This window comes from Bradyrhizobium genomosp. I (2014) (assembly GCF_000261685.1).
In the GTDB taxonomy this organism is placed as follows: domain Bacteria; phylum Pseudomonadota; class Alphaproteobacteria; order Rhizobiales; family Xanthobacteraceae; genus Bradyrhizobium.
Map to the genome: position 1 here is coordinate 1 of NZ_AJQE01000060.1, position 47,777 is coordinate 47,777.

Annotated in this window: 47 protein-coding genes, 1 tRNA gene, 2 pseudogenes and 2 riboswitches; of the genes and pseudogenes, 29 read left to right on the top strand and 21 right to left on the bottom strand. The window is 64.5% G+C overall.

What is annotated here, in order from left to right; all coding sequences use genetic code 11:
* Positions 1-300: pseudogene (locus tag IC50_RS06295) on the top strand (hypothetical protein); the annotation flags it as partial.
* A gap of 56 nt (positions 301-356) precedes the next feature.
* Positions 357-710, top strand: a complete 354-nt coding sequence (locus IC50_RS06300; RefSeq protein WP_035701887.1) for a cupin domain-containing protein — start codon at positions 357-359, stop codon at positions 708-710.
* A 33-nt stretch (positions 711-743) separates the two neighbouring features.
* Here the strand turns inward: IC50_RS06300 and IC50_RS06305 are convergent, their stop codons facing one another.
* From IC50_RS06305 to IC50_RS06320, 4 genes are all read right to left on the bottom strand, one after another.
* Positions 744-1,157 (bottom strand): VOC family protein, encoded by a 414-nt coding sequence (locus tag IC50_RS06305; protein ID WP_035701889.1) that lies wholly within the window; start codon positions 1,155-1,157, stop codon positions 744-746.
* Between the two features lie 13 nt (positions 1,158-1,170).
* On the bottom strand, positions 1,171-2,910 hold the full coding sequence (locus tag IC50_RS06310; protein ID WP_050990921.1) for a serine hydrolase: 1,740 nt from the start codon (positions 2,908-2,910) through the stop codon (positions 1,171-1,173).
* A gap of 105 nt (positions 2,911-3,015) precedes the next feature.
* Positions 3,016-3,498, bottom strand: coding sequence for a DUF5680 domain-containing protein (locus IC50_RS06315; protein ID WP_035701892.1), 483 nt, complete (start codon positions 3,496-3,498; stop codon positions 3,016-3,018).
* A 3-nt stretch (positions 3,499-3,501) separates the two neighbouring features.
* Positions 3,502-4,653, bottom strand: a complete 1,152-nt coding sequence (locus tag IC50_RS06320; RefSeq protein ID WP_035701895.1) for a zinc-binding dehydrogenase — start codon at positions 4,651-4,653, stop codon at positions 3,502-3,504.
* Between the two features lie 94 nt (positions 4,654-4,747).
* On the opposite strand from IC50_RS06320, the gene IC50_RS06325 reads away from it, so the two are divergent.
* From IC50_RS06325 to IC50_RS06335, 4 genes are all read left to right on the top strand, one after another.
* Positions 4,748-5,254, top strand: coding sequence for a nuclear transport factor 2 family protein (locus tag IC50_RS06325; protein WP_244429551.1), 507 nt, complete (start codon positions 4,748-4,750; stop codon positions 5,252-5,254).
* Between the two features lie 45 nt (positions 5,255-5,299).
* The gene (locus IC50_RS41150) at positions 5,300-5,455 is read left to right on the top strand and encodes a hypothetical protein (RefSeq protein WP_157460901.1); all 156 of its coding nucleotides are present in this window, start codon (positions 5,300-5,302) and stop codon (positions 5,453-5,455) included.
* Between the two features lie 142 nt (positions 5,456-5,597).
* A complete protein-coding gene (locus tag IC50_RS06330) occupies positions 5,598-6,209 on the top strand; it encodes a PilZ domain-containing protein (RefSeq protein WP_035701898.1) in 612 nt (203 codons plus the stop codon).
* A gap of 331 nt (positions 6,210-6,540) precedes the next feature.
* Positions 6,541-7,167 (top strand): transglutaminase-like cysteine peptidase, encoded by a 627-nt coding sequence (locus IC50_RS06335; RefSeq protein WP_035701900.1) that lies wholly within the window; start codon positions 6,541-6,543, stop codon positions 7,165-7,167.
* A gap of 625 nt (positions 7,168-7,792) precedes the next feature.
* On the opposite strand, the gene IC50_RS06345 is transcribed toward IC50_RS06335, so the two are convergent.
* The 4 genes and pseudogenes from IC50_RS06345 to IC50_RS06360 all read right to left on the bottom strand — a co-directional run bounded on the left by IC50_RS06345 (position 7,793) and on the right by IC50_RS06360 (position 12,528).
* Positions 7,793-9,556, bottom strand: coding sequence for a CYTH and CHAD domain-containing protein (locus IC50_RS06345; RefSeq protein WP_035701903.1), 1,764 nt, complete (start codon positions 9,554-9,556; stop codon positions 7,793-7,795).
* 335 nt (positions 9,557-9,891) lie between these two features.
* A complete protein-coding gene (locus IC50_RS06350) occupies positions 9,892-11,232 on the bottom strand; it encodes a metal-dependent hydrolase family protein (protein ID WP_035701984.1) in 1,341 nt (446 codons plus the stop codon).
* Between the two features lie 17 nt (positions 11,233-11,249).
* A complete protein-coding gene (locus IC50_RS06355; protein WP_035701905.1) occupies positions 11,250-11,813 on the bottom strand; it encodes an HdeD family acid-resistance protein in 564 nt (187 codons plus the stop codon).
* Between the two features lie 15 nt (positions 11,814-11,828).
* Positions 11,829-12,528: pseudogene (locus IC50_RS06360) on the bottom strand (glutaminase).
* 368 nt (positions 12,529-12,896) lie between these two features.
* Between IC50_RS06360 and IC50_RS06365 the strand changes: the two are divergent.
* Complete coding sequence (locus tag IC50_RS06365) at positions 12,897-13,106, top strand: hypothetical protein (RefSeq protein ID WP_035701908.1); 210 nt, start codon at positions 12,897-12,899, stop codon at positions 13,104-13,106.
* Positions 13,107-13,123: 17 nt separating this feature from the next.
* On the opposite strand, the gene IC50_RS06370 is transcribed toward IC50_RS06365, so the two are convergent.
* Entirely contained in the window at positions 13,124-13,831 is a 708-nt protein-coding gene (locus tag IC50_RS06370; protein ID WP_035701910.1) for a GntR family transcriptional regulator, read from the bottom strand.
* A gap of 258 nt (positions 13,832-14,089) precedes the next feature.
* Between IC50_RS06370 and IC50_RS06375 the strand changes: the two genes are divergently transcribed.
* The 6 genes from IC50_RS06375 (at position 14,090) to IC50_RS06400 (ending at position 19,695) form a co-directional block, all read left to right on the top strand.
* Positions 14,090-15,076 (top strand): ABC transporter ATP-binding protein, encoded by a 987-nt coding sequence (locus IC50_RS06375; RefSeq protein WP_035701912.1) that lies wholly within the window; start codon positions 14,090-14,092, stop codon positions 15,074-15,076.
* A 44-nt stretch (positions 15,077-15,120) separates the two neighbouring features.
* Entirely contained in the window at positions 15,121-16,410 is a 1,290-nt protein-coding gene (locus IC50_RS06380; protein WP_035701914.1) for an ABC transporter substrate-binding protein, read from the top strand.
* Positions 16,410-17,369, top strand: a complete 960-nt coding sequence (locus tag IC50_RS06385) for an ABC transporter permease (protein ID WP_035701917.1) — start codon at positions 16,410-16,412, stop codon at positions 17,367-17,369. The genes IC50_RS06380 and IC50_RS06385 overlap by 1 nt, the downstream gene beginning before the upstream one ends.
* A 3-nt stretch (positions 17,370-17,372) precedes the next feature.
* Entirely contained in the window at positions 17,373-18,251 is an 879-nt protein-coding gene (locus tag IC50_RS06390) for an ABC transporter permease (RefSeq protein ID WP_035701920.1), read from the top strand.
* A 36-nt stretch (positions 18,252-18,287) separates the two neighbouring features.
* Positions 18,288-19,019 (top strand): aspartate/glutamate racemase family protein, encoded by a 732-nt coding sequence (locus IC50_RS06395; RefSeq protein ID WP_035701923.1) that lies wholly within the window; start codon positions 18,288-18,290, stop codon positions 19,017-19,019.
* Positions 19,020-19,197: 178 nt separating this feature from the next.
* The gene (locus tag IC50_RS06400; protein ID WP_035701925.1) at positions 19,198-19,695 is read left to right on the top strand and encodes a hypothetical protein; all 498 of its coding nucleotides are present in this window, start codon (positions 19,198-19,200) and stop codon (positions 19,693-19,695) included.
* Between the two features lie 181 nt (positions 19,696-19,876).
* Here the strand turns inward: IC50_RS06400 and IC50_RS06405 are convergent, their stop codons facing one another.
* Positions 19,877-20,251 carry a hypothetical protein gene (locus IC50_RS06405; RefSeq protein WP_035701928.1) on the bottom strand — a complete coding sequence of 125 codons (375 nt, stop codon included), beginning with the start codon at positions 20,249-20,251 and terminating at the stop codon, positions 19,877-19,879.
* Positions 20,252-20,354: 103 nt separating this feature from the next.
* The gene (locus IC50_RS06410) at positions 20,355-20,672 is read right to left on the bottom strand and encodes a hypothetical protein (protein ID WP_035701931.1); all 318 of its coding nucleotides are present in this window, start codon (positions 20,670-20,672) and stop codon (positions 20,355-20,357) included.
* 96 nt (positions 20,673-20,768) lie between these two features.
* Between IC50_RS06410 and IC50_RS42385 the strand changes: the two genes are divergently transcribed.
* Positions 20,769-20,933: a hypothetical protein gene (locus IC50_RS42385; RefSeq protein ID WP_193374098.1), complete on the top strand. Its 165-nt coding sequence runs from the start codon at positions 20,769-20,771 to the stop codon at positions 20,931-20,933.
* A 2-nt stretch (positions 20,934-20,935) separates the two neighbouring features.
* Here the strand turns inward: IC50_RS42385 and IC50_RS06420 are convergent, their stop codons facing one another.
* Both IC50_RS06420 and IC50_RS06425 read right to left on the bottom strand, forming a co-directional pair.
* The gene (locus IC50_RS06420; protein ID WP_035701936.1) at positions 20,936-21,466 is read right to left on the bottom strand and encodes a gamma carbonic anhydrase family protein; all 531 of its coding nucleotides are present in this window, start codon (positions 21,464-21,466) and stop codon (positions 20,936-20,938) included.
* Positions 21,467-21,553: 87 nt separating this feature from the next.
* Entirely contained in the window at positions 21,554-21,883 is a 330-nt protein-coding gene (locus IC50_RS06425) for a DUF6949 family protein (RefSeq protein WP_035701938.1), read from the bottom strand.
* A 222-nt stretch (positions 21,884-22,105) separates the two neighbouring features.
* Between IC50_RS06425 and IC50_RS06430 the strand changes: the two genes are divergently transcribed.
* The gene (locus tag IC50_RS06430; RefSeq protein WP_035701987.1) at positions 22,106-22,813 is read left to right on the top strand and encodes a hypothetical protein; all 708 of its coding nucleotides are present in this window, start codon (positions 22,106-22,108) and stop codon (positions 22,811-22,813) included.
* A 44-nt stretch (positions 22,814-22,857) separates the two neighbouring features.
* Here IC50_RS06430 and IC50_RS06435 read toward each other — a convergent pair whose 3' ends face one another.
* The 3 genes from IC50_RS06435 to cysE all read right to left on the bottom strand — a co-directional run bounded on the left by IC50_RS06435 (position 22,858) and on the right by cysE (position 25,374).
* Positions 22,858-24,102 (bottom strand): FAD-binding domain, encoded by a 1,245-nt coding sequence (locus tag IC50_RS06435; RefSeq protein WP_050990923.1) that lies wholly within the window; start codon positions 24,100-24,102, stop codon positions 22,858-22,860.
* A 94-nt stretch (positions 24,103-24,196) separates the two neighbouring features.
* A complete protein-coding gene (locus IC50_RS06440) occupies positions 24,197-24,415 on the bottom strand; it encodes a DUF3126 family protein (protein ID WP_007602550.1) in 219 nt (72 codons plus the stop codon).
* Positions 24,416-24,549: 134 nt separating this feature from the next.
* On the bottom strand, positions 24,550-25,374 hold the full coding sequence (cysE, locus tag IC50_RS06445; protein ID WP_035701940.1) for a serine O-acetyltransferase: 825 nt from the start codon (positions 25,372-25,374) through the stop codon (positions 24,550-24,552).
* Positions 25,375-25,652: 278 nt separating this feature from the next.
* Between cysE and IC50_RS06450 the strand changes: the two genes are divergently transcribed.
* Positions 25,653-27,011, top strand: coding sequence for a hypothetical protein (locus tag IC50_RS06450; RefSeq protein ID WP_035701943.1), 1,359 nt, complete (start codon positions 25,653-25,655; stop codon positions 27,009-27,011).
* A 415-nt stretch (positions 27,012-27,426) separates the two neighbouring features.
* Here the strand turns inward: IC50_RS06450 and IC50_RS06455 are convergent, their stop codons facing one another.
* The 3 genes from IC50_RS06455 to IC50_RS06465 form a co-directional block, all read right to left on the bottom strand.
* Positions 27,427-28,188, bottom strand: coding sequence for a hypothetical protein (locus tag IC50_RS06455; protein ID WP_157460903.1), 762 nt, complete (start codon positions 28,186-28,188; stop codon positions 27,427-27,429).
* 260 nt (positions 28,189-28,448) lie between these two features.
* Positions 28,449-29,204: an alpha/beta fold hydrolase gene (locus IC50_RS06460; protein WP_035701993.1), complete on the bottom strand. Its 756-nt coding sequence runs from the start codon at positions 29,202-29,204 to the stop codon at positions 28,449-28,451.
* 116 nt (positions 29,205-29,320) lie between these two features.
* Entirely contained in the window at positions 29,321-30,457 is a 1,137-nt protein-coding gene (locus IC50_RS06465) for a hypothetical protein (protein ID WP_035701948.1), read from the bottom strand.
* A gap of 306 nt (positions 30,458-30,763) precedes the next feature.
* Here IC50_RS06465 and IC50_RS06470 point away from each other — a divergent pair, with 306 nt between their 5' ends.
* Both IC50_RS06470 and IC50_RS06475 read left to right on the top strand, forming a co-directional pair.
* Positions 30,764-31,009 carry a zinc-finger domain-containing protein gene (locus IC50_RS06470; RefSeq protein ID WP_007602543.1) on the top strand — a complete coding sequence of 82 codons (246 nt, stop codon included), beginning with the start codon at positions 30,764-30,766 and terminating at the stop codon, positions 31,007-31,009.
* Between the two features lie 19 nt (positions 31,010-31,028).
* Positions 31,029-32,231, top strand: coding sequence for an FAD-dependent monooxygenase (locus tag IC50_RS06475; RefSeq protein ID WP_035701951.1), 1,203 nt, complete (start codon positions 31,029-31,031; stop codon positions 32,229-32,231).
* A gap of 38 nt (positions 32,232-32,269) precedes the next feature.
* Here IC50_RS06475 and IC50_RS06480 read toward each other — a convergent pair whose 3' ends face one another.
* On the bottom strand, positions 32,270-32,713 hold the full coding sequence (locus IC50_RS06480; RefSeq protein WP_035701954.1) for a hypothetical protein: 444 nt from the start codon (positions 32,711-32,713) through the stop codon (positions 32,270-32,272).
* A 174-nt stretch (positions 32,714-32,887) separates the two neighbouring features.
* Between IC50_RS06480 and IC50_RS06485 the strand changes: the two genes are divergently transcribed.
* The 3 genes from IC50_RS06485 to IC50_RS41155 all read left to right on the top strand — a co-directional run bounded on the left by IC50_RS06485 (position 32,888) and on the right by IC50_RS41155 (position 34,728).
* Positions 32,888-32,976 (top strand) — tRNA-Leu (locus IC50_RS06485).
* 304 nt (positions 32,977-33,280) lie between these two features.
* The gene (locus IC50_RS06490) at positions 33,281-34,531 is read left to right on the top strand and encodes a multidrug effflux MFS transporter (protein WP_035701956.1); all 1,251 of its coding nucleotides are present in this window, start codon (positions 33,281-33,283) and stop codon (positions 34,529-34,531) included.
* Between the two features lie 53 nt (positions 34,532-34,584).
* Positions 34,585-34,728: a hypothetical protein gene (locus IC50_RS41155; protein ID WP_157460904.1), complete on the top strand. Its 144-nt coding sequence runs from the start codon at positions 34,585-34,587 to the stop codon at positions 34,726-34,728.
* A gap of 79 nt (positions 34,729-34,807) precedes the next feature.
* On the opposite strand, the gene IC50_RS06495 is transcribed toward IC50_RS41155, so the two are convergent.
* A complete protein-coding gene (locus IC50_RS06495) occupies positions 34,808-36,418 on the bottom strand; it encodes an ABC transporter substrate-binding protein (protein WP_035701958.1) in 1,611 nt (536 codons plus the stop codon).
* Between the two features lie 269 nt (positions 36,419-36,687).
* Here IC50_RS06495 and IC50_RS06500 point away from each other — a divergent pair, with 269 nt between their 5' ends.
* The 8 genes from IC50_RS06500 to IC50_RS06535 all read left to right on the top strand — a co-directional run bounded on the left by IC50_RS06500 (position 36,688) and on the right by IC50_RS06535 (position 47,672).
* Positions 36,688-37,818 carry a M20/M25/M40 family metallo-hydrolase gene (locus IC50_RS06500; RefSeq protein WP_035674943.1) on the top strand — a complete coding sequence of 377 codons (1,131 nt, stop codon included), beginning with the start codon at positions 36,688-36,690 and terminating at the stop codon, positions 37,816-37,818.
* A 182-nt stretch (positions 37,819-38,000) separates the two neighbouring features.
* Positions 38,001-38,105: riboswitch (glycine riboswitch) on the top strand.
* A gap of 3 nt (positions 38,106-38,108) precedes the next feature.
* Positions 38,109-38,212: riboswitch (glycine riboswitch) on the top strand.
* A 67-nt stretch (positions 38,213-38,279) separates the two neighbouring features.
* Positions 38,280-39,581, top strand: a complete 1,302-nt coding sequence (locus IC50_RS06505) for a D-amino acid dehydrogenase (protein ID WP_035701961.1) — start codon at positions 38,280-38,282, stop codon at positions 39,579-39,581.
* Positions 39,582-39,760: 179 nt separating this feature from the next.
* Positions 39,761-40,702, top strand: coding sequence for an ABC transporter permease (locus IC50_RS06510; RefSeq protein ID WP_035701962.1), 942 nt, complete (start codon positions 39,761-39,763; stop codon positions 40,700-40,702).
* A 17-nt stretch (positions 40,703-40,719) separates the two neighbouring features.
* Complete coding sequence (locus IC50_RS06515) at positions 40,720-41,607, top strand: ABC transporter permease (RefSeq protein WP_035701965.1); 888 nt, start codon at positions 40,720-40,722, stop codon at positions 41,605-41,607.
* A gap of 14 nt (positions 41,608-41,621) precedes the next feature.
* Positions 41,622-43,271 carry an ABC transporter ATP-binding protein gene (locus tag IC50_RS06520; protein WP_035701996.1) on the top strand — a complete coding sequence of 550 codons (1,650 nt, stop codon included), beginning with the start codon at positions 41,622-41,624 and terminating at the stop codon, positions 43,269-43,271.
* A gap of 295 nt (positions 43,272-43,566) precedes the next feature.
* Positions 43,567-45,072 carry a M81 family metallopeptidase gene (locus tag IC50_RS06525; RefSeq protein ID WP_035701968.1) on the top strand — a complete coding sequence of 502 codons (1,506 nt, stop codon included), beginning with the start codon at positions 43,567-43,569 and terminating at the stop codon, positions 45,070-45,072.
* Between the two features lie 13 nt (positions 45,073-45,085).
* Positions 45,086-46,258: a M20 aminoacylase family protein gene (locus tag IC50_RS06530; protein WP_035701971.1), complete on the top strand. Its 1,173-nt coding sequence runs from the start codon at positions 45,086-45,088 to the stop codon at positions 46,256-46,258.
* Positions 46,251-47,672, top strand: a complete 1,422-nt coding sequence (locus IC50_RS06535) for an amidase (RefSeq protein ID WP_035701973.1) — start codon at positions 46,251-46,253, stop codon at positions 47,670-47,672. The genes IC50_RS06530 and IC50_RS06535 overlap by 8 nt, the downstream gene beginning before the upstream one ends.
* Positions 47,673-47,777 lie beyond the last annotated feature (105 nt).

Below are 47,777 nucleotides of genomic sequence, written 5' to 3' on the forward strand. Positions count from 1 at the left end.
TGGAAGCCGAGCCGGTCGAAGCTGGTCGTCACGACGTCGGACGATGGCCTCGAAATCCGATGCGAGCCGGGTTCTCCCAATGCCTGGCGCAGGGAGCCCTATGCGGCGGACATCCGCGCTTGGGCGGCGGAAGGCAAGCGCGACGACATGACGGTCCTCGTGATCATCGGCCAGCGCGTGATCCTCGTTGCACCCGATCGCGAGTTCGACCTCGGCGTCGTGGGACCGGACGAGCGGATCGTGCGGGAGCTTGAAGGCACGAAGGTGGTGGGTGCCACGGTCGTGAAAGACACCGATTGACTGGCCGGAAATTCGACCCCAAATCGTGCCTGGCGGAAGACACGACTGGAGGACCCATGGCCGACGGAATATCGCTCGCCGACAAGCTCGCGACCTTTGGGGATTTCTGGTCACCGCGCACGATCGCGACCTTCAACGATTGCGACGTGATGGTGGTGAAGGTGAAGGGCGAGTTCACCTGGCACAAGCACGACGACACCGACGATTTCTTTCTCGTCCTGAAAGGCAAGCTCGATATCGAGTTGCGGGATCGTACAGTGACGCTCGGCCCGGGCGAGCTCTATGTCGTTCCCAAAGGCGTCGAGCATCGTCCGGTGGCGCGCGAGGAGGTTCACCTGATGCTGATCGAACCGACGGGAACGCCGAACACGGGCGACAAGGCGACCGCAGCAGCGCGCAAGCTGGCATAGCGAGCAATCTGCCTGGCGTAGCCTTCCGCGCGGTCAGATTTCCGCATAGATCTCCAGCAAATTGCCGTCGGGATCGCGGAAGAACAGCGTGCGGTGACCGAAGGGCTGGTTCGTCGGCGCCGACAGCAGCGCCACGCCCTGCCGCACGAGCTCGTCGGCGCACGTGTCGACCTCGGCGGCCGAGACCTTGAAGGCGAGTTGCAGCGAGGCGCTGCCCGCCGGAATTGGCGCATCAGCGGCGGTACGGCTCGGCCGTGCCAATGCCAGCGTGTTGCTGCCGATACCGTACTCGATCCAATTCGGCGAAAGCTCTCGCAGCACGGACAAGGCGAGCACGTGCTCGTAGAAGCGGCGCATCGCGGCCATGTCGCGCACGAAAATGACGGTGTAGTCGATCGCGCGGATGGCGTTGAAGGGGGAACGGGGCTGGTTCGACTTCGGTGCCATCGGCGATTTCCCCCTACCCCACGACACGGTTGGCGACGAAGACACCGTTCGGCTGGTGAAAGACGATCCGATCAATTTCGTTGTCTTCCCCTCGAAACTCGACGGCAAAACCGTCAAGTTCGACGATGCGAAAGCGGCGGTCCTGCTGCGGCTCGAGACGATAGGCCGGTTGAAAATCGGTCTTGAGAATCAAACGGCCGTCCGCATCGAGGGTCACGTGGTGGTTCACACCACCGCTCGCGAAATGCCCGGCGCAGCGCTCACGAAACGCAGGATTCATACAATCGCCGGCGGCGCGACGCTCGAATACGATGTCCTTCACCATCGGCTCCAGCGGCGCCGACAGGTGCACAATATTGCCGTCCCGGTCGGTCTGGAAGGTGATCGGGAGATTGTCCGGATGGAGCTTGTCGATGATCTCCGGCGTCACGAATGTCTCGAAATGCCGGTGCGACAGCGGCGCGCTCATGCCGCGCCACGACCAGTGCAACGCGCCGTTCTGCTCGCGGATCGATATCACGCCGTAGGCGGGATGAGCGTAGTCGCCGGCATAGGCTGACAGCGCATGCGCGGGCTGCGTATGCTTGTGACGTGCCTTCTCCCTCGCCTCCTTGTCGACCGGAATATGCGCGACGAAGTCGTCACGAACCTTGTGGAAGCGCGCGAACCAGTCAACGGGCTCACGTCCGCGCAACCGGTCGACAATGTACCATGTCAAGATCTGCGGCACTGCGCTCGGACTACGATTGGTGAGCACGGCAACCCCGATGCCGGCGTCACGCACCAGCGTCATCAATGACCCCCAGCCGTTCCAGCCGCCGCCATGCCACAGCAGGCGATCGCCATGATAAGTGTTGGACTGAAAGCCCAGTGCATAGTGACCGTGACCGAACTCGGAGAATTCCGACTTCCCGACGTGCGCCAACGGCGTATGCAATTGCTCCACCAGCGGTGCCGGCAACAGCCGTTCGCCATCAAACTCCCCCAGGCCAAGATGCAGGCGCATCCAGTTCGCCAGATCCGTCGCCGACGTATTGATCGCGCCTGCGGCGGTGACCCGGATCGGCAACCGTAGTCCCGGCAGCCGAGTGTCGACGTGAATCATGTACGGCCGTGCCGCCTCGGCCGCAGCTTCGAGTTCGTCCAGCGAGAAGCCAACCGCCATGCCGAGCCGATCCGTGAGGCGCTCCCGCACAAAAGCCTCAAAACTCCGCCCGCTCAACCGCTCGATCAGGAGACCGGCAGCGTTGTAGCAGAGATTGTTGTATTGCCAGGCGGCTCGGACGTCGCGGCTCAATTCGAGGTGCCGCATCAGCGGCAGCATCTCGGCTGGCGCAAGATCGCCAGGCAAGTGAATCCAGTCGTGCCGCGGCAGTCCCGACTGATGGCTGAGCAGGTCACGAATAGTGACGCGCTCGGTGGCGACCGCATCGGAAAGACGAAACTCCGGCAAGTAGTCGCGGACCGGTTTGCTCCAGTCGAGCATGCCCTCGTTGTGCAGCAACGCGACTGCGGTGGCGGTGAACGACTTGGTGATCGAACAGATCACGAAATGCGTGTGCGGCGTAACCGGCAGATCGGCCTCGACATCGCGCTGGCCATAGGCGCGCGTGAGCACGACCTCGCCGCCCTGCACGATGGCGAGCGCGACGCCCGGCACCTTCCAGACCGCCATCGCTTCCGCGGCGAGCCGATCGACATCGGGAATGAGGGACGCGAGCGCAGAATTTGGGATGTCGGCAGATGTGTTCATTGGCACACGGGAATACTTGCGAGATGCGCAGTATAGATGTGTCAACTCCAGATGGAAACAAGCCGCGAATGTTTTCGCGGAAGCCGGATCGCGAAGGCGGGAGGCCTATCGCAGCATGCCGCCACCATAGCGCAACTCGTACAGCAAAGTGCCGTCCCGCCCCGCGATCGTCTCAACCCCGTCAAATCGTTCAAGCGCGCCTTCGATGTCGTTGCGATAGACCATGCCATCCTGCTCGAACAGGCGTGGCCCCCGATAGGGCTGCTCGATGCTTACGCCCAGCAGCGCCTGGCGCAGGAATTTGTAGATCGCAAGGACACTGTCCCGATCCCTGATCTCTTCACGGACGCCGCCGCTGTAGCTCATCGACCAGACCACGCGGTCGTCCCGCGAGACGGTCTCCTGCCCGACGAAATACCCCATCCCGAAATAGATATCGCGATAGGCATAGGGCGGTGCGCGGTGCTCGAGCTGCTTCGAGCCTGACAGCAGCGGCGTCGCCACGGTCGCATCGTCGTCGAGGCCGGCATAGGTGCGCCGCTTGGCCTCGACCAGGAACGCCGCGAGATCGGGTGGAATGGACGGCATTGTTTATTCCACCAGCTCCGGCCACGGCACGATGGTCGACTTCACCGTCTTCATTGCCATCGCGTCCTTCACCGCCTGCGCGACGCCCGCTTCCGTGAACGGATAGATCGTCTGCATCTTCAGCCATGGATATTTGTCACGCGTGCGATAGAGCATGTCGACGCCGAGCGGCAGGTCGTTGCCGGTGAAGCCCCAGGATCCCAGCACGTTGAGGTCCTTGGTGCAGATGCGGTGCCATGACGTGTCGATCGAGCCGGCGTCGGTGAACTGGCCCATCTCGACATAGGTGCCGCCGTCGCGCAGCATCTCGATGCCTTCAGGGCCGGCGGTCGGATGGCCCGAGCAGTCCATCACGAGATCGGCGCCGAAGCCGCCGACGATTTTCCGCACGCGATCGATACGCTGCTGCGGCGACTTCAGCTCCTCGATGTTGATCGTCGCCTCCGCGCCGAACTCGCGCGCGAGCTTGAGCCGCGGCTCCTCCGGCGCGCCGACGCAGATGACGCGCCCTGCCCCCATCTCCCTGGCGGCAGCGACCGCCAGAATGCCGATCGGGCCCGAGCCCTGGATCACCACGGTGTCGCCCCAGCTGAAGCCGCCGGCGCGGGTCGCGCGATTGAAGGCGCGAATGCAGGAGGTCAGCGGCTCCGACAGCGCGCCGAGCCGCAATGACATGTCGTCGGGCAGCTTGTAGATCTTGGTGCCCGGCAGCATGTCGAAATCGACATAGACATATTCGGCCCAGCCGCCCCACAAATGCGGCGCCTTGTCGAAGCCGAGATAGCGGCCGTAATAGACAGGCGTCAGGCACTTGTTGGCCGTTTGCGGATAATGGATGCAGTAATAGCAGCGGCCGCACGGCATCAGCGGCGGAATCATCACCTTCGAGCCGACGGAAAGCGGCTTGCTCATGAAATCCACGGTGAACTCGTCGCCGCATTCGACGATGACGCCACCGAGCTCGTGGCCCAGCGTGAACGGCCAGGGCAGCGGCTTCGGCCAATGTCCCTTGAGGATATGCAGGTCGGTGCCGCAGACGCCGCAGGCGCCGACCTTGATCAGCGCGGCCTTGCGGCCGACCTTCGGCCACGGCACGGTTTTGATGACGGGCTCCGAGCCCGGCCCTGAGTGGGTGCAGACGCGGATTTGGTCCATGGTGCGTTCCTCGCTGCCCGTCTGTTGTGATTTGTGTTGCGGGCGTATCGCGAAGCGTATCATAGCTCAGCCAGCGAAGGCGGAATTGGCCTATGTGACCGGCGCACCCGCATTGCGCTGCAAGAGTCCGCATTTCGGCAAGATATTTGCAACGACGCAGCCAGCGTCGCACCAATTCCATTTCGGGGAGCCCATGACTGACAACATACGCGCGCTCTTCGATCGCTGGGAGCGGGTTTGGCATGAGGGACGATTTGACCTCATCCCGAACTGCGTGGGGTCGCAATACATCCGTCATGACGAAAGAGGCGACCGGACCGTCACGCGAGACGAATATGCTGCGGAATTGCAGATTGTGCACCGAGACCGGCCGGGAATCCGCGTCGTGGTGTATGATCATTCCTTCTCGACTGACCGCGCGTGGTTCCGATTTGCATTCGTCTGGCCCGATCCCACGACAGGCGAGCAGCGCAACCGCGCCGGCATGCAAAGCTACCGTATTGAGGGCGGCAAGCTGGCCGAAACCTGGATCACGATGCTTGGTCTCGGGACCACATGGACCGACGAACCCCAGGAAAGCTGGACCCGCCGCAAGGAATGAGGAGCGCCAAGTTCGATCTGCGCCGCATCATCCAATGCCCGCATCGTGCGACCATCCGCACTGACGGCGATGACCCGGCTTGCCGGCCTCGCCTCCTTCATGACCGGCAATGCCCATCATGCCCAGATGACCGCGATCTCTGCTGCGGTATCGCCGGCGCTGCTGGGCCTGTTGCATCGGCGGGGGACGAGGACGGCTTGATCGGTGACGCCGGGTCTCGGGATGTGGCCTTTCGCGCATTGTTTCCGTTCGGAAACACCGCATCCCATCCTAACGCGGCATTAACCCTATGCACCTTAGGGTCGTCCCGGACTCCGCCCGGGCGGGGGGTCGGGTGTTGAAAATGGCGTTGGCGAACAAAAAATTTCTTCCGGCCGCCGAGGAGCGCAGGCGCTTCCAGCGGGTGAAGGTGCATCTGCTCGGCCGCTACATGCTGCCGGACCGCCGGGAATTCCCTTGCCAGGTGATCAACATGTCGCCGGGCGGCCTCGCCTTGCTCGCCCCCGGCATCGGCAATGTCGGCGACCGCGTGGTCGCCTATCTCGATCATATCGGCCGCGTCGAGGGCAAGATCACCCGTATCATCGACAATGGCTTCGCCATGACGATCGGTGCGACGCCCAGGAAGCGCGACAAGCTCGCGGCCCAGCTGACCTGGCTCGCCAATCGCGACATCCTCAATCTGCCGGAGGACCGCCGCCACGACCGTATCGTGCCGCGCAACCCCATCGCCGTGCTGACGCTCGAGGACGGCACCAAGATGACCTGCCGCATCATCGACCTCTCGCTGTCGGGCGCCGCGATCGCCGCGGAGAACCGGCCGCCGCTGAGATCGATCGTTCTGCTCGGCCGGGTCCAGGGCCGCGTGGTCCGAAACCTCGAGGACGGCTTCGCTCTGGAGTTCATGCACGAGCAGCCGCCCGAGACACTCGAAGAGAGCGTTACCGCGCGGTAAAGCGCGAGAACGCGAAAGCCTCGATATTTCCAGCCTCGAAGGCGGCCTCCGCGATGCGGACGCCGCCTTTTTCGTGTCCCGCGGCGAGCCGCGTTGCGGTTAACGCCGGGGTTGCAGATGCACGCAAACAACGCTTCTGCCGGCGTTTCCGCGTTAATCGATAAAATTTGAATCAATTGCAGTCATATCGAATTTTATTCGAATTCGATTCAAGTATAGATCGAATTCGCCGTGCCTTTTACTTGCATTCGTCTCGACTTGACTTGGCTGACTTAGCGGCAACTCAAAAGCTCCATGCGAAATGTGGTCCCAACAAGAAACGGGGGCCGCAATGTTTGACTTCAGGGGACAGGGGAAGAGGCTGGCGCTGGTCGCCATGCTCTTCGGGATCAGCGCTGCAGCGCAGGCCGGCGAAAGCCGCCTGCTCTACGCGAGCCTCGGCGACACCACGCGTGCGCCGATCGGCTGGGTCGAGTTCTGCGCCGACAATGCTGCCCAGTGCCAGGGCGCACCGATGCAGCCGCGCGACATCGTGATGTCGCAGGCCGCATGGCGCGACCTCGTCAAGGTCAATCGCTGGGTCAACGAGACCGTCAAGCCTTTGACCGACCAGGAGCACTGGGGCGTGATCGAGAAATGGTCGCTGCCATCGGACGGCTACGGCGACTGTGAAGACTACGTGCTGTTGAAGCGCAAGATGCTGATCGACGCCGGATGGCCGCGCCAGGCCCTGCTGATCACCGTCGTGCGCGACAAGAAGGGCGAAGGCCACGCGGTGCTGACGGTGAAGACCGACAAGGGCGAATTCGTTCTCGACAATCAGAACGAGAACGTCGTTGCCTGGACGGAGACCGGCTACCGCTTCGTCAAGCGCCAGTCGCAGAGCGATCCCAACATCTGGGTCTCGCTGGGCGATACCAAGCCGGCGGTCTCCACCGCCAGCGCGAAGGATCAGTAGCAACGAGACAACGAGTTACGCGGCCCGGTCACATCCCCACCCCTCCCCGTCCCAGACCGGTTCGCGCGCGCCCAGCCATCCCCCAATGGCTGGGCGCAACTTTTTCAGGGACGACCGCTCCGCGCAGTGCCATCAGGAGCGAACGGCGCCCCCGACACGGGCAATTCCCGCGCTGATCCAAAGCGCGATGCGAATGCAAATGCACGTTCCGGTCCGTTCGGTAGGAACCTTTGCCGTGCTCGCGCTTGAACCGGCATGAAAACCCCATCACCCGGAATGCGCAGGGCGCTTCGCCAGGCTCAATTGTACGGGCACCTGCTCGTCCGCAATGACAGGCTGTATTACCCGGGAGGCAGTCATCCGATCTGCTCGATACAGCTTGCACGAGAGATGGTCAGGTCAGGATGGATGACCAAGCAGGACGGCGAATACGAGATCACGCCGGACGGACAACTTGCCGCTGAAAGCGAACTTAACCACTGATGCGGTCCCGCAGGTCCGGCCGCGACTTCTCTCGGCGCTGCTCAGACGCCGGGCACATCAGCACCCCTCCCCGTCCCAGACCGGTTCGCGCCCGGCCGGGCTTCCCCCCAAAGCCTGGCCGCAACTTTTTTGGGATGCGCGATCAGCCCTGCGGGGTCTGGTGCGCCCAGGGCACGCGCGCGGCGGCGAAATCCCGCCACGTGCCTTGCAAGACAGGCCGGATGCCGACCGAAGCGCGCGCCTGCCAGCCGACGATTGCGGCTGCGGCAATGACGCTACCGGGCTCGGCATCGAGCCCATCGAGCAATGAGGCCGTGACCGCCATGTCGTTGAAGGCGCCGAGTTCCTCCTGCAAGCCGGCGAGCCTGCGGGCGAATTTTCGCACGGACTTGCGATCGGCAAACAGCGGCAGCAGAAACTCGCCGAGATAGCGCAGGCGCTTGGTCGCGAGCCGCACCCGGTGCACCTCGTCGACCGTGAGCGATTTGAAGCGGCGGCCGCGCTTGAGCACCTTGGCGTGCTGCTCCGACAGCACGCGCCGCGCGAAGTTGACGGCGGGCTCGGCGAGCCGGCCGAGATCTTCGGGCGCGACGTCGTTGCGCCAGCCGCGCGTCTCGATCCAGCCTCCGAGACTGATCAGGAACACGGCGCAGCGGCGATCATCGAGCGCTTGGTGGGCCGTGCGATAGGCTTCCGACTGACGCTGCGCCGCGATCCGCTCCAGCGCATCGAATCCGGCGACCGAAGGACAGGCCCTTGTGATCGTCGGCAAGGTGTCGCGCCGGAACACATCCCAGTCGCGCGCGGCGGAGAGGCCCTGCGCCAGCCATTTGGCTTCCGACCGCAGCGCGTCGAGATTGCTGAGCGCGCCGACCGATCGCATCAGGTCGAGCGCCGAGCGAATCCTGCGCAGCGCCACACGAAGCTGATGCACGCCTTCCGGATTGCGGCCGTCCTCGGCCGCCGGCAGCGATTGCAGCAGATGCAGGAAGCACGAGCGCAGGATCGTCGCAAAGGCTTCGTCGAGCGTCACTGACGGATCGAGCCGAAGCTTGCGGGGCCGGCGCGCCGATGGCGGCTTGTCCGCGGCGAGGTCGAAGCCGCGCGCCGACTTGGTGCGGATGGACGGCTTCACCGCCCCCTGCTCCGCAAGGCGCAGCGCAATCTCGTAGATCGCGCTCGCACTCCCGCTCTTCAGTTCGAGTTCGATCTCGCTCACCGGCACCGACCGATCACCGGCCGTCAGCACGCCCTGGTCGAAGGCTATCTCGACCGTCCCGGCCGGCAGATCAATCATCCGCACGAGACGATGGACGTCGGCGGTGAAGACGGCTTCGAGCGGCTGCGTTTCGAGATGGCCGCGAAGCTTCTCCGGAATGAAGGGCATCGCCAGAGCGCGATCGGGCGCAAGCGAGGCCACGCTCGCCTCCCACTCGCCACGGCGCAGCGGATCGTCCGCAGCATCGGTCTTCACGGTCTGCACGAAACGCGCGCCGCTCCGGCGAACGCGCAGGCTGAGGCCGTTGCGCCGAAGCGTCCGTTCGGGCGTGTCGTAGTAGACGGACTTGAGATGTTTTCGCGAGCCCTTGTTGCGCGCATTGGCCGTGATCACCGGCGCGGCGCTGAAATGCGCCATGCGGTCGGCATCGACGAGAAGCTTGAGCTCGATTTCGCCGGCGGGAGGCGCAGCGGCGTTCCGCTGGCCTGGTTCCTGCACGGCCGCGGTGTCTTGTGACGGCGTCGTCTGATCAACGACATCATGCTCGAAGAGCGTTGGTTCCAGGGCGAGCTCGCGCTGCCTGAGGAAGCCGGCGACGACTTGCTTCCTCTTGTTGTCATTCGAGACAGGAGTCCCGTCCGGCGCGCTCGCGATCTTGCGCGTTGGTACGGCGTCTGATTTCAGCATTTCCGGTGACATGACAGTTCAATGACAGAACGCCAGCATATAGCCGGTTCAACCCGCGAGGAACAGTCACGTTACGTCGGAGCGCATCCTGGTCCACATGCACGTATCGAGATGAGCGCGTCAGCGAACTTTACTTATGTACCAGCCGAGAAATTCCTTGCGATTCTGGAGATACTTGGAAGCCACGTTGCCGATACCGCCCCGAGATTGTGACAAATCGCGCGCCGCCGCCGCCCGCGACGTCGGGAATCGAGCCGAGGCCGCGGCGCAGGAAGCCTGTCGAGGAGCCGCGGGAAGGGGTTCGATGTCGCAGGCTTCGGCTGCCCAAGCGCGCCTCAGCGCGCGAGGCTGTTCTTGTAAATCTTGCCGCCCTTCATGATCACAACAAAGTTCTTCGAGGGATCTTCGACGAGGGCGATGTTGTCGAGCGGATTGCCGTCGACCAGCAAGAGATCGGCGAGTGCGCCCTCCTCAACCACCCCGAGCTTGCCTGGATAGGGATTGCGCAGGCCCGACAGGTTCAGAAGTTCGGCATTGGTCGACGTCGCCATGGTCAGTGCTTCGGCCGGCGTATACCAGCGTGTCAACGCGGCCAGCATCGAGCCCTGCCTGTCTGCCAATGCCTTCGAGAACAGGACGTCAGTGCCGAACGCGGTCTTGATCTTGTACTTCTTCGCCAGAGCGTAGACGCGGTCGGTGCCGGCAACCACCTGCCGCATCTTGTCCTGTTCCGACGGTCCCAGCGTCGCGGCGCCTGCCAGATCCAGAAATGGCTGCGTGCTGAGCCAGACGCCCTTGTCAGCGATCAGCTTCGCGCTTGCCTCGTCCATGAGATGACCGTGCTCGATGCATCGGACGCCAGCCGCAATCGAACGCTGAATCGCGACCGGTGTATAGGCATGCGTCGCGACATAGGTGCCCCAATTGTCGGCGGCCTCGACGGCCGCGCGCAGTTCGGGTTCGGTGAAAGTGGAGACATCGAGCGGGCTGAAGGGCGATGCGACGCCGCCTCCCGCGGTGAGCTTGACCTGCGAGGCGCCCTGCATGAGCTGCTCGCGTGCGCGCACGCGCACTTCGTCAGGACTGTCGGCGATCATGCTGCCGCCGATCCGCTCCACGCGGCTGAGCATGCCGCCGATGGTGCGCGGCAGCTCGGAGAGCTGCCGGAAGTCACCATGACCGCTGGTAATGGTGACGATCGCGCCGGATGGGTAGATGCGGGGGCCGGCGACGAGGTCCTCGTCGATCGCCTGCTTGAGCCCGAAAGTCGGCCCGCCCATGTCGCGCACGGTGGTGAAGCCGCGCATCAATGTCGCGGTCGCCTCGCTCGCGGCGAGAAGATTGTTGTAGCCGATATCGCCCGCGAGTGCGGCCATCGGCGTTGGGCGCACCAGCATCGCGTGCCAATGCGCATCGATCAGTCCCGGCATCAGCACGCGCCCGCCGCCATCGATCAATTGTCCGGCGGCGGCGATGTCCGCCGTCGCGATCTTCTCGATCTTCCCGTCCCTGACGAGGACATTGGACGCGGCCGAGAGCGCCCCGTTCTTTCCGTCGAAGATCTTGACGTTGCGGAACAGGACAGAGGAGCCCTGCTGGGCTGCCGCCGGCCATGCGCCGCAAACCAGCACTGCAAGCAGCACCGCGAACCCGGCCGGCGCCTTCAATCCCGACATCATCAACCTCCGCCCTGCTACGCCGCAGCAGCCGCGGGCCGCCACGCAAGGGTCAACCACCCGATGCCGTGCGACAGCAAATCGATGCCGAGGAGCAATCCCAGCACCCAGAGCCCGGTCATTGGAAAGCCGGTGAGGATGACGAGGCCCGCGAGCACACCGAACAGGCCGGAGGCCAGCATGATTGCGCCGCCCTGCTGCCAGCGGCCGACGCCGATCAGCATGCGGACCACGCCGGAGATGAGGAGTGCAAGCCCCAGCACATAGGTGAGTAGCAGCGCGCCGGTCAGTGGCTGGCTGACCAGGATAATGCCGAAGGCGATGTAGAGAATGCCGAGCACCACCTGCCAGACGAAGCCGCCCCAGCCCTTGGTCCAGAACGCGTGAAGAATCTCGAACGCGCCGGCGGCAATGGCCATCCAGCCGATGAAGAGCGCACTGACCACTGTGAAGAACGCGATGTCGCCGAGCACCATCAGCCCGGTGAACACCATGAAGAGACCCAGGAGAACGCAAACCCAGCGCCGTGGCTGCGGCAGGCCGGTTGCGCCCATCGACGTGCTATGGTCGTACGTCGTCATGTCGTCCTCCCTCGGTTAACGCCAACGCCAGCCGCAATGGCGGCGGGCGGCGGCGAGCGTCGCGCCCATCACGGCGAGGTCGCGGGCGCAGACATTGAGCGAACACTGTCGCGTGTAGAGGTCAGTGGCCTCCTTGGCGTCGCAATAGATGCAATCGTAGCTCTCCAGGAGAGGTGCGATGCTGCGATTGCGGAAATTGGTCTGCGACGCTGACGCATAGACCTCCTCATTGAGCGGCAGCTTGCGGCCGGCGAAGCGCGACAATCCGTCATGAATGAATTTCCATCGCGCCTCGGCGTTCGCGCCGGGCGCGAGGCTGGTTGTCGCAATGGCACCGGCGTTGACCATCGGATTGGTGCGAGTTGAACGGAAGCCCTGTCGCATTGGCCCCGAGCTTCGCGCGCGCCTGCTCAGGCCCGATGGTCTCGCAGACCAGCGCGAACAGGAACGGCTTTGACACGCTCATGATGGAGAATTCGTACTCGACCTCGCCGGCGCCATAGACCAGCCCGCTGGTGCCGACGATGCAGACGCCGAACGGCCCGCCAGGCACCCGCGCCAGCGCAGGATAGACCTGCGAGTTGATTTCATCGCGATTTGACTGAAGGCGTCGCTGCGCCTCGTTCACCAGCGACTGCACCGTTTCCGCATCAGGCAAATGGCCGGTGGAGGCATACGCCGGCTCCCGCTCCTCGACGACCGAACGCAACGCCATCGCACAACTCCACGGAACGGACTCAGCTTATGGCTTATGCCAATCTCACTCCAGCACTTGATCGAGCGACAACAGTTGATGTCTCTGATCGGGAGGAGTCAATTTACAACCAAAGGGCGATTTTGCAACTCAGCCATACGACTCCGACGCAGATGCAATGCAGCACAGTTTGTCGCGGCTGTTAGGCATTTCGGTAAGTCGACCTGCCTTACTTGCATTCAACTCAAATCAGACGAAGGCACCGATAGATTTCGGCTAACAATGCAAGATTGTAAATTTCACGTCCGGGAGTACGATCGTGCGCGACCCGTTCGACGGGGAGACGAGGGCGGCGAACGAAGGCGAGACATCAAGTGACGAGGCGGAACATGGTGGCACAAGCGAGTGACGGACACGTCCTGCTGATCAAGAAGCTCGGCGGGCTCATTGCAATCATCATCGGATGCCTGCTGACCGCGGTTGGCGTGACCTTCGAATACGGCGGCACGACTTTCGCCGGCGTGGTGCTCCTGATCGTGGGCGCAATTCTACTCGTGCTGAAGATCGTCAGGCGCAACGAAGGATCTTCGCTGCCGTAGCCAAACAACGCGGTTCGTCACGCACCCAGCACGTCCGCGAGCCGCAGCTCGTCGGCGGCGGGATCCTTCAAGAACAGCTCGGCCTCGATCTCGGTCAGATGCGACAGCATCTGCGCGCGCGCGGCCTCTCTGTCGCGCTTGCGGATCGCGGCAACGATGCCGGCATGATGATCGTTGCCACAGGCCGGCGTGTCGTGGCGACGATAAAGCAGGATGATCAGCGACGAGCGCGCGATCAGCTCCTTGAGGAATCCGAGATAGATGCTGTGGCCGCTCATCTCGGCGACGAGGCGATGAAAATCTCCGGAAAGACGGACCGAAGCGCGCGCATCGCCGCGCAGCTCGGCCTCGCGTTCCTCGGCAAGATGGTGCTGGAGGCGATTGATCCAGTCCGGCGACACCGCATCGATGGCGTGATCGACGATGCTGGGCTCGATCAGGCGGCGCGCCTCGAACACTTCGCGGGCGTCGGCCGGCGTCGGGCGCGCGACAAAGGCGCCGCGGTTCTTCTCGATGTTGACGATGCCCTCATGCGCAAGCTGCTGCAGCGCGGTGCGCACCAGCGTGCGGCTCGCGCCATAGATATCGCCGATCTCGTCCTCGCCGAGCTTCGTGCCCGGCAGCAGGCGATGTTCGAGGATCGCGGCGGTCACGCCCTCTCGGATACGGCCGACGCGATCGCTCGCATCTGGCGCATCGGATTTCCGGCGGGTCTTGGCGGCCATGGGCGTGAAGGCTCAATCGACAGACGTTCGGCCTAGAATGTTAGTCGACGTACTGTATCCAATCACAGGCGAAACTTTATACAATCGTCGCCCGCTTTGTGTGCAGGTGACTGCGCTGGCGGCGGTCAGCAAAACCGGGCGGGAATTGACCTAACGATCTGACTCCGCTGCACAGTTTTCGAGATTCGGTAGGGCGCGGACTGTTGGCACGGACCTTGCGGAGAGAGGCGGGACGCATCGCCCCTCCTCGGACACGCCATGGCCACTCCCGCCGCTCTCGAACTGGTTGCCGTCACCAAGCGCTACGACACCACGCTGGCGGTCGACAACGTCAATTTGAAGATTCCGGCAGGCACCTATTGCTGCCTGCTCGGCCCCTCCGGCTGCGGCAAGACCTCGACCCTGCGCATGATCGCGGGCCATGAGGCGGTCAGCGAGGGCGACATCATCCTGGGCGCGCAGAATGTCACCGACCTCGAGCCGGCCAAGCGCGGCACCGCGATGATGTTCCAGTCCTACGCGCTGTTTCCGCATCTCTCCGTGCTGGACAACGTCGCGTTTGCGCTGAAGATGCGCGGCGTCGACAGGCCGACGCGCCACAAGCGCGCCGGCGAGCTGCTCGAGCTGGTCGCGATGAGCCAATATGCGGGCCGTCTCCCGGCTCAGCTCTCCGGCGGCCAGCAGCAGCGCGTCGCGCTCGCCCGCGCGCTGATCACCGAGCCGCAGATCCTCCTGCTCGACGAGCCGCTCTCAGCGCTCGATCCGTTCCTGCGCGTCAAGATGCGCGGCGAGCTGAAGCGGCTGCAGCGCGAGCTCGGGATCAGCTTCATCCAGGTCACCCACGGCCAGGAAGAGGCGATGGCGCTCGCCGACCACATCGTGGTGATGAACCAGGGCCGGATCGAGCAGCAAGGCGCGGCCCGTGACATCTTCCACCACCCCCGCACCGAATTCGTTGCGCGCTTCATCGGCGGCCACAACGTTCTCAGCGACGCCGGCAGCCTCATCGCCGTCCGCGCCGATCAGCTCGGCATCGTGCCGTTCGCCGACGGCGCCTTCGGCGCGCCGGCGCTGCTGACCCAGACCGAGTACCAGGGCTCCTACATCGCCGTCTCGCTCACGCTCGACGACGGCACCGCCCTGTTTTCCCACGTTCCCGAAGCCACCTTCGACGTCCACCCGCTCCGTCCGGGCGACCGCGTGCTGGCGACCTGGGATCCCGCCAAGGCGCAACGCCTGCAATAGCGCCCTTCGCGACAGAAAACGCGCAACACAGAGGAGTGAGCGAAATGACCGAGACGACCAGGAAGACCGGCGTCAGCCGCCGCACGCTACTGAAGGGCACCGCGAGTCTCGCCGGCCTCGCCGCCGGCTCCGGCGCCATCACCGGCTTTCCTTACGTGAAGTCAGCCGATGCCAAGGTGCTGCGCTATCTCGGCACCGCCGTGAACGAGGGCGACGACATCTCCAAGCAGTGCTTCAAGGACACCGGCATCAAGATCGAATACATCACCGCGACCACCGACGACGTCACCAAGCGCGTGATGACCCAGCCGAACTCCTTCGACGTGCTGGACACCGAATATTTCTCACTGAGGAAGCTCGTGCCGTCGGGCAACATCCTTGCGCTCGATGCCAGGAAGATCAAGGAGTTCGGCAACATCACGCCTGTTTTCACGAAGGGCGAGACCCCCGGCGGCAAGAAGATCGGCGGCCAGGGCACCGCGCCCTGGAAGGTGCTCTATCTCGAAGGCAAGGACTCCAAGAAATTCGCGACCTCGGCGACGGAATTCGTGACGCTGATCCCGACCGTCTACAATGCCGACACGCTCGGTATCCGCCCCGACCTGATCAAGCGTCCGATCAGCTCGTGGTCCGAGCTGCTCAACCCCGAATTCAAGGGCAAGGCTTCGATCCTCAACATCCCGTCGATCGGCATCATGGATGCCGCGATGGTCGTGGAAGCCACCGGCAAGCACAAATACGCCGACAAGGGCAACATGACCAAGGAAGAGATCGATCTCACCATGAAGGTGATGACCGAAGCCAAGAAGGCCGGCCAGTTCCGCGCGTTCTGGAAGGATTTCAACGAGAGCGTCAACCTGATGGCCTCGGGCGAGACCGTCATCCAGTCGATGTGGTCGCCGGCGGTGACGAAGGTGCGCTCGATGGGGATCCCCTGCACCTTCCAGCCGCTCAAGGAAGGCTATCGCTCCTGGGCCTCCGGCTTCTGCGTCTCCAAGGGCGTCTCGGGCGCCAAGCTCGAATGGGCCTACGAGTTCGTCAACTGGTTCCTGTCCGGCTATGCCGGGGCCTATCTCAACCGCCAGGGCTACTACTCCGCCGTGCTCTCCACCGCGAAGGCGCACATGGAGCCCTACGAGTGGGCCTATTGGATGGAAGGCAAGCCGGCCGAGAAGGACATCAAGGCGCCCGACGGCTCGCTGCTGGAGAAGGCCGGCGCCGTGCGCGATGGCGGCTCCTACGAGGACCGCATGGGCGCCGTCGCCTGCTGGAACGCCGTGATGGACGAGAACGACTACATGGTCCGCAAGTGGAACGAGTTCATCGCCGCGTGATGGACACCTCGGAGGATATCCTGCAACAGGCCTCCCCGGACCTGATCCGGGGATCAGACACCGCGCGCGCCGCAAAGGCGGCGCGGCTGTCGCCGTCTTTCATCTCCTGGCTCCAGGCCGGGCCGATGATGCTGGTGTTTCTCGTCTTCTTTCTCATTCCGCTGGTATTCGTCGTCATCGTCTCCTTCTGGGACTACAACGAATACCAGTTGCTGCCGGCCTTCTCGGGCCGAGGCTACACCGACACGTTCGAAGGCTGCATCGCGCAGCTCCCCGATCTCTGCACGATCGGCAGGACATATTTGAAGACGCTGAAGCTGTGCTTCCTGGTCTGGGCGATCACGCTCTTCATCGGCTTCTGGGTCGCCTACTTCCTAGCCTTCCATGTGAAATCCAAGACCTGGCAGATGGGATTGTCGCTGCTCTGCACGATCCCGTTCTGGACCTCCAACGTGATCCGCATGATCGCCTGGATCCCGCTGCTCGGGCGCAACGGGCTCGTGAACTCCGGCCTGATGAAGACGGGGCTGATCAACCACCCCGTGGAATGGCTGCTGTTCTCCGAATTCTCCGTGGTGCTGGCGCTGGTGCACCTCTTCACCTTCTTCATGGTGGTGCCGATCTTCAACTCGATGGTACGCATCGACAAATCCCTGATCGAGGCGGCCTATGATGCCGGCGCCACCGGCTTCCAGACGCTCGTCAACGTCATCATCCCGCTGGCGAAGCCCGGCATCGTGATCGGCTCGATCTTCGTCATCACCATCGTGATGGGCGACTTCATCACCATCGGCGTGATGGGCGGCCAGCAGATCGCCGCCGCCGGCAAGATCATCGAGACGCGGGTCAACGCGCTGCAGTTTCCGGCCGCGGCCGCGAATGCCGTGATCCTGCTCGCGATCACCTTCCTGATCATCACCATGATGTCGCGCATCGTCGACATCAAGAAGGAGCTCTAGAGCATGAAGGAGGGACGCCCGCGCTCTTTCTACGTGCTTGCGATCTTCTTCGCGGCCTATGTGCTGTTCCTCTACGGGCCGATGATCGCGATCTACGTGCTGTCGTTCCAGGGGCCGCAGGGCGGCCTCACCTTTCCGATGAACGGCGTCTCGACCTTCTGGATCGCAAAACTGTTCCAGGGCACCGGCATCGTCGATCTCGGAGCGGCCTTCCGCCGCTCGCTGCTGCTTGGCATCATCGTGATGATCGTCACCGTCGTGCTGTCGGTCGCTGCCGGCATGGCCTTCCGCAGGAAGTTCAAGGCACAGAGCATATTGTTCTATTCAGCGATCGCGAGCCTGATCGTTCCTTCGATCATCACCTCGCTCGGCATTTCGCTGGAATTCCGCATCATCGACGATCTCGTCAAGGCGCACTGGAACGAGAATTTCGAGACCTCGATGGGCCTGCTCACCTCCGGGCTCGGCGCGCATTTGACCTGGACGCTGCCGTTCGGGCTTCTCATCATGTTCGCGATCTTCAACCGCTTCGACCCGCGCCTCGAGGAAGCCGCGCGCGATCTCGGCGCGACGCCATGGCAGACCTTCCGTCACGTCGTGCTGCCGATCATCCTGCCCTCCGTGATCGGCATCGGCCTGTTCGGCTTCACGCTGTCCTGGGACGAGCTCGCGCGCTCCAGCCAGGCCATCGGCGCCGTGAATACATTGCCGCTCGATCTCCAGGGCCTCACCACCACCGTGACCAACCCCGACATCTATGCGCTCGGCACCGTGATCTCGGCGGTCTCGTTCACGGTGATCGCGCTTGCGCTCGGCACAATCCACGTGCTCAACAAGCGGCAGGCGGCCAAGGGCTCGGACGCCGGCAAGGGACTTGTCTAAAAAGGGACTTGTCTGAGAAGGGGCTTGTCTGATCCGATGCGGCTTCACGTCGTCAACCCCAACACAACGGCGTCGATGACGGCGAAGATCGCCGCTGCGGCGCGCAGCGTTGCCCTGCCCGACACCGTGATCGACGCGCGCCAGCCCGCGATGGGCCCGGTCTCCATCGAAGGCTTTTACGACGAGGCTTTCGCGGTGCCCGGCATGCTCGGCTGCATCCGCGAGGCCGACCGCGACGGCGTGGATGCGCACATCATCGCCTGCTTCGACGACACCGGCTTAGATGCCGCGCGCGCCGCCGCAAAGGCGCCGGTGATCGGCATCGGCGAAGCCGGCTTCCACATGGCGAGCCTGATCGCAGCGCGCTTCGCCGTGGTGACGACCCTCGGTGTCTCCATCGTGCCGATCGAACACAATCTGAAGAAGTACGGCCTTGCCGAACGCTGCGCCCGGGTCCGCGCCGCCGAGGTGCCGGTGCTCGCGCTCGAGCAACGCCACACTGATGCGCTCGGCAAGATCTCGGCGGAGATCACCGCCGCGATCCGTGACGACCGCGCGGAGGCCATCGTGCTCGGCTGCGCCGGCATGGCCGATCTCGCCACTGAACTCGCCGCCGCGCACGGCCTGCCCGTGGTCGACGGCGTCGCCGCGGCGGTGACGCTGGCGGAATCACTGGCGCGGCTGGGATTGAAGACGTCGCGGCTTGGCCCCTACGCGGAACCGCGATCGAAGGGCTATTCCGGGCCGTTTTCGCAATTTCAGCCTTGATCCTGCCTCTCACGGGGCCCTCGGATCCAGCAAGGCACGCTGTTTGCTGGTTTTTTTGCCCTTAGCCTCTTTTTGGTCCCATTCCTTGCTGAAACCTAGCGCTTTCGGGACGCCCCGGTGACCCCCTGGGTTGCCGGTCTTCGCCACGCACCAAGTTTGCTTTTGGGTTTTGTCAGCGATGATCGATCTCGCCCAGGACACACCGTCCAACCCCCTCCTTCGCCTTGGCGCGCAGCCGATCGCGCTGACCGCCGCGGCGCTCCTGCTTCTGATCGCAGGAGTAACCTCGATCGCGATCTGGCGTGCCTATACCGGCGCCGCCCCCGAGACCGACCGGGTGGTGGCATCGCGGCAGCTCCAGGCCCGCGCGGCCCAGGCGTCCGAGCAGCTCGTCGAGAAGACCAAGGGGCTGGAGGCGACACAGCAGGAATCGATCGACCAGCTCCAGGTGGTGCAGGACCAGCTCCAGACCATGAAGCGGCTCATGGCGGCGCAACAGGCCGACACCAAGCGCCTGTCCGAGCAGGTCGCGAGCCTGAACGAGTCCATCGACGGCCTGCGGCAGTCCTTTGCCAGTGCACGGGCGACCGAGGCCGACGCGCCGTCGGTTACCCGCAGGAAACCGGCGCGGCACCGCGTCCATGCCAGCGGCGCGCGCAAGCGCACGCGCGGCTAGCCGTTTTCGGCGCGGCGGGAACTTTATTTTGGCCACTTGTGAACTGGATCACATTCGCCCGTAAGATTCCGCGCGATGCTTGCCATTACCGGATGGCGTGAGCCGATTTCAATATCCGGGGCTGGCAAGGTCGTTGACGGTATACTGCGTCAACGACCTTGTTTTTTAACGGGGCATTCGCTCACTCGCAGACGTCGACCCGACGGTACCGCCATCCCGACGGCGTCTTGATGCGCTTTCGCACGACGTAGCAGCCGCCGTAACCGTCATCGTAGCCGGTACCATAATAATAGGGATCACCGTAGTAGGGATAACCGTAGCCGTAGTAGCCGCCATAGTAGCCGGCACCGACGCCGACGAGACCCGCCCCGATTGCGACGCCCGGCCAGAAGCCGCCGCCGTGCCAATGGTGGTGCCCCCAGCCGCCCCCACCATGGAAGCCTCCGCCATGGAATCCTCCGCCATGTCCGAAACCGCCGCGCGCCTCGGCCGCGTGCGGCGCCGACAGCCCGACCGCCGCCACAGCCACCGCCGTCATGATCATCTTGCGTAACATCACTCGATCCTCCGCGTGGACACGCTCCACGCTTCAAAGCAGGACCAAGCTAACGTCAGTTGGGAACTCGTGACAGCCACGCTGTCTCACTTCAGCGCGAGCGTCAGCAGCCGCGGCAGATGCTCTTGATTTTGCTGTCGAGGTGCCGGTTCTCGGCTTTGACGGCGGCATCAGCCGCCTCGCCTCCGCCGATGCCGGTGGTGACTCCGGAGCCCGGGCCGGAGGATTGAGCCGTACCCAGGCTGTTGGTCCCGCGCGGCGGAACGGGCGAGTTGCCAACACTTCCGGTCAAGCCCACCGAGCCTCCGCTCGCTCCTGCAGAGCCGCCGCTCGTTTGCGCGAACGATATGGCCGGCATCGCCGCAAGCGTGAGGACCATGATTGCGGTCTTGATTGACCCGGTTGCGGACGATCTGTCCATCGGAAATCCTCCTTTGTCGGTCAACGGCCGCCATGAAGAGCTGTTCCGGAACAAATGCCGTCACATCAGCTTGAAAGCGAGGGAGGCAAAATCACGATGACCGATCCTGACCCCTTTGCAGAAGGCGAACGCGCCGCGCGCGAGAACATCCCGGCGGAGGCCAATCCCTACCTCGACGGCAGCGACCAGCACGCGTTATGGGCCGCCGGCCACGAGAAGGTGGCAGGCGCGACTGAAGCTCGCCAATCCGAACGTGGCTGAGCTCAACCGATCCGCTTCAGGCCCTTCCTGAAGCGCGGACCGTTGGCGACATAGAACCTGGCCGCACTCCCCATCTTCTGGACCTGCGTGTCGTCGAGCGTGCGCATCACGCGCGCCGGCGAGCCGATGATCAGGGAACGTTCGGGAAATTCCTTGCCCTCGGTGATGACGGAGCCGGCACCGACGATGCTGTTGCGGCCGATCCTGGCGCCGTTCATCACGATCGAGCCCATGCCGACAAGTGCGCCCTCCTCGATGGTGCAGCCGTGCAGGATGACGTTGTGGCCGACCGTGCAGTTCCTGCCGATGTGAAGCGGAAAGCCGAGATCGGTGTGGCAGGTCGAACCGTCCTGCACGTTGGCGCCCTCGCCGATCTCGATCCACTCGTTGTCACCGCGCAGCACGGCGCCGAACCAGACGCTCGCACCCGGCTTCAGGCGCACGCGGCCGATCACGGTTGCGGTCTCCGCGATGAAATAATTGCCGTCGGCGGGAAGGTCGGGCGCCTGCCCGTCGAGCTCGTAGATCGCCATCAAGGTCTCCTGTCACGTCGACCTCAGCCATAGCGAAACGGCGGCGAAGAGGCAAAGGGCCGCGCGCGCCGAGCGATCGGACGAGCGTCAGCCCAGAACGCCGGCGGCACGCAGCGTCATCAGGAAGAAGGTGCCGCTCATCATGCTCCAGAAGCCGGCGATGAGGGTCGCCATCATCACGAACTCGGCGCGGCGGCTTTCCACCCGCATGCCGCGCAGCGTGTTGCGCATGATGATGAAGGGCGCGGCGAACACCAGGAACGGAACCGCCGCGAAGGTTTTCGGCGCCACGCCGTCCTGCAACAGGCCGAAGCCGGCGGGCCGATGGGCGAGCGCCTGGTATCCGTTCACGAGGGCGCCCGCGAGCGCGAAACCGATGCAGATCGAGAAGAAGGTGTTGAGAGCTTCAGGTGTCATCGGAACAGTCCGCATTTACGCAACGCCGGAGCCTACCTGTGACAAAGAGTGCCGGTTAACGCTACATTATCCTTAAGGGAAGGTTAACGCGGCCGGCCACCCCGCGCAGGGCCGTCCCCATCCTCCGCAGCCGGCAACGCTCCGCGAGAGCGCCCTCACGTGGCATATTCGCTGCTGATTCGTCGGCCATCGGCCGACTTCCGGCTCGACTTGCGCAAGCTCATGACGGTGTTTTCGGCAGCTCCCCTCAAGTCTCCCCGCACGCGCGCACGCGCGCATGTCGTCCCGGTCGTGCTCGGCGGCACCGCCGCGGCATGCGCGGTCGCGCTCGTCGCCTATTTGTTGTGGCCGACCTGGGGTACCAGCGGCGCGAACGCCCCGGACAAGCTGCCGGTCAGCGTCGGCGGCACGCTGTTCAACCTGCCGGTCAACGCGATTCGCATGAAGATCCAGCGGCACTCCGGGCCGCAGGAGCGCATCGATCTCGACTTCCTCTATCCCTCGCTCGAGCCGCCCGGCGCGCCGAAGCACGTCACCGCCGAGATGGTGGAACCGGCAGTGCAATCGATCGACCGCATCTTCCTGTCGATCGCGGCCCATCACGATGCGCTCTCGCCCGAGCAGCGCATGGCCACCATTTATCCGCGCTATCTCGACCAGTCCGCGGCGACGCCCGCGGACGGCCTCACGATGCGGATGTTCCGCGCGGACACGCCGTACGGCAGCGAGGATCTCTATTCCGCTGCAAGCCCGGCGCTGACCGCGCGCTGCACCCGCGATGCAGCGACGCCTGGCATGTGCCTGTCCGAGCGCCGCGTCGGCGGCGCCGACCTCACCTTCCGCTTCCCGCGCAGCTGGCTGTCGCAGTGGCACGACGTGGCAGAGGCGATGGACAGACTGACCGCGCAGCTGCGCGGGTTGAAGGGGTGAGCAAGGCCGTTCGGCCGCCGACGCCACCGCGCGGCTGCGTGGTCTCAGGAAGAAATAGCGCTCGAGGCCGCGGGCAATTCAAGCGCCGAGCCGATCCCCTTGCGGTCATCCCAGGGATAGCTCGGCAGATCCAGCTTGTCGGCAATGTCCCGGCCGATGGCTAGTCTCGCGACGCCCGGCAACGCGAACGCCCTCACGATCTGATTGCGAAACCACAATCCCCATGGCGTCCGCGGTGCAAAGGCCGCGGCGAAGCGCTCCGCTCCGCGCTGCTTGGCGCCGATATAGCTGCGGAGCCGCGTCTCATAGGCGCTGAACGCTTCCCGGTGGCGCCCCTCGGCGCGTGCGAGCTCGCCCGCAAGCACATAGGCAGAGATCATGGCCAGAGCCGAGCCCTGCCCGGCGAGCAGCGACACGCAGAAGGCCGCATCGCCGATCAGGGCAACGCGGCCGCGCGACCAATTGTCCATCCGGATCTGGCTGACGCGATCGAAATACAGCTCATCGGCACGATCGAGTTCGTTCCGGATGGCCGGCCACTCCCAATGCGCGCAACGGTAGACCTCGCACAGCTTCTTTTTCTGATCGGCAGTCGTGGCGGGCCATCGATCGGCGTGGTCGGCAAAGATGAAGACGAACAACGTTCGATCGTCATGCAGGGCAAAGCGCCCGATCATGCGCCCCGGCTGCCCGTACATGAGATACGTGTTCTCGTCGCGCGCATGGTAGCCGTGAGCTTCGAACGTGGCGACGGTGTAGCCGAGATGCCGTTCGAAAGCCCGTTGCGGCCCGAACGCAAGGCGCCGCACCGATGAATGCAACCCGTCGGCACCGATCACGAGATCGAAGCGGCGCTCACCCGCCTGTCGCAGCTGAACCCTGACCTCGTCGGCGCGTTCGTCGAGTGCAACGATCTCGTCATCGAAGACGGTCTCCGTGGAGTCGCCGATCGTCCCGTACAGCAGATGCGAGAGATCGCTTCGTGCCAGCGTGACGTAGCGTCCGCCCGTCAGTTCGTCGAACACGCGCGTGCCGAAACCGGCAATGCGCCGGCCGCAATCATCGACGATCCCCATCTGTTGCACATGGTAGCCCGCACGATCGATCGCCGGCAGCAGCCCCATCCGTTCGGCGATGTCGTAACCCAGTCCCCAGAAATCGATGACATAGCCGCCGCGACGAAGCGCAGGCGCGCGCTCGACCAGCGTCGGCGCGTAGCCAGCCGCCTTCAGCCAATAGGCAATCGTCGGCCCTGCGATCCCCGCCCCGGAAACCAGCACTGTTCGCATGGACGAAATATGGGAAGAGCGGCGGCCGATCGCACGGCCGCGTCAGACACCAAATGGTGAAGGCGGGAAGTTCCGCGGCACCCGTCGGGTCGCATTACTCCTGATCGACGAGATCGTCCTCGAGGATCGCCATCTGGAACTGGAACGAACGATCGTCGTCCTCGTCGTCGACGAAGAGCACGCCAATGAATTCCTCGCCGATATAGACTTCGGCGGAATCGTCCTTCTTCGGCCGCGGCACGACGCGGATCTTGGGATTGCCGAATACGCGCTTCAGATACGCGTCGAGCTTCCTGACTTCCTTGACGTCCACGGCAAGTCTCCAATCGAAATCTAACGTGGCGGGGTTTTAGGACGAGACGCAACGAACCGCCAGCATGAATTGCCAAAGAATTTGGGGACGAAAGGGCCGGACAATCCGGCCCTTCGCGACGTCAAGGCCCGGTCTCAGAGTCCCATGGCGTTGATCATCTGATCCATGGTGCGCGACGGCTCGGCGCAGCCGGCCTCGCCGACGATCTTGGCGGGCACGCCTGCAACCGTGACATTGTGCGGCACGGGCTTGACCACCACCGAGCCGGCGGCGATGCGGGCGCAATGGCCGATCTCGATGTTGCCGAGGATCTTTGCGCCGGCGCCGATCAGCACGCCATGGCGGATCTTCGGATGACGATCCTCGTTCTCCTTGCCGGTGCCGCCGAGCGTGACGCCGTGCAGGATCGAGACGTCGTCCTCGATCACCGCCGTTTCACCGCAGACGAAACCGGTGGCGTGGTCGAGGAAGATGCCGCGGCCGATGCGAGCGGCGGGATTGATGTCGGTCTGGAACACCGCGGAGGCGCGGCTCTGGAGATAATACGCAAAATCCTTGCGGCCCTTCAGATAGAGCCAATGCGCCAGGCGATGGGTCTGGATGGCGTGAAAGCCCTTGAAGTAGAGCAAGGGATCGATGAAGCGCGAGGTCGCGGGATCGCGGTCGTAGACGGCAACGAGATCGGCGCGGAAGGCGTTGCCGAGATCGGGATCGTCGCGCAGCGCCTCGTCATAGGTCTGGCGCACGAGGTCGCCCGACATCGAGGAGTGATCGAGCCGATCGGCGACGCGGTGGACCACCGAATCTTCCAGGCGGCTGTGGTGCAGCACGGTCGAATAGATGAAGGTCGCAAGCTCGGGCTCGCGATGGACGATGTCCTCCGCTTCGCCCCGGATCCGGTCCCAGATCGGATCGAGCGATGCGAGCTTTCCTCCCGGATTGACCTGATGCACTGCCATGCGATTTGCTCTCTCGAATTGGCTTTGTTTTCCCCGCTGTATAGCACAGTCTAGGCGATAAAGTCCTGACGGGCTTGCCTGAGAGTGAACAGCATTTTGCCCCGCGGAGCACGCCAAGACTTTGAAACACAACGGTTTCTTCTGACGCCCCCAAGCGGCAAGTCGGTTCAAGGTGGTCAGAGTTTTGCCAAATTCAAGCGGGTCGGCATCAAACTATTGGTGAATTCTCTCCGAGCGGCTATTGCAGGCATGGTCCGAACGAGGGGCGCGGAGCCGATTTGAGCATCACCACCGACCAATTGCGCGCGCGCGCCGCTGATACGTTTTGGCTGCGGCTCACCGCGGCGGCGCTGCCCCTGCTGATGATCGCGCCGGCGTTCTGGAACGGCTATCCGCTGCTGCAATGGGATACCGGCGGCTATCTGGCGCGCTGGTACGAGGGCTATCTCGTCCCCAGCCGCTCCACGGTGTTCGGCCTCTATCTGCACTATGGCGAGAGTTTTGGGTTCTGGACCAACCTCGCCGTCCAGTCGCTGGCGACGCTGTGGCTGCTGCAGCTCACCCTTCGTATCCTCGGATTGATGCAGACCTTCCGCTTCGTCGCGATCAGCCTCTGCCTGATCCTGTCGACCGCGCTGCCCTGGCTTGCAAGCATGCTGCTGACCGACATCTTTGCAGGCCTCTCGGTGCTGTCGCTGTTCCTCATGGTCGTCGGCGCAAACCGCATCTCGGCGCTCGAGAAGATATTGCTGTTCGCCTTCACCGCCTTTGCCGCCGCAACCCACAGCGCCACGCTCGGCGTGCTGTTCGGTCTTTGCGCCGCGGGCTGGATGGTACGTCCGTTTCTCGGCGCGCGCCTTCCGCTGGCCGGCTTGACCCAGGCGAGCCTCACCATCGTCGCGGGCGGCCTGATGCTGGTCTCGGCAAACTACGCGCTGTCCGGCAAGCTGGCCTGGACGCCCGGCGGCTATGGCGTCGCTTTCGGCCGCATGATGCAGGACGGCATCGTCGCTCGCTATCTCAACGACCGTTGTCCGCGCGAACGTTACAAGCTCTGCCCCTATCGCAACGAGCTGCCGGCAACCGCCGACGAGTTCCTGTGGGGCAAGAGCATGTTCAACACGCTCGGCCGCTTCGATGGGCTGAACCAGGAGATGGGCTACATCGTCGTGCATTCGCTTGCGGACTATCCGGCCTGGCAGGCCGGCGCGGCATTGCGCGCGATGGGACAGCAATTGCTGCATGTGGCGACCGGCGAAGGCACCACGGTCTGGATTCCGCATACCTACGGCATCATCGAGCGTTACATCCCCTCGCAGGTCGCGCCGATGCGCGCGGCGCGCCAGCAGCACTGGGAGCTCGGCTTCGACGCCATCAACCGGCTGCACGTTCCCGTCGCCCTGATCTCGATGCTGGGGCTGGTCGGCCTGCTCGCGCGGGCGCTGGCAACCCGCCGGCTGGACGACCTGACGCTGTTGGCGGCGACGGTGACGCTGGCGCTGCTCGGCAACGCCTTCATCTGCGGCGTGATCTCCGGCCCGCACGACCGCTACGGCGCGCGGATGGTGTGGGTGGCGACTTTCGTGGTGCTGGTGGCGCTGTCACGCCGGTTTGGGGATAACGTCAAGGCGCAGTGAGAGGAAATGAAGCTTCGTCGCGGTGCTTGTTGAAACATCTGCGCGCCGGCGCGTTCTCAGCCCGCATTCCCGCGATCGCGAAGGTCGTAACAATGAAGCCGACCGCGTAGCACTTGAGCCACTTCACTTCGAATACCTCCAAGTTGTGGTCGTTAGTGGCGGCTCCCTCTGGTTTGGTTCGATGGCATGGCGCTCTGGTGAGGCTGAGGCAGCAGGTAACTTCCCGCCAGCGAACCTTAGCCGAAACACCCTGAATCTGGCGTGATGTCGGCTGACACCGGGAGAACGGCCGCGGGGCCGCACTCAGTTCGACCGCCGCTTGTGGCCCAAAGCTGGCCTTGGCGCGCGGCCCGCCCGTCGTCAGCTTTTGGACCCGGAGCGGACATAACTGAGCCAACTCCGGCCGCCAAGAACCTCATTCGTCTCTTCGGTAAAAATCGCGTGCGGTCAGCTCGTTGGCGAGCGTGTTTCGAGAGTGGTATTGATCTCCGTCTAGATGAGTCTTCATGGCCTTAAGCCACGGCAGCTTTGCTTGAATGCCCGCTGTCAACGGGTCTTGAGTAACCTCAATGGCAACGTCGCGGAGTGAAACTCCAGAGCCGAATGTTGCTGCTAGATTTCTGGGATCAATCTGTTCAACCGACTTCGGATCATCAAGATCACGAAATCTGACCAACATCGGAATTTCGTTGACCTTCAACACCCGGTGCGGGTGCTGCTCTCTCAATAGCCGAACTTGCGGAAGGGGATCGGTCTCGCTCTTGATCAAGTCGGCAAAGGCATGAAACAGCATCCATGCAGGACCACCTAAATCTCCATATCCAGCTTTCGGCCCATGCAGGAGCGCGAAAAGCGTACCGTGAAGGCCGAGATCGACCACAACAGCTTCGCCGCTGACCTCATTGCCGAAGCCCCCCATGGAGCCGAAGAGGCCCCTCGTGTCGGACTGCCTGACTTGAATGACGCCAGAACCGCTGACGAGCTTGCCATCAACTTCTACGTTGATTGTTAAGCGGTATCTGATGGTCTCGCTCAGGCTACCACAGCCAGTTAGTGCGCTCACAAAAACGCAGAGCGCAGCTAGCCGTTTCGCAAGCATTAGCGCCATCGCCATACCAATACCACGCCGCAAATCTGGTTGAGCTTGCTGGCACTCCAACAAGCTTTGGTTGTGCATGGCAACAGACTAAAGTTCAGTAAATGTTGGTCCCGACCGCCCGTAAAGGCGCAAAGAGGGCAGAGTTTCACTTCCTCTTGTGGCCCCCTTAGCCGACCTACCTTCCCGCTTCGCGATGACGTCTCGCCATCGGCCGCAGCGGACTCCCAGTCTCTGCGCATGAAGGAGTGAACGGTTGCCCCGAAGAGAGTGGCCGGCCCCCGTGTGATCGGGCATTTCAGGATCATTGGGCCACGACCGTGCCCCGGACAACACTGTCCTCAGCCGCGGCGTGAGAGGAAACCCAGCACGCCGGTCTTGTAGACCTTGTCGCCGACCGCACGCATGTGGTCGCGGTTGGGAATATCGAGCACTTCCGAGCCGGGGATGATCGCGCCGAGCGCGCTGGCAGAGCCTGCGACATCGTCGGTCGAGCCGACCGCGATCAGCACCGGCACGTCGATGCGCGCAGCTTCGTCGCGGGTCATGAGGTCGCGCGTGCCGCGGAGGCACGCGGCGAGCGCGCGGCGGTCGGAGCGGGTCTGATCGGCAAACGCGCGAAAGGTGCGGCCGACGGGATCGGTGACGTCCTCGAGTGCCGGCGCTTCCAGCGCTTTCGCCACGTTCTCGCCGGGCCCTGTGCCCTCGATCAGGCCACCGATGCCGATGCCGCCGAGGATCGCCGAGCGCAGGCGTTGCGGCTCGTTGAGGGACAGCCACGCCGTCATCCGTCCACCCATGGAATAACCCATGATGTCGGCCTGCGGGATGGCGAGATGATCCATCAGCGCAAGCACGTCGCCGGCCATGGTCGGGATCGAGTACTGTTCGGGCTCGTAGAGCTTTTCGCTTTCGCCGTGGCCGCGATTGTCGAGCGCGATCACGCGGCGGCCGTTCTTGCGCAGCTCCGAAACCCAGGTCGGATAGACCCAGTTCACGTTCTTGCTGGAGGCAAAGCCGTGCACCAGGATGATCGGATCGCCCTCGCCTTCGTCGAGATAGGCAATTTCAACGGCGCCGTTGTGAAAGCTCGGCATCATCAGTTCCAGAGGTCTTGAGGGGGATGGGTGGATCTTAGAGCATGATCCGGAAAACTGTGCAGCGGTTTTCCGGCAACATCATGCTCAAACAATAGCCTGAAGCGCGTCGCACTTCAGGCCGTGGTGCCCGCGCTGGCCAGAGCGGCCTCGGCTGCCATCTGCGCGCGGCGGAGCCGCCGCGCCCGCCTGCGATCGCACCAGGCCTGGGTCAGGCGCTCTGTCGTCGCCTTGATGGAGGACAGAAGGCCGAACAGCGTCAGCGCCGCACTGAGCAGCCAGAGCGCCAGATCGAACGCGCCGCCGATGAGCAGCAGCGCGCCCCGGCCCAGGAGCTTCATGATCGCGCGCGTCTTGCCGCCCTGCGCTTCCGCAAGCCGCGCCGCGCGCGCCACATCCTTGGGACCCTCGGCGATGCGCAAGGTCTCCATCGCCCCGCGCGTGCCGGTCCTTTCGGCGACGCGCGTGACGTCCTTGCCGAGCCGGACCAGCGCACCGGCCTTCTCGGCCCGGAACGCGGCCTTGATCGCGCTCACGGTCTGGCCCGGCCGCAGCACCGAGCCTGATACCACCGCGTTCCGGAGCATCGGCGTGTCGACGACCTCGCGCGCCGAGCGGCCGGCCCATGCGGCAAGCCCCTCGCCGAGCCGCCCGACTTTCCGCGCATCCTTCACCAGCGTCAGTCCGGCGCGCACCGGCGCCGCACCGCCGACGGACACGTAGGTTGCCGCCGTCACCGCAAGTCCCGCGGCCGCAAGCCCGAGCACGAGGCGGTCGGTGTCCTCGCCCATGGCGAGATGCTTGCCCTCGCGCACCACGTCCCTGATGTCGCCGAACACGAAGAGATCACCGGCCACCGTTCCCGACAGGCTCGCGACATCGTCCGCGTTGCCGGTGACGAGACCGGTGGCGAACCGTTTCGCGAAATGCGAGGTGGAATTCTCCACCTTGACGGCGTCACTGACACGGCTCAGCAGGTCGTCGGGAAGCGCGATGTTGCGGTCACGCGCCAGCGCAACGAAACTATCGGCGAGATCGGCATCATCAGCAGCGAGCGCGGCCTCGATATTGTCCTGAACCACGCGGTCGTTCTGCCGCAGCAGTGCATCGAGCTTCAGCTCGGAGAGCGCAGCCGGGTCGTCCTGGGCAACGAGGATCCCGCCGGCCTCACGGGCATGCGGCGCGACCTGCGCGAGCATGAAGCTGCACGCCGCGATACCGGTCAACGCTGTGCTGATTCGCAGCCACTTCATGCGGAAAGCCTGGATGTCCCTCGGATCACTTGCGCCTGACGATGCGTCTTTCGTCGCAAGTTGCACTCGCCCAGAGATAGCTTGCCAAAATTGCGACACAACGTCCCCGACGAAAGAAGGGCTTCTCTCAGGCCTCAAGATTGTGTCGAATTTGCATGAGCAAATGAGCATGGGGCAATTGCGAACCTTTCGGTTCCGCTGGACTAGCAATCATCTGTACCCGCAAGTATGGTCCGCGGCGCCTCAAAGATGCCGCGTCAGTTTTTGATTGTGTCTGCCGCCATTGCCACTCCAGGATGAGTTACGATGTCCGACCATGTCGTCCCGCACTTCCATAACGATGCCGGTGTCCCCGTCATCGAGATCGGCTCGCAAGAGTTCATGTGCGTGGGCGCCAACCCTCCGTTCGACCATCCGCACGTCTTCCTCGACCTCGGCAACGACAACGAGATCATCTGCCCCTATTGTTCGACGCTGTACCGCTTCGCGGCCGACCTGAAGGCGGGCGAAGCCCGCCCGCCGGAATGCGTCCTGAAGGACAAGGTAGCCTGACCGCTTCCATCGGTCAGGGGTGGCGCTCTCCCGAACGATTGTCATCGCCGGCGCGGGCATAGGTGGCCTGACGGCCGCGCTTGCGCTCGCGGCCCGCGGCTTCCGCATCGTCGTGCTGGAAAAGGCAGAGCGCCTCGAAGAAGTCGGCGCCGGCCTGCAGCTCTCCCCCAATGCCAGCCGCGTGCTGGTCGAGCTCGGCCTGACCGAACGCCTCAAGGCGCGCGCGGTGACCCCGGAGGCGGTCTCGATCATGAGCGCGCGCGCGGGCGGCGAGCTCCTGCGCATGCCGCTGGGCCAAGCAGCTTCCGCGCGCGCCGGCGCCCCGTATTGGGTGGTGCATCGCGCCGACCTGCAATCGGCGCTGGCGGGCGCTGTCGCCGATCATCCCGACATCGACCTGAAGCTGGGTGCAACCTTCGAGGACGTCGCGCCCCACGCCAAGGGCCTGACCGTCGTCCATCGCAGCGGCACGATCCGCCGCAGCGATCTCGCCAGCGCATTGATCGGCGCCGACGGCATCTGGTCGACGGTACGTCAGCATCTGTTTCCCGAGGTGCAGCCGCGCTTCTCCGGGCTGATCGCCTGGCGCGGCACGCTCGATGCCACGCAACTGCCGAAGGACTATACCGCGCGCCGGGTGCAGCTCTGGATGGGCCCGAACGCCCATCTCGTTGCCTATCCGATCGCGGGCGGACGCCAGATCAACGTCGTCGCGGTGCTGCCCGGCACCTGGAACCGGCCGGGCTGGAGCACGCCCGGCGATCCCCTCGAGGTGATGGAGGCCTTTGCCGCCCCGCGCTGGCCGGCGCCGGCGCGGATGATGCTGGCCGCGGTCGACAGCTGGCGAAAATGGGCCTTGTTCGGCGTGCCCGACGGCTGCCCCTGGAGCAAGGGTCCGGTGGCGCTGCTCGGCGACGCCGTGCATGCCATGCTGCCTTTTGCAGCCCAAGGCGCCGGCATGGCGATCGAGGATGCCGCCGCGCTGGCCCGGCATTTGAGCCTCGAGGCCGCCGAGAGCACCACGGGCATCGCCGCTGCGCTGACGCAATACGGCCGCGCGCGCCAGGCGCGAGTCCTTCGGGTGCAGCAAACCGCGCGGCGGCAGGGCCGCATCTATCATCTCGGCGGGCCGCTCGCGATCGCACGCGATCTTGCGATCCGTGCGCTCGGCCCGGAGCGCATGTTGGCGCGGCAGGACTGGATCTACGGCTGGCGGCCCTGATGCGAGCGCCGCCGGCGCGGCGGCTTGAAGCGCGATGATTAGCGCATTGCTCTGCCGGATGCCGACACGGGCTTGGTCGAGCCCGGCTTCGCACTGGCCGCAGGCGATGGCGATGCGGCAGGCGATGCCGCCTCGGGCGGCGTCTCCCGGCACCTGTTGCGGCGCCAGGCCTCGTCTGCCAATTGCGCCTGCCCGCGCACCGCAATGTAATCGTTGCGATAGGCGAGCTCGGACACGACCGCGCCACCTGCCCCGGTCTCGGCCTTGTCCATCAACTTCTGCAATTCGTCGGTGCGCTTGGCGAGCAGCTTGCGCTCACCCTCCAGTTGCTTGCAGTCGTACAATTCGTATTTGGCGGGATCGGCAAAGGCCGGCGCGATCGTCTCGCTCATGCCGGCGCAGCCGGACAGCGCGGCGCCGGCCGCAAACAGCGCGAGGAGTGCGCCAAAGCCGCGCAGCGAAGAGGAGAACAAAGCCGCCATGCCGGATGAATAGCCCCCGTGGATTGAGAATGCCTAAAGCAACAACAGATGTCCGGATTGAGGCTTTGCCTTGTACGCCCGGCTCGCTTAAGGAAGAACCGTCCCTCCGGGTACGCGACGCGCCAATTCCAGACAGCCGGGGATGGACTTAAGTGTTTGATCTCGTTGGATCAAGCGGGCATGGCGGAATTGGTAGACGCAAGGGACTTAAAATCCCTCGGTGCGCAAGCGCTGTGCCGGTTCGACCCCGGCTGCCCGCACCAATGGAGCTGAGGGCAAACCGTGCTCGGCCCGGAGACGACCGCGTCATGGATCCGTAGCGCCCGGCCAGGCGTGCCTCCGGCGCCATGATCGAAGGCCGGCGTCACCAAGAAGACCCTCTATTATATTATCACTTCACCGGCACGGACGAGATTGAGCGGCCCGCTGACCTCGTCTGCGTCTCCGCTCCGACGGCTCTCACCAGGTCCTGTCCGGCCCTGCTCCGCCTGCCAGCCATCCCGAAACATGGGTTGTGCAACGCAGCATGCACGGAGATAACGTCGCTCGATTTCAGGGGTACTCTTCTTGTCCGACGTCAATGCCGACGATTGGGTGTCCGCGGGACACCGCCCGATGGGTTTTCCGGAATTCGTCATCGTGATCGCGTCCATCATGGCGCTGAATCCGCTTGCGATGGACATGATGCTGCCGGCGCTGCCCAACATCGGGTCGGCCTTCCAGATTCCCGTCGCCAATCATCTCCAGCTGGTGCTGTCGACGTTCCTGCTCGGCTTCGGCGCCGGCCAGTTCGTCATGGGTCCCCTGTCGGACCGCTTCGGCCGCCGACCGGTGCTGCTCGGCGGCATGGCGGTCTATGCGGTCGCGAGCGTGCTGGCGGTCGCAGCGCCCTCGTTCGAGACGCTGCTGCTGGCGCGCGCGTTGCAAGGGCTCGGCACCGCGGCGACGCGCGTGATCGCGACGTCGATCGTGCGCGACTGCTATGTCGGCCGCCGCATGGCGAGCGTGATGTCGCTCGCCATGATGGTGTTCATCGCGGTGCCCGTGGTCGCCCCCTCGTTCGGACAGGCGGTGCTGCTGGTGACGGCGTGGCGCGGCATCTTCGTGGTGCTGATGCTGTATGGCCTGCTCGCGCTCGCATGGTGCGTGCTGCGGCTGCCTGAGACCCTTCCCGAGTCCGAGCGCCGGTCGTTGGCGCCCGCCGACGTGCTCTCCGCGTTCCGGCAGACCGTGACCCATCGCCAGACCATCGGCTATGCCACGGCCGCCGGCAGCGTGATGGGCGCACTGTTCGCCTATGTCTTCTGCGCCCAGCAGATCTTCACCGGCATCTATCGCCTCGGCCATTACTTTCCGCTCGCTTTCGCGGCGATCGCGGCCGGCGTCGCCATTGCCGGCTTCCTCAATGCAAGGCTGGTCGGGCGGCTCGGCATGCGCGTGATCTCGCACGGAGCGCTGACGCTCTACACCGTCGTGGCCGGCGTGATGCTGCTGACGGAAAGTCTCGGCGTGCTGCCGCTCGCCTTGTTCATGGTGCTCTCCGCGTTGATGATGTTCTCGTTCGGCATGATGGTCGCCAACTTCACTGCGCTCGCGATGGAGCCGCAGGGACATATCGCTGGCACCGCCTCTTCGCTCTACGGCTCGATCACGACGCTGATCGGGATCGTGGTCGGTATGGCGATCGGGCAGAGCTTCGACGGCACGCTGCTGCCCTTCTCGATCGGCTTCTTCCTGTCGACCCTCGCCGCGCTCGCGATCTTGCTGGTGGTGGAGAAGGGGCGGCTGTTCAAGCCGCATCATCGCCCTGTGGCGTGAGGAACCTCCCTGCCCACTCGATGTTGTCCTGCAGCAATCGAGAGGATCGCGAGATGGAACAGGAGAGCAAACCGGATCAGGCCGCGTCGGGAATCGAGCGGCCCACCCCGCGGGAACAGTTCTCGGAAGAGCGGCCGCATAGAAGCCTGCCCTTCGCAAGTGAGGGGCTGGAGCCGCTGCGCGACAGCCACTGCTAGAATGGATCGAGCAGGTACTGCTCCATAGAAAACGGCGCCGCGGGACACCCACGGCGCCGTTCGCCTTTCGGACGTAAGACTACTCCGACTTGGTGATGTTCCAGAACACCGGCGTCGCCGGGCCGTCGAGCACACCCGTGAGCGACTTCTGCCAGGCGCTCGGGGCCTGGTACTGGCCGAGCGGAATGTAGATCACCTGCTCAAAAGCTTCCTTTTGGATGTCGGCGGCGATCTTCTTCTGCGCATCGGGCGAGGGCGCGCGAACGAAGGCGTCCTTGAGCTCTTCGATCTTGGCGTCTTCCGCCCAGCCGAACCAGCCGCCGTTCTTGCCGCGACCGCCGATCGAGACGTTGGCGATCGGATTCATCACGTCCGCGGCGACCCAGTTGGTGAAGAACATGTTCCATCCGCCCTCCTTCACCGGCTTCTGGCCGGCACGGCGGGCAACCACCGTCTGCCAGTCGGTCGCCTGAAGATCGACCTTGAAGCCGGCCTCACGGAGCAGCTGCGCGGCGACGATCGGCTGCGCCTTCAAAGTCGTGACGTCGCCGGGGGCCATGATCGCAATCGGCGTCCCGTCATAGCCGGATTCGGCGAGCAGCTTCTTGGCTTCCGCCATGCCGCCGCCTTTCACCAAGGTCTCCGAGCCGAGGTCGGTCGCGAGCGGCGTGTCGCAGATAAAGAAGGCGCCGCAAATCTTGTAGTATTTCGGATTGCCAACAAGGGCGTCCAACACGTCCTTCTGGTTCATTGCCAGAAGTGCAGCGCGGCGCACCTTGGGATTGTCGAAGGGAGGCAGCAGGAAGTTCATGCGGCCGAGCGTCTGGAAGCCGAACTTGTTCAGAACCTCAATCTTGAGGTCTTTATTGCCCTCGACGACCGGGAGCATGTCCCAGGGCACGTTCTCCATGAAATCGATATCGCCCGACTGCAGCGCGTTCACCGCGGTCTGGGAGTCCGGCATGGTAATCCACTCGACGCGATCAACCTTCACCACCTTGCCGCCGGCGGTCCAGCTCGCCGGCTCCTTGCGCGGCACGTAGTCGGTGTTCTTGACGTAGACCGCCTTCACGCCGGGCTGGAATTCGCCCTGCACGAACTTGAAGGGACCCGAGCCGATCTGCTCGGGAATTTGCTTGCCCGCCGGCGTCTCAGCGAGCCGCTTCGGCATCATGAACGGCACCAGCGAGGACGGTTTGCCGATCGATTCGAGCACCAGGCCGTAGGGCTGCTTCAGCTTCAGCACGATCGTCTTGGCATCTGGCGCGTCGATGCTGGCGGTGAAGTCCATGAGCTTCTGGCCCATGCCGTCGTTCCTGCCCCAGCGCTTCAGTGAGGCGACGCAATCCTCGGCAGTCACCGGCGCGCCGTCATGCCACTTCAGTCCGTCGCGCAGCGTGAAGGTGTAGGTCAGCTTGTCGTCGGAGACCTTCCAATCCGCCATCTGCGGCTGAATCTTGAAATTGGAGTCGGTCGCAAGCAGCGTGTCGTAGACCATGTAGCCATGGTCGCGCGTGATGTAGGCCGTGGTGAAGCCCGGATCGATGATGCGCAGATCCGAATGCATCACCGCCGTGATGGTCTTGCCGGCCGCAAGCACTGGCGAGGCCAGCGCGGTCGAAAGCGCGACGACCGACAGCGCAAGTTTGGAGGCGAACGCGCGGCGCCCCCGGCGCATGAAGTGGAACATAGAAAGTTCTCCTGACGTGAAACTGTTCAAAGGCAGGTTATTGGTTAAGCATTCGGTTCATTCGTTGGGCGAACTAACCTCATGCAATGCCTTTATCTTTTCGAGACTTGCAGACGGCGCCGAGCGCGTCAATCCGGTTTCGCTGCAAGCCCTTGCGGCGCGCGCAAGGGCTCCACAAAGATCGGTTTGGCCCTACAACACCCCCCGCTTGTCCTGCCCCGCGCCGATGCAATGCGCGTTCCATCTTTCGAAGCTTGAGAGACATTAAGATGAATCCTGCCAATCTTCCCTTTGATTCCGAGGCGATGCTCGAGGGCCTGCGCGGCTGGGTCGAATGCGAAAGTCCGACCTGGGACGCAGGCGCCGTGGACCGCATGCTCGATATCGCAGCACGGGATATGGCGATCATGGGTGCGACGATCGAGCGCATCGCCGGCCGTCAGGGCTTTGGCGGCGTCATTCGCGCGCGCTTTCCCCATCCGAAGCAGGGCGAGCCGGGCATCCTGATCGCCGGTCACATGGATACCGTTCACCCGGTCGGCACCATCGAGAAGCTGAAATGGCGACGCGAGGGCAACAAGTGCTACGGCCCCGGCATCTACGACATGAAGGGCGGCAACTATCTCTCGCTGGAAGCGATCCGACAGCTCGCGCGCGCGTCGTTCACGACGCCGCTGCCGATCACCGTGCTGTTTACGCCGGATGAGGAAGTCGGCACGCCCTCCACGCGCGATATCATCGAGGCGGAAGCCGCGCGCAACAAATACGTGCTGGTGCCCGAGCCCGGCCGCGCCGACAACGGCGTCACCACCGGACGCTACGCCATCGCGCGCTTCAATCTCGAGGCGACGGGCCGCCCGAGCCACGCCGGCGCGACGCTGTCGGCGGGACGTTCGGCGATCCGCGAGATGGCGCGGCAGATTCTCGCGATCGACGCGATGACGACGGAGGACTGCACCTTCTCGGTCGGCGTGGTGCATGGCGGCCAGTGGGTCAATTGCGTTGCCACGACCGCGACCGGCGAAGCGCTGTCCATGGCCAAGCGTCAAGCCGATCTCGACCGCGGTGTCGAGAGGATGCTGGCGCTGTCGGGCACCACCAACGACGTCACCTTCAAGGTCACGCGCGGCGTGACGCGTCCGGTCTGGGAGCCGGATGCCGGCACCATGGCGCTGTATGAAAAGGCGCGCGGCATCGCCAAATCTCTCGGCGCGGAATTACCGCATGCAAGCTCCGGCGGCGGTTCCGACGGCAACTTCACCGGTGCAATGGGCATCCCAACGCTCGACGGCCTAGGTGTGCGCGGCGGCAATGGCCACACCCTGGAGGAGTTCATCGAGGTGGACAGCCTGGTTGAGCGTGGGCGCCTGATGGCGGGGTTGCTGGCCACGCTGGAATAGTGAACTCGTCATTCCAGGGCGATGCGACAGCATCGAACCCGGAATCTCGAGGTCCCGGGTTCGATGCTTCGCATCGCCCCGGGACGACGAGGTGGGCTTTGCACTGCACAATGCGTTGGCAGTCGCGGTCGAAATTTAGCCTTGTCCAAAAATGAGGCGTATCGTACTGCTCCGCTTGTCCACGCGACGATGCGGGAGAGATCGCAACGAAGGCTTTCGGCCTCCGCTGCGGCGCCGACGGAGCAACCGCCCCGGAAACTCTCAGGCAAAAGGACTGTATCGTCAGGACGATCTGGAGAGAGACGGCACGATTCTGCGATCGTGACGTCCACCGAAGGGGATAGTCCGTCGCAAGGTGCGCGGCGGATCAAGCTCTCAGGTAACCGTGACAGATGGGGCGCCGCCAACGGCCTTTGGCCGGCGGTCAGCCGTCTCGAACTCACGGGAGCCCCGAACCTGACATGACCCATATCGCCATCATCGGCGCCGGCATCACCGGCGTGACGACCGCCCATGCCCTGCTCGAACGCGGCTACAAGGTGACGGTGCTCGACAGGCACCGCTACGCCGCGATGGAGACGTCTTTCGCCAATGGCGGACAGCTCTCCGCATCGAACGCCGAAGTCTGGAACAGCACTGCGACGATCCTGAAGGGCCTGCGCTGGATGTTCCGGCGCGACGCGCCGCTGCTGATGAACCCGCGGCCGAACTGGCACAAATATTCATGGATGAGCGAGTTCGTCGCCAACATCGGCAACTATCGGGCCAACACGATTGAGACCACGCGGCTCGCGATCGAAGCGCGCAGGCATCTGTTCGACATCGCGGCGCGCGAAGGGATCGACTTCGATCTCGAACGCCGCGGCATCCTCCACATCTATCGTGACAAGGCCGGCTTCGAATCCGGCCTGCGCGTCAACGCGCTGCTGCAGGAAGGCGGCCTCGACCGCCGCCCGGTGACGCCGGAGGAAATCCGCAGCATCGAGCCGACACTGCGCAAGGACTATTATGGCGGCTTCTACACGCCGTCGGATGCGACCGGCGATATCCACAAGTTCACCCGCGGGCTGGCGGACGCCTGCAAGCGGCGTGGCGCGACCTTCATCCACGAGGCCAATATCGATTCGATCGCACGTGCCGGCAGCGGCTTCGTCATCGGCTGGACCGATCTGGCCGCGAGCGATGGTGTGGCGGCCGCGCGCGGCGCACTGAGCGCGGACGGCGTCGTGGTCTGCGCGGGCGTTGCGAGCCGTCACTTCGCCGCCCTGCTCGACGAGCGCGTCAACGTCTACCCGGTCAAGGGCTACTCGATCACCGTGCAGCTCGACACTGCCGAAAGCCGCAACGCCACCCCGACGGTGAGCCTGCTCGACGAGGCCGCCAAGATCGTCACCAGCCGGCTCGGCGCCGATCGTTTTCGCGTCGCCGGCACCGCCGAGTTCAACGACTTCAATCGCGACATCCGCGCCGACCGCGTGCAGCCGCTGATCGACTGGGTGCGCAGCAACTTCCCCGCCATCGAAACGTCGCGCGTCGTGCCCTGGGCCGGGCTGCGCCCGATGATGCCGAACATGATGCCGGTCGTGCGCGCAGGGCGGATACCTGGCGTGTTCTTCAACACCGGCCACGGCCATCTCGGCTGGACTCTGTCGGCGGCGACGGCGCAGATGATCGCCCAGACCATCGACGGCTGGCGCGGCCTCAACGCGCCGCCGACCGCGCCTTCACTTGGGGTTGAGCGTGAACTGCGACATGCATCCTGAGTTGGTCGATACTGGGGACATGCCGGCCTCTTGCGACAGCGCAGCCCTTGGCACACAATTTGCCCCGAGAGGACACCGTCTCCGGGCGGCCTTGCCAGCCCAAGCGATAGGCATGATAGACACGACAGAGTTCACGGGCGCCTCGGGGCGCCACACGTTCCGTAGCCGGAGATAGGTGCATGCTGGGTTATCTTATTCGCCGCGTTCTGGCCGCGGTGCCCGTGATGGGCGTCGTCGCGCTGTTCGTGTTCCTGCTGCTCCGGCTGACGCCCGGCGATCCCGCCGCGATTCTCGCCGGCGACAACGCGACGCCGGAACGGCTCGAGCGCATCCGCACCTCGCTCGGCCTCAACGAGCCGCTGATCGTGCAGTTCATCACCTGGGTGAACAAGCTGCTGCACGGCGATCTCGGGACCTCGCTGATCTCCAACCTGCCGGTGATGAAGATGATCGGCCAGCGCGTCGAGCCCTCGATCTCGATCGCGTTGTCGACCATCATCCTCGCCGTAATCGTCGCCGTTCCCTTGGGGGTGATCGCGGCGTGGAAGCACGGCACCTGGATCGATCGCTTCGTGATGGGCCTGTCCGTGCTCGGCTTCTCGGTGCCGGTGTTCGTGGTCGGCTATGTCCTGATCCAGATCTTCGCCATCGACCTGCGCTGGGTTCCGGTGCAAGGCTTTAAGAGCATCAGCGCCGGCTTCGGGTCGTTCTTCGAGCGCATCATCCTGCCGACCTGCGCACTGTCCTTCATCTACATCGCCCTGATCGCGCGCATGACGCGCGCGGCGATGCTCGACGTGCTCGGCGAAGATTACGTGCGAACAGCGCGTGCGAAGGGCATCAACGAGGTCGCTGTGATGATGCGCCATGCGCTGCGCAACGCCGCGGTGCCCGTGATTACCGTGATCGGCACCGGCTTTGCGCTGTTGATTTCCGGTGTCGTCGTCACCGAGAGCGTGTTCAACATCCCCGGCATCGGCCGCCTCACCGTCGATGCGGTGCTGGCGCGCGACTATCCGGTGATCCAGGCAATGATCCTGCTGACGTCGCTGATCTATGTCGTTGTCAATCTTCTCATCGACGTTGCCTACACCCTGCTTGATCCCCGAATCCGATACTGAGGCAAGGAAGAACACAAATGTCGGTCGATACCCTTCCCCAGTCGTCGATTCCGATCACGTCGCCGCTGCGGCCGCGATTCGGGTTCCTCACCTCGACGCCCATCATCGCCACGGCGACAGTCCTGCTCACGTTGATCGTGGTGATCTCGATCCTCGCGCCGCTGATCGCGCCGCATGATCCGATCCAGCTCGCGCCGTCGCAGCGGCTCAAGCCCGCCTCCGCGCAATTCCTGCTCGGCACCGACGCCTACGGCCGCGACCTGTTGTCGCGCGTGATCTATGGCGGCCGCGTCTCGCTTCTGATCGGCATCGGCTCGGCGATCCTGTCGATCGCCATCGGGCTCGCGATCGGCCTCGTCTCCGGCTTCTTCAAGCTGGTCGATTCCGTCCTGATGCGCGTGATGGACGGCCTGATGGCGATGCCGAGCGTCCTACTCGCGATCGCCGTGGTCTCGCTGTCCGGCGCCAGCATCTGGACCGTGCTGATCGCGATCACGATTCCGGAGATCCCGCGCGTGGCGCGCCTGGTGCGCTCGGTCGTGCTGTCGGCGCGCGAGGAGCCTTACGTCGAGGCAGCGATCTCGGTCGGCTCCAGCCTGCCGAAGATCATGTGGCGCCACCTGATGCCGAACACGATCGCGCCGCTGATCGTCCAGGGCACCTATGTCTGCGCGAGCGCCATCCTCACCGAGGCCATCCTCTCCTTCCTCGGCGCCGGCATCTCGCCGGAGACGCCGACCTGGGGCAACATCATGGCCGAGGGCCGCCAGTACTTCCAGATCAAGCCGTCGCTGATCTTCTGGCCGGGCCTTTTGCTCTCGATCGCCATCCTCAGCATCAACCTGATCGGCGACGCCGCCCGCGACGCACTCGATCCGCGCATGAAGCAGCGGGAAGGCAAGTGATGAGCGATCAAGCGATGACCAATACCATCCTCGACATCAACAACCTCGTCGTCTCCGTCGGCAAGAAGCCGGGCGGACACAAGATCATCGACGGCATCTCGATCCAAGTGCGCGAGCGCGAGACGCTGTGTCTCGTCGGCGAAAGCGGCTCGGGCAAGTCGGTGACCTCGCTCACCACGATGGGCCTCTTGCCGAAGGGCACGCTGGTTCCCACCGGCGGCAGCGTCAAGCTGGTCGGCGAGGAGCTGCTCACGGCGACCGACCGCCGGCTGCGCCAGCTTCGCGCCACGCAGATGGCCATGATCTTCCAGGAGCCGATGACCGCCCTCAATCCGGTGGTGCCGGTCGGCCGCCAGATCGACGAGGTGCTGCGCGCGCACACCGATCTCGACGCCAGAGCGCGGAAGAAGCGCATCCTCGACATGATGGAGCAGGTCCACCTGCCCCAGGTCGAGCGCATCTTCGCCTCCTACCCGCACCGGCTCTCCGGCGGCCAGCGCCAGCGCATCATGATCGCGATGGCGCTGGTGCTGGAGCCGAAGCTCCTCATCGCCGACGAGCCGACCACCGCGCTCGACGTCACCACGCAGAAGCAGATCCTGACCCTGATCCGCGAGCTGCAGCGCGATCACGGCACCGCCGTGCTGTTCATCACTCATGACATGGGCGTGGTCGCCGAGATCGCCGACCGCGTCGCGGTGATGCGGCAGGGCCGCTTGGTCGAGACCGGCCCGCTCGAGACCGTGCTGCGCAATCCGACCATGGAATACACCCGAAACCTGCTCGCCTCGGTGCCGAGCCTGGTGCCGCGGCCGCCACGCGAGGAGAGCCGCGAGCCCGTGGTGCTGGAGGCCAACGACCTCAGCAAGGTCTACAAGGAGCGCGCCCTCTTCGGCAAAGGCCGCGAGGTCGTGGCCGCCGACAAGGTCACGCTGACGCTGCGCAAGGGCCGCACCCTCGGCATCGTCGGCGAAAGCGGCTCCGGCAAGTCGACGGTGGCACGCTGCATCGTTCGCCTGATCGACCCGACTTCCGGCGGCGTGCGCCTCGCCGGCCGCGAGATCGCCGACATCTCGCGGCGCCTGCTGCAACCGCACCGGCAGAAGATCCAGATCGTGTTCCAGGACCCCTACCGCTCGCTCAACCCGCGCGTCACCGTCGGCGAGAGCATCGCGGAAGGCCCGATCAATTACGGCGTCTCCCAAGCCGATGCGATGAAGCGGGCGCGCGAGCTGCTCGAGCTGGTCGGCCTGCCGGCGGATGCCGTGTCGCGCTATCCGCACCAGTTCTCCGGCGGCCAGCGCCAGCGCATCGCCATCGCCCGGGCGCTGGCGCTCGATCCCGACGTGCTGGTCGCCGACGAAGCGGTCTCCGCGCTGGACGTCTCCGTGCAGGCACAGGTGCTGGAACTGCTCGACGAGATCCAGAAGCGACTCGGCATCGCCATCCTGTTCATCACGCACGATTTGCGCGTCGCCGCGCAGATCTGCGACGAGGTCGTGGTGATGCAGCACGGCCGCGTCGTCGAACAGGGACCGGCGGCCGAAGTGCTGACGCATCCGAGGGAGGCCTACACCAAGGCGCTGCTGGACGCAGCTCCGGGCCGCAACTGGGACTTTGCCAATTTCCGGCCGGTCGCCGAGGGCGTGGCGGCCGCCGTGTAACGACGTTCACGGTGTCGTCGCGGCGAACGCCGGGAGCCATACCGCGGAATCTATCGACAGTATGTGGGGCCAATCCCGAACGACCAATCTTCGCCAATCTCCTTCCTGGGGTTATGGGCCCCGCGTTCGCGGGGACGACACCGAGAGCGTGATTGGCGGAGCGGCCCACGACGCGCACCGCATCCGCAGCATTCCCAAAACGTCTTGACCCTATGCACGATGCGATTGCTTCCCGGCTTGCTCTTGCGGCAAGGCCGGGGCTAACGTCGCGCACTTTCAATCGGGACTGAACTGAATGACACGCATCGCCGTCGGCGGCTTCCTGCACGAGACCAACACCTTCGCCCCGACCAAGGCGACATTCGCGGACTTCCAGCATGGCGGCGGCTGGCCGGCGATGACGCAAGGTGCCGACGTCTTGAAGGTGATGCGCCGCATCAATGTCGGCCTCGCCGGCTTCGTCGACAGCGCCGATGCCAATGGCTGGGAACTCGTTCCGACGATTGCCTGCGGGGCGAGCCCCTCGGCCCACGTCACCAAGGATGCCTTCGAACGCATCGTGAAGGTGATGGTCGACGGCATCAAAGCCGCCGGGCCGATCGATGCGGTTTATCTCGACCTGCACGGCGCCATGGTGACGGAGCATCTCGACGACGGCGAAGGCGAGATCCTGGCGCGCGTGCGCCGCGTCATCGGCAAGGATGTTCCGCTCGTCACCAGCCTCGATCTCCATGCCAACGTCACGCCCGACATGATCGAGCATGCCGACGCGCTGATCGCCTACCGCACCTATCCGCATGTCGACATGGCCGAGACCGGCCGCGCCTGCGCCGGGCACCTCGCGCTGCTGCTGAAGACCAAGCAGCGCTTCGCAAAGGCGTTCCGGCAATTGCCGTTCCTGATTCCGATCAGCTGGCAATGCACCAACGATCAGCCCACCAAAGGCATCTACGAGAAGCTCGCCGCGCTGGAGGGCGATGTGGTTCCAACGCTGTCTTTCGCGCCCGGCTTCCCCGCTGCCGATTTCCGCGATTGTGGGCCAAGCGTGTTCGCTTATGGCAAGACGCAAGCGGACGCCGACCGCGCGGCCGATGCGATCGTGAAGCTGATCGAAGGCCACGAGGACGATTTCGACGGCAAGATCTGGTCGCCTGACGATGGCGTGCGCCATGCCATGCAACTTGCGAAGAATGCGAGCAAGCCGATCATCATCGCCGATACCCAGGACAATCCCGGCGCCGGCGGCGATTCCGACACCACGGGCATGCTGCGCGCGCTGGTGCGCAACAAGGCGAGCGCCGCGACCGGCGCGATTTACGATCCGGAATCGGCCAGGGCCGCGCATGCGGCCGGCGTCGGCGCCACCGTGACGCTCTCGCTCGGCGGCAAGTCCGGCATTCCCGGCGACGAGCCCTATCGCGAGACCTTCCTGGTCGAAAAGCTCTCCGACGGCCGCTTCACTGCACCCGGTCCCTATTACGGCGGCCGCGAGATGGAGATGGGACCGTCCGCGTGCCTTCGCATCGGCGACGTCCGCGTCGTCGTCTCCTCTCACAAGGCCCAGCTCGCCGACCAGGCAATGTACCGCTATGTCGGCATCGAACCGACGCGAGAGAAGATCCTGGTCAACAAGAGCTCGGTGCACTTCCGTGCCGATTTCGAGCCGATCGCGGCGAAGCTCCTGATCTGCGCCGCCCCCGGCGCGATGCCGGCCGACACCGCCTCCCTGCCCTGGACGAAGCTGCGCCCCGGCGTCCGCATCAAGCCGAACGGCCCCGTTTTCACGCCTCCCTCACGCTAACTGGACGGACCCTATGCCCACGATTGATCGCATCGACGGCTATGCCGACGAACTCACCGCTATCAGGCGCGACCTCCATGCTCATCCCGAGATCGGCTTCGAGGAACTGCGCACCTCCGGCATCGTCGCCGACAAGCTGAAGAGCTGGGGCATCGAGGTGCATCGCGGCCTCGGTGGCACCGGCGTGATCGGCGTCATCAAGGGCAAGGGGACGGGCGGCAAGCGCATCGGCCTGCGCGCCGACATGGACGCGCTGCCGATGGAGGAGAACACCAATCTGAAGTGGAGTTCGAAAATCCCCGGCCGCTTCCACGGCTGCGGCCATGACGGCCACACCACCATGCTGCTCGGCACCGCGCGCTATCTCGCCGAGACCAGGAACTTCGACGGCACCGTGCACCTGATCTTCCAGCCGGCCGAGGAAGGCCTCGGCGGCGCGCGCGCCATGATCAAGGACGGCTTGTTCGAGAAGTTTCCCTGCGACGAGCTCTACGGCCTGCACAACGCGCCCGACCTCAACCACGGTGAGATCGCGATCCTGCCCGGCCCCGCGATGGCCAGCGCCGACTTCTTCGACCTCCGCATCACCGGCTACGGCGCGCATGGCGCAATGCCCGAACGCTCCAAGGACGCGGTGATCATCGCGACCACGCTGGCGCAGGCGATCCAGACCATCGTCAGCCGCAACGTCGAGCCGCTGCAGGCCGCCGTCATCTCGATCACACAGATTCACGCCGGTTCCGCCTACAACGTCATTCCCGGCGACGCGCATCTTTGCGGCACCATCCGCACCTTCTCGAAGGAAGTCCGCACCCTGATCGCCGAACGCATCCGCACGATCTGCGCCGGCATCGCGAGCGCCTATAGTTGCGTGATCGACGTCGACATCCGCGATACCTTCGACGTGCTGGTCAACCAGGTCGAGCAGTCCAAGGTGGTCGAGGAGGTCGCGCGCACCATCGTCGATCCCGCCAACGTGATCACCCGGACCCAGCCGAAGATGGGCAGCGAGGATTTTGCCGACATGCTGCAGACTATTCCCGGCGCCTATTTCTGGGTCGGCCATGACGGCGCGGTGCCCGTGCACAATCCCGGCTTCGTGCTCGACGACAAGATCCTGCCAATCGGCGCCAGCATGTTCGCCCGCATCATCGAGACGCGCATGCCGGTGGGAGCCCATGCATAAGAAGAGTGCCGAAGAGGCGGTCACCTCGCTGCACGATCTCTCCGCGGTCGATCTGATCGCGGGCTATCGCGCCAAGCAGTTCTCGCCGAGCGAGGTGCTGGAGGACGTGCTCGCGCACGTCGCTGCGTGGGAACCGGATCTGAAGGCGCTCTATGCATTCGATCCCGACGGCGCGCGCGAGGCCGCCAAGGCCTCGACCGCGCGCTGGACCGGCGGCGAGCCGTCCGGCGCGCTCGACGGCGTGCCTGTCACGGTGAAGGACAACATCGCGACCAAGGGTGTACCGGTGCCGCTCGGCGCGGCCAGTGTCAGGCTCGTGCCAGCCGAGAAGGACGCCCCGCCGGCTGCGCGGCTGCGCGAGGCCGGCGCGGTCATCTTCGCCAAGACCACCATGCCCGATTACGGCATGCTGTCCTCCGGTCTCTCCAGCTTCCATGCGCTGGCGCGCAATCCCTGGGACCTCTCCAAGAATCCCGGTGGTTCCAGCGCGGGCGCAGGCGCTGCCGCAGCGGCCGGCTATGGTCCCTTGCATCTCGGCACCGATATCGGCGGCTCGGTCCGCCTGCCCGCCGCTTGGTGCGGCCTCGTCGGCCTGAAACCGAGCTTCGGCCGCGTGCCGATCGATCCCACCTATGTCGGCCGCGTTGCCGGCCCGATGACGCGCACGGTCGACGACTGCGCGCTGATGATGAGCGTGATCGCAAAGCCCGACCGGCGCGACGGCATGAGCCTGCCCGCCGAGCCGCTCAACTGGAGGGGGCTGGACAAGTCGCCGCGGAAACTGCGCATCGGCCTGATGCTCGATCCCGGCTGCGGCCTGCCGCTGGAGAAGCCGGTGCGCGAGGTCGCGGTGAAGGCCGCCAAGGCCTTCGAATCCGCAGGCAGCGTCGTGACCGAAGTGGACGGCATTCTCACGCGCGAAATGCTCGACGGCCTCGACAATTTCTGGCGCGCGCGGATGTGGGACGATCTGTCGAAGCTGACGCCGGCCGAGCAGGCGAAGGTGCTGCCCTATATCTTCAAGTGGGGCGAGTCCGGTGCCAAGCTCTCCGGCGTCGACGTCATCCGCGGCTTCAATCAGACCATGGCGATTCGAGCCGCGGCTTCAAAGCTGTTCTGCGAGTTCGACTACGTGATCTCGCCGACCGCACCGAACGTGAACTATGCGGCGGAATGGGCCTCGCCGACCAACGATCCCATGAAGCCGTTCGAGCACATCGCCTATACCGTGCCGTGGAATATGTCGGAGAACCCGGCGATCTCCGTCAACGGCGGCTTCGACGCCAAGGGCTTTCCGATCGGCGTGCAGATCGTCGGCCGCCGCTTCGACGACATCGGCGTGCTCGGCATGGCCAAGGCATTCGAGGGCCTGCGTGGTCCGCAGCGGCCCTGGCCCAGGCCGCCGGCGAAGTAAGACGCTCTCGTCATCTCGGGAAGCGCGCCCTTTAGGCGCAAGCCCGAATGACTTGGGACAGGCAGCATGCGGCGCCTCTTGCTTACCCTCCCCTGGAGGGGGAGG

Coding starts and splice junctions, on each gene's coding strand:
- IC50_RS06345 (WP_035701903.1), bottom strand. CDS start 9,556: ATGCTGAAATCAGACGCCGTACCAACGCGCAAGATCGCGAGCGCGCCG.
- IC50_RS06335 (WP_035701900.1), top strand. CDS start 6,541: ATGTTTGACTTCAGGGGACAGGGGAAGAGGCTGGCGCTGGTCGCCATG.
- IC50_RS06355 (WP_035701905.1), bottom strand. CDS start 11,813: ATGACGACGTACGACCATAGCACGTCGATGGGCGCAACCGGCCTGCCG.
- IC50_RS42385 (WP_193374098.1), top strand. CDS start 20,769: ATGACCGATCCTGACCCCTTTGCAGAAGGCGAACGCGCCGCGCGCGAG.
- IC50_RS06430 (WP_035701987.1), top strand. CDS start 22,106: ATGACGGTGTTTTCGGCAGCTCCCCTCAAGTCTCCCCGCACGCGCGCA.
- IC50_RS06315 (WP_035701892.1), bottom strand. CDS start 3,498: ATGCCGTCCATTCCACCCGATCTCGCGGCGTTCCTGGTCGAGGCCAAG.
- IC50_RS06420 (WP_035701936.1), bottom strand. CDS start 21,466: ATGGCGATCTACGAGCTCGACGGGCAGGCGCCCGACCTTCCCGCCGAC.
- IC50_RS06435 (WP_050990923.1), bottom strand. CDS start 24,102: ATGCGAACAGTGCTGGTTTCCGGGGCGGGGATCGCAGGGCCGACGATT.
- IC50_RS06520 (WP_035701996.1), top strand. CDS start 41,622: ATGACCAATACCATCCTCGACATCAACAACCTCGTCGTCTCCGTCGGC.
- IC50_RS06370 (WP_035701910.1), bottom strand. CDS start 13,831: ATGGCCGCCAAGACCCGCCGGAAATCCGATGCGCCAGATGCGAGCGAT.
- IC50_RS06505 (WP_035701961.1), top strand. CDS start 38,280: ATGACCCATATCGCCATCATCGGCGCCGGCATCACCGGCGTGACGACC.
- IC50_RS06400 (WP_035701925.1), top strand. CDS start 19,198: ATGATCGATCTCGCCCAGGACACACCGTCCAACCCCCTCCTTCGCCTT.
- IC50_RS06480 (WP_035701954.1), bottom strand. CDS start 32,713: ATGGCGGCTTTGTTCTCCTCTTCGCTGCGCGGCTTTGGCGCACTCCTC.
- IC50_RS06465 (WP_035701948.1), bottom strand. CDS start 30,457: ATGAAGTGGCTGCGAATCAGCACAGCGTTGACCGGTATCGCGGCGTGC.
- IC50_RS06380 (WP_035701914.1), top strand. CDS start 15,121: ATGACCGAGACGACCAGGAAGACCGGCGTCAGCCGCCGCACGCTACTG.
- IC50_RS06535 (WP_035701973.1), top strand. CDS start 46,251: ATGCATAAGAAGAGTGCCGAAGAGGCGGTCACCTCGCTGCACGATCTC.
- IC50_RS06425 (WP_035701938.1), bottom strand. CDS start 21,883: ATGACACCTGAAGCTCTCAACACCTTCTTCTCGATCTGCATCGGTTTC.
- IC50_RS06470 (WP_007602543.1), top strand. CDS start 30,764: ATGTCCGACCATGTCGTCCCGCACTTCCATAACGATGCCGGTGTCCCC.
- IC50_RS41155 (WP_157460904.1), top strand. CDS start 34,585: ATGGAACAGGAGAGCAAACCGGATCAGGCCGCGTCGGGAATCGAGCGG.
- IC50_RS06350 (WP_035701984.1), bottom strand. CDS start 11,232: ATGTCGGGATTGAAGGCGCCGGCCGGGTTCGCGGTGCTGCTTGCAGTG.
- IC50_RS06330 (WP_035701898.1), top strand. CDS start 5,598: ATGGCGTTGGCGAACAAAAAATTTCTTCCGGCCGCCGAGGAGCGCAGG.
- cysE (WP_035701940.1), bottom strand. CDS start 25,374: ATGGCAGTGCATCAGGTCAATCCGGGAGGAAAGCTCGCATCGCTCGAT.
- IC50_RS06510 (WP_035701962.1), top strand. CDS start 39,761: ATGCTGGGTTATCTTATTCGCCGCGTTCTGGCCGCGGTGCCCGTGATG.
- IC50_RS06525 (WP_035701968.1), top strand. CDS start 43,567: ATGACACGCATCGCCGTCGGCGGCTTCCTGCACGAGACCAACACCTTC.
- IC50_RS06300 (WP_035701887.1), top strand. CDS start 357: ATGGCCGACGGAATATCGCTCGCCGACAAGCTCGCGACCTTTGGGGAT.
- IC50_RS06500 (WP_035674943.1), top strand. CDS start 36,688: ATGAATCCTGCCAATCTTCCCTTTGATTCCGAGGCGATGCTCGAGGGC.
- IC50_RS06385 (WP_035701917.1), top strand. CDS start 16,410: ATGGACACCTCGGAGGATATCCTGCAACAGGCCTCCCCGGACCTGATC.
- IC50_RS06375 (WP_035701912.1), top strand. CDS start 14,090: ATGGCCACTCCCGCCGCTCTCGAACTGGTTGCCGTCACCAAGCGCTAC.
- IC50_RS06305 (WP_035701889.1), bottom strand. CDS start 1,157: ATGGCACCGAAGTCGAACCAGCCCCGTTCCCCCTTCAACGCCATCCGC.
- IC50_RS06455 (WP_157460903.1), bottom strand. CDS start 28,188: ATGCACAACCAAAGCTTGTTGGAGTGCCAGCAAGCTCAACCAGATTTG.
- IC50_RS06390 (WP_035701920.1), top strand. CDS start 17,373: ATGAAGGAGGGACGCCCGCGCTCTTTCTACGTGCTTGCGATCTTCTTC.
- IC50_RS06460 (WP_035701993.1), bottom strand. CDS start 29,204: ATGCCGAGCTTTCACAACGGCGCCGTTGAAATTGCCTATCTCGACGAA.
- IC50_RS06310 (WP_050990921.1), bottom strand. CDS start 2,910: ATGAACACATCTGCCGACATCCCAAATTCTGCGCTCGCGTCCCTCATT.
- IC50_RS06395 (WP_035701923.1), top strand. CDS start 18,288: ATGCGGCTTCACGTCGTCAACCCCAACACAACGGCGTCGATGACGGCG.
- IC50_RS06515 (WP_035701965.1), top strand. CDS start 40,720: ATGTCGGTCGATACCCTTCCCCAGTCGTCGATTCCGATCACGTCGCCG.
- IC50_RS06410 (WP_035701931.1), bottom strand. CDS start 20,672: ATGGACAGATCGTCCGCAACCGGGTCAATCAAGACCGCAATCATGGTC.
- IC50_RS06530 (WP_035701971.1), top strand. CDS start 45,086: ATGCCCACGATTGATCGCATCGACGGCTATGCCGACGAACTCACCGCT.
- IC50_RS06405 (WP_035701928.1), bottom strand. CDS start 20,251: ATGTTACGCAAGATGATCATGACGGCGGTGGCTGTGGCGGCGGTCGGG.
- IC50_RS06495 (WP_035701958.1), bottom strand. CDS start 36,418: ATGTTCCACTTCATGCGCCGGGGGCGCCGCGCGTTCGCCTCCAAACTT.
- IC50_RS06320 (WP_035701895.1), bottom strand. CDS start 4,653: ATGGACCAAATCCGCGTCTGCACCCACTCAGGGCCGGGCTCGGAGCCC.
- IC50_RS06365 (WP_035701908.1), top strand. CDS start 12,897: ATGGTGGCACAAGCGAGTGACGGACACGTCCTGCTGATCAAGAAGCTC.